The organism is Halomonas sp. SS10-MC5 (genome assembly GCF_015992245.1).
Lineage (GTDB): Bacteria > Pseudomonadota > Gammaproteobacteria > Pseudomonadales > Halomonadaceae > Halomonas > Halomonas sulfidoxydans.
Map to the genome: position 1 here is coordinate 1,632,858 of NZ_CP065435.1, position 56,673 is coordinate 1,689,530.

The window sequence follows — 56,673 nt, forward strand, 5'->3', positions numbered from 1 at the left end:
CAGTGCCCCAGGGCGACGGCCAGGTCGCCATCGAGCACAAGGAGTTCGGCGTGGGGCTTGGCTTCCTGCCGGTGGTGCTGGACTCCGGCACCATCAACCTAAAGGTGGATGTCTCGGTCTCCGATCTGGTGCCGGCCAACAGCCTGCAGGTCGGGGTGGGTAGCGGCGTGAGTGCCCAGTTCTTCGTGCCGGCCCTGAGCAAGCGCAGCGCCAGCTCCACGCTGGAGCTGGCTACCGGCCAGACCATTGCCATCGCCGGCATGCTCAACGAGAGCCTGCGCGAGAATGTCTCCAAGCTCCCCGGGCTCGGCGAAGTGCCCGTACTTGGGGCGCTGTTTCGCAGCCAGGAGTACATCAAGGACCAGACCGAGCTGGTGATCTTCGTTACGCCGCGACTGGCGCGTTCTTTTTCGCCCGAGCAGGTGCGTCTGCCTACCGGTTCCTTCGTGCCCCCCAGCGACCTCGAGTTCTACCTGCTGGGCAGCTTCAGATCCCTCGATGAGGAGGGCGGCACGCGCCCCAGGCCCTCGAGCCTGGATCTGGAGCTGATGTCGAGCAGCTCGGAAGGTGGTACCGAAGGGCGCTTCGGCCATGATCTCTGAACGCCGCTCACTACTGCTACGTCAGCCTAGCCAAGGGGAACGCACCATGAGCGATTACCACATGAACGAGAGTGCTCGAGGCAAGGGTACCGCTATTTCACGGTCCGCTATTCAAGGGCTGGCAATCATTGCCCTCGCCATGGTCCTGACGGCGTGCATGGCACCGCGGCCGGGGGCCGACCTGCCACCCTACGGCGACAGTGTGCGCCATACCAAGGCGATCCAGACCTATGAGCCCGGCGATGAAGTGCCATCGCTGCATGGCGCCAAGGCGGCCGAGGCGATGCGCGTTTATCGCTTGCCGGCTGCCGGGGGTGGGCAGGCGCCCAGTGCCGAACAATGAACGGTCCACTTATTCCGACCACAGGCAGGTGACACCATGCGCAAACGGCTCGAGATACTGCTGGCAGGGAGGGCCCAGGAGGAGCTGAAGGCTCTGGAGGCGCTGCTGTGCAGCCAGGGCAACATCCAGGTGACCTCGGTGTTGATGGTCAATGGCTGCGTCGATCCGCTGGAGGGCGTTGCCCCTTTGCCCGATGCCCTGGTGCTGCTTGTCGGCAACCGCTGGGAGGCCGAGCTGACGGCGGTACAGGAGCGCCCGGCCAGCGAACGTCCGCCACTGCTGGTGGTGGGTCCCAAAGGCAACGTGGAAATGATCCGCCTGGCCATGCGTGCCGGCGCCAGGGACTTCTTCTCGCCGCCGGTCGATGACAGCGAGATCATGCAGTTCCTGCGCGAACTGGCCAACGACCGTCAGCAGGAGCCGGGGAAGGTGGCGCGCACCACTGCGGTGATCAATGCCAAGGGGGGGTCTGGGGCCAGCCTGGTGGCGGCCAACCTGGCCCATCGCCTGGCCCACCGGGAGCGCGAAACGGTACTGGTGGACATGGACGTGCAGTTCGGCTCGTTGCCGCTTTATTTCAACCTGGTGCCCGACCACGGTCTGGTGCGGGCGCTGGAGTCGGCCGACAGTCTCGATGGCCTGGCGCTGGAGGCTTACCTCCAGCGCCATGAGAGCGGCCTGGCGCTTCTCGCCTCGTCGCCAGGCGATCACCTGGGGCTCGGTGAGGTACCCGAGGCGCGGGTCGAGCAGCTTCTTCAGGTGCTGAGTGGAAACAACGACGAGGTCGTGATCGACCTGCCGCGCTGGCTCAACGGTGCCACCGCCTGCGTGCTGGAACACGCCGACCAGGTGCTGATGGTGATGCAGCAGAGCGTGGCCCATCTCCACGATGCCCAGCGGCTGCGCGACATCCTTGTGCATGAGCTGCGTATCTCGCCGGCGCGGATCAGTGTGGTCGTCAACCGCTACGACAGGAAGAACGACGTCGGCCTCGGTGCGATCAGCGACGCCCTGCCGGGCCTGACGCTCCATACCCTGCCCAACGACTTCAAGCGTGCCAGCCACAGTATCAATGTGGGTAGCCCTCTGCGCGACATCGCTCCCAAGGCGCCATTGACCCGTCAGCTCAAGGGGCTCGCCGAAGCCTTGGACGCACCCTCGCCCGGGGTCGGCATGGTTCGCAAGCGCTCGCTGCTGGGCTGGGCCTTGCCGAGAAGACATTGAGCCTGCCCCGTGGCAATGACGACAACACACAAGAGAGTCATCAGGAGTACGGCCATGAATCAGCACGAGCGCATGAGCATGACACCGGGAACCGAGGGCGAGCTACGTGCCGGCTGGGCTAGCCGCGGCGCCGTGCGGTTGTCGCGAGAGGAGCAGGAGTACAAGCAGAAGCTCTTCCGCAAGCTGGTCAAGGTCATGGACCTGACCCTGCTGAGTACGCTGGATGAGCGAGAGGCGCGCCTGCAGGTGCAGCAGGTATGCGAGTCGTTGATGAGCAAGGAATCCTTGCCGTTCAACGCCGGGGTTCGCCAGCGCATCGTCACCGAGCTGCAGGACGAGGTGCTGGGCCTGGGGCCGCTGGAAACCCTGCTCGCCGACAAATCGGTATCCGATATCCTGGTCAATGGCACCACGCCCATCTACGTGGAGCGCCACGGCAAGCTGGAGCAGACAGCGCTGCGCTTCGACAGCGACGCTCACCTGATGTCGATCATCGACCGCATCGTCTCCAGTGTCGGGCGGCGCATCGACGAGTCATCGCCGATGGTCGATGCGCGCCTCAAGGATGGCTCGCGGGTCAACGCGGTGATTCCGCCGCTGGCCATCGATGGCCCCATGCTCTCCATTCGCCGCTTTGCCGTCGAGCGCCTGGGCATCGATAGCCTGATCGAGTACGGCAGCGTGTCGCCGGAAATCGCGCGGCTATTGGAAAAGGTGGTCAAGGCGAGGCTCAACGTGCTGGTTTCCGGCGGTACCGGCGCCGGCAAGACCACGCTGCTCAACATCCTGTCGAGCTTTATTCCGCCCGATGAGCGCATCGTTACCATTGAAGATTCGGCCGAACTGCAGCTGCAGCAGCCCCACGTGGGTCGCCTCGAGACTCGCCCGCCCAACATCGAGGGCAAGGGCGAGATCAGCCAGCGCGACTTGGTGCGCAACAGCCTGCGCATGCGGCCCGATCGAATCATCGTCGGCGAGGTGCGCGGTGGCGAAGCCTTCGACATGCTGCAGGCGATGAATACCGGCCACGACGGCTCGCTGACCACCATTCACGCTAACACGCCGCGCGATGCGCTGACGCGGATCGAGAACATGGTGGCCATGAGCGGCTACCAGCTGCCGCCGCAGGCGCTGCGTTCGCAGATCGCCTCGGCCATCGACGTGGTGGTGCAGGTCGAACGCCAGGAGGATGGCGTGCGACGTCTGGTCAGCGTTCAGGAGGTCAACGGCCAGGAGGGCGAGATCATCACCATGTCCGAGATCTTTCGCTTCGATCGCGAAGGTGTCGATGCCGACGGCAAGGTACTCGGCCGCTACGTGGCGACGGGGGTGGTGCCGGGCTTCCATGATCACCTCAAGCGGCGCGGGTACGATCCCGGCCTGGAGATCTTCCAGAACGCGAGAGGCGTACGGTCATGGATCTGAGCAGCCTGCTGAACATCGAGCTCTCCGATCAGACGATCGTCATCGGTATGGTGTTCATCGCCGTTTTCCTGCTGATGCAGAGCTTTTTGGTGCCCGCGTTCGGCGAGAACCGCCAGGCACAGAAGCGGCTCAAGAAGCGCCTGCAGGCGATCTCCGGCGAGGCCAGGACGGGGCAGGTCTCGCTGGTGCGGAGTCAGTACCTGCGTGAGCTCTCGCCGCTGGAGCGGGCAATCGAGCGACTGCCAGGCTTGGCGCGCGTGCGCCAACTGGTCGAACAGAGCGGACAAGAGACGCCGGCCTACCGCGTGGTGCTCTACTCGATCTGCCTGGGCGGCATCGCGGGTGTGCTGGGTTTCCTGCTGCTGCCTCAACCCCTTCTCGGCGTGCCGCTGGGGCTGGGTGTGGCGTCGTTGCCCTTCATGCGCCTGCTGCGCCTGCGCAACCAGCGTCTTGCCAAGTTCGAGGAGCAGCTTCCCGATGCGTTGGTCATCATGTCCCGGGCGCTGCGTGCCGGCCACCCGTTCAGCGATGCCATGCATCTGGTGGCCGAGGAGATGGCCGAGCCCATCGCCGGCGAGTTTCGCACCACCTTCATGGAGATCAGCTACGGCGGCGACATGCGCAATGCCATGCTGGGCCTGCTGCGGCGGGTGCAGAGCGTGACGGTAATGATCTTCGTCACCTCGGTGCTGATTCAGAAGGAAACCGGTGGCAATCTCGCCGAGCTGCTCGATGGCCTGGCCTCGGTAGTGCGCGATCGCTTCCGCTTCCAGCGCAAGGTGAAGACGCTTTCCGCCCAGGGGCGCATGGCGGCCTGGATCCTGTCATTGCTGCCGTTCGTTCTCGCCGGCGTGCTTACCGTGGTCTCGCCCAATTTCATCCCCATGCTGACCCAGGACCCGGTCGGGCGCCAGCTGGTGGTCGCGGCCTTCGTGATGATCGTCATCGGCATCCTGTGGATGCGCAAGATCGTGCGCATCGAGGTATAGAGGAGGGCATGAAATGGAACGATTGATGCAGTGGCTGCAGCCGCTCAGCGACAGGTTCGAGGACCCCGAGTCAATCCAGCTGGTCTTCGCCAGCCTGCTGGGCTTGGCCATCTTTGCCCTGCTGATTGCCGTCATGTTCGTGGTCATGGGACTGTCCGATCCGTTGCGCCGCCGCCTGCGCAGCCTGGAAGCGAGCGGCGCCAGCGGTACGGCGAATGCGGAAACCGGCCTGCGCGAATGGCTTGGGCCCATGGGCGAACGGCTCGTGCCCACCGAGGAGGAAGCACGCAGCCGTATCGCCCTGGAGTTGCGCCGGGCCGGCAAGCGCTCGCCCGGGGCGGTCAACCTCTTCTTTGGCGTTCGCCTGTTGCTCACCGTGGTGCCGCCCATTCTGCTGCTGCTGGTGGTCGTGCCCTTCGTGCGCCTGGAGCCGGTGGTCAGCGTGATGCTGGTGGCAGGGTCGGCGATCGCCGGTTACCTGTTGCCGCGCTTCTGGTTGGAGCGTGCGATCAAGCGTCGCACGCGGCTGCTGCGGCGTGGCCTACCGGATGCCCTGGACCTGCTGGTGGTGTGCAGCGAGGCGGGGCTGGGCCTGGCGGCGGCGATCCAGCGCGTGGCGCGCGATCTGGAAATCAGCCACCCGGAGCTGGCCGAGGAGCTGCATCTGTTCGGCCTGCAGACCCGCGCCGGCATGGACAACAAGGCGGCGTTGCGCGATCTGGAGGAGCGCACTGGCGTCGACGACATTCGTGGTCTCGTCACCACCCTGCTGCAGAGCATGCGCTTCGGCACCAGTATCGCCATGACGTTGCGCCTGTTTGCCGTGGAACTGCGTGACAAGCGCACCCAGGAAGCCGAAGAGAAGGCCGCCAAGGTCAGCACCAAGATGCTCTTCCCGCTGATCTTCTGCGTCTTTCCCAGTTTCTTCGTGGTGGCCCTGGGGCCCCCGCTGCTGGGCGCCATGGCGGCCTTGGCCGGTCGTTGAGCCTTCCACCCCCTACCACTGAGCCTCAGGAGAGTCGCATGAAACTCACGCTCAAGAACACGGTTGTCGGTATCTCACTGGCCCTGTTGCTGGGAGGCTGTGCCAGCAACGCCCAGCGCCAGTCTGGCTCGGATCCCTATGCGACACTGGGGGATGGGAGCTCGTCGGTCGAGTACAGCACGGCGTTTCCCGTTGCCTCGCCCGAAGAGGCCTACCGCAACGGGGCGGCTGCCCTGCGCGGCAACGACCCCGACCGGGCACTGTTCGAGTACCTGCGCGGTCTGCGCATGGAGAAGTCACCCAAGGCGGACCCTCTCTATCGAATCGGCATCATTCACCATGGCCGCGGCAACCACGACTTGGCCGAGAAGGCGTATCGCTGGGCCATGGAGATCGACGGCAGCCACATGGGGGCGCGCACCGCGCTGGGCATCGTGCTGCTCGAACAGCGCGACTACGACAATGCCGAACAGCAATTGCAGCCGCTCGCCTCACGTCCCGATGTGCCCTGGCAAGCGCATAACGCCCTGGGGGTGATCGCCGACATCCGCGGCGACTTCGAACGGGCTCGGCGCCACTACGAAAAGGCGCTGGAGGCAAGCCCCAGCACACCGCTGGTGCTCAACAACCTGGGTTATTCGCGCTACCTGGCCGGTGACTGGGAAGGCGCGCGACTCTCCCTGCGCCGTGCGGTGAGCGCCAACCCCCGCTACGAGCTGGCCTGGCGCAACCTGGGCCTGGTCTATGCCCGCGAGGGCGACTTCGAGACGGCAATCGAGGCGGTGGCGCGCAACGGCGACCGGGCCAAGGCCTACAACGATATCGGCTACATCTCGATGCTCGAAGGGCGCTACGAGGATGCCATGGGCTTCTTTGACGAGGCGATGCGCCTCTCGCCGGCTTATTACGTCACCGCCAGCGAGAACGCCAGGAACCTGGAGGGGCTGCTGCGCCGAAACGGCGACAGTCGAGGTGTGCGTGCGAACTGACCCCAACGGGCCTGGAGTCATCTGCGGAGGAACGGAACATGAAGGGGAACAGGTTTCAAGGCAGGTCACTTCGCCGACAGCAGGGCACCGAGACCGTGGAATTCGCCATCTCGGCCACACTCTTGTTCCTCCTGCTGTTTGGAATCATCGAGTTCAGTGTCGCGCTCTTCGACAAGGCGACGCTGACCAATGCCAGCCGGGAAGGGGCCAGAAGGGGGATCCTGTTCGAGCCTGCGCCTCGCGATCTCGTCGCCGAGGACAATGCCATCGAGCAAGCGATCCGTGACTATGCCGAGCAGTACCTGATATCGCTTGGCGGGACGGCCGAGATGGTTATCGACATTCAGCGGTCCGATGTCAACATGCCGCCTGGCAGTGAAGTCACCGTTACCGTTGACTATCCCTATCAGTTCCTGCTGTTGCCCAGCTTTCTCGGAACATTGGGCGGCGTCCTGGAGCTCTCTTCCACCACTACCATGCGAGCGGAATGACCATGAATACCAGTCAACGACAAGCAGGTTGGCGCCATGGCTCTCCTCGACGGCAGGGAGGGGTTTCCATTGTTCTGGTGACGCTGGCGCTCTTCATGCTGCTGGCCTTTACGGCGCTCTCGGTAGACGGTGGAAATCTGTTCGTAGCAAGGAATGAACTGCAGAATGCCTCTGATGCCGGTGCATTGGCCGGGGCTCGCTTCCTGTACGTGAAGGACGGCTCGCGAGTCAATGACGGTACCGAACCCTATGATGGGGTCAACTACAAGAGTGCCGAAGCCTGGGCAACGGAGGCGGCCCAGTCTAACAATAGCCAGAAAGAGACTGTCGAAGTGCTGAGTGTCCAACGAGGCCACTGGAGTTTTGGTCTGGCCCCTGGTTCTACGCGAGGCTTCACACCCAACATGTCTGATGTGGAACCTGTGGACCTGGCCGGGAAGACAGCCGAAGAGTTAGATAGCAACCCAAGCTTCATCAACGCCGTCGAGGTGGTGACAGCCCGGGATCAGACACCAGTGGAGGCCTTCTTCGGTCGCGTGCTGGGGTTCGACGAGGGCTACAAGGCGTCGGCCCGGGCGGTGGCGTACATTGGCTTTGCCGGCAAACTGCGCCCGGAGGACGTCGACCAGCCTATCGCCATGTGCCGCGAAGCCATTACGGATGGGGATACCTATTCATGCGATGTGGGGCGCTTCATTCCCGAAGGCGATCAGACGGGGGGCTGGACCAATTTCCAGCACGATGATAGCGGAGCCTCAAGTGCCAGTGAGTTGAAGGCCTTGATTTGTGGCGACGGCAACCCCGAAGAGATGCGCTTCGGTGAGGATATTTCCACCAATAACGGCCAGGTACAGGCCGCTTTCCAGGCGCTCTACGACTGCTGGGTAGAAGAGACAGACAAGGAACGCTTGTGGAACCTCACGTTACCCGTCGTTGACTGCCAGGATGGCATTGCGCCAAGCAACCCTCTGGTGGGAGCAGTCAATCTGAACATCGCCTGGATCGTAGATCAAGCCAACAAGATCGATGACGATGCGCCTTGGCAAATGGAGGAGCCTCCCGAAGATAGTGAGGGAGTGTCTCCTGGCACTTGGTCCAATGCCGATCCTGATGGTGTGACGCGCTGGGATGACTTTGTCACTGCGATGAATATTCGAGATTCCGACGGCGATCTAGCAAAGTGGAGCAGTGATTCGCAGGAGAGCGGCTGGCGCCAGAAGAGCATCTATTTTCTGCCTAGCTGTAGTTACCACGAACCCAAGGGTCAGACCGGCGGCGAGAACTTCGGCATTCTCGCGGAAATACCCGTTCTGGTGGATTGATGCGCTTTTGGCGCTGGCCGGCTCCCTGCCTTTGCGGTCAGCGCCCTTTTTCTTCACTACGTATGCTGTCAGTCACGAGCGTTGCCCACTGGCACAGCCACCATTTCACCCTCCATGCAGGGGGGAGGCGCGGCGTTCTCGGACGAGGCGAGGGGTAAGGGGGAGGTGTCGTGGTGAAAGAGCCCCTGACGATATAGCGTCGGCGTCTTCCCCATGTGCTTCTGGAAGGTACGCGTGAAATAGGAGAGGTCGCGAAAACCGACGCTGAAGCAGACATCCGTGACCGACATCCTGGGATTGGCGAGCAGCCGCTTGGCCTCCTCGATGCGTCGTTCCAGCAGGAATCCCTGAAAGGTATTGTCGGTGAGCTTGCGAAATAGCCGGCTGAGCTGGAAGGGGGTGAGGCCGCACTGCTCGGCGACGTCGGCCTGGACCACTTTCTGGTGCAGGTGCTGCTCGATGTAGCTGATGGCGCGGTCCAGCTGGATGCGCTGATGATTGGCCGAGTGGCAGTGAAGCCGGGCTTCGGGGGGGATCTGGTTGCTCAACTCCGCCACCTGCTTTCTCGCCGGCGTGCCGGCGTTGGCCGAGCGCAGCTGAAAGAGGCTCTCCATGACCGCCATGAATCGGGAGAGGTCGACCGGCTGGACGAAGTAATCCCATACCCGGGTGCGGAAGGCCCATACCGCCAGGCTCTCCGAATGGGCCTGGGTGATCATGAGCAGGGGCACCGAGGCGGCACGCTGCTTGGCCTGCCTCAAGTCGGTCAGGCCCTGCAAATCGGGGTAGTCGTACTCGAAGCAGGCGGCGATGGGCGGATGAGAGAGCAGGATGGGGAGGGGGTCCTGCTCTTGTGTGACGAACTCGATCGTATAACCTTTTTTTCGCAGGGCTCGTACATACTCCTTTTCCACGGGGTTATTGAGCGTACGTAGCACAACGAGAACGTAGGCGTGGGTGGACATAGGCGACGTCCCTCCGGAATCCCTTGCGTGATAAAGCGTTATAAACTCTTCTTGGTGGTTTTGTTGATATGTTATTTTTTGTGTAGGCTGAAGGTTGAGTGTAACTTTTTGTGCTGAGTGTCACTTACCCAATGTAATTTAAGATCGTGGATTAACCCGGGTTATATTTCTCATCCTTTAGTCGTATTGCTCTAATGCAAAAAACTGTATTAGAGCATGTTTAAGTAACACCTGGCGGTAGCAAAAAGAACCTACTCGACGTATCGATCGGCCGTGGCCGGTTGTCAGCGAATTCTGCTAGAATCGGCCGCTTTTCCGATCAAGCCCTTCCTGACTCCTCCAGCTACGGAAATGCCATGCCGTCTTCAAGGTTCGACGTCGTGATCGTCGGTGCGGGTGCCGCCGGGTTGATGTGTGCGCTCACGGCGGGTCATGCGGGGCGGCGCGTGCTGGTGCTCGACCACGCCAACAAGCCCGGCAAGAAGATCCTGATGTCGGGGGGCGGGCGCTGCAACTTCACCAACCTGGCCAGCGGGCCGGCCAACTTCTTCTCGGCCAATCCGCACTTCTGCATCTCGGCGCTGAAGCGCTATCGCCCGGAGCACTTCGTCGAACTGGTGGAGCGGCACGGCCTCGATTACGTGGAGAAGGCGCCGGGCCAGCTGTTCTGCGCCCATTCCGCCAAGGCGCTGCTCGACGTGCTGCTCACCGAATGCGAGTGGGCCGGAGTGGAACTGCGCTTGAAGACCTCCATCGAGCGCATCGAGGCCGCCGGCGAGGGCATGCGGCTCGCCACCTCCATGGGGCGTATCGAGGCCGGTGCCGTGGTGATCGCCACCGGCGGTCTGTCGATCCCCACCATGGGGGCCACCGGCTTCGGCTATGACGTCGCCCGCCAGTTCGGCCTGGGGGTGACCGCGACGCGCCCGGCGCTGGTGCCGTTCACGCTGACTTCGCAATGGAAGGCGCGGGTGGCCGACCTGGCCGGCGTGAGCTGCGACGTGGCGGTCAGCGCCGTACGTGGCGGCCAGCGCCTGGGGCCGGGGCGCGAGCGTCGCTATCGCGAGCCGATGCTGTTCACCCACCGCGGCCTGTCCGGCCCCGGCATGCTGCAGATCTCGAGTTACTGGCAACCGGGCGACGAACTCGAGATCGACCTGCTGCCCGGGCTGGACCTGCCCGCAGCGCTTGCCGAGGCGCGCCGGACCACGCCGCGCCGCCAGCTCTCCACCTGGCTCGGCGAGAACTTGCCGCGTCGCCTGGCCCAGGCACTGGTCGAGTGGCACGGCGAGGATCCTGTCCTGGCCGAACTCTCCAATGCCCGCATCGAGGCGTGGCAGCAGCGCCTGGGGCGTTGGTGCCTCAAGCCGGCCGGCACCGAGGGTTGGCGCACCGCCGAGGTGACCCTGGGCGGGGTCGACACCGCACCGATATCGTCGAAGGACTTCAGCGTCGAGGGGGTGCCTCAGCTGCGTTTCATTGGCGAAGTGCTCGACGTTACCGGTGAGCTCGGCGGCCACAACTTCCAGTGGGCCTGGGCTTCCGGGGTGGCCTGCGGTCTGGCGCTGTAGGGCCCGCGCTCGGTCACCCGCTGCGCGGGCGCGACAAAACCTTACCTAACGTAACCAGAAGCGGCGCGGGGCGTTGCTACGCTGGTGGCATCGGTTCGTCTCGGAGCCTGTCGGATTTGACCGATCGTCACGAGAGATCAGCGTCACGTCCGACAGGCTCCCAGGATGGGGTTCGTCAAAGGAGTGCGCCATGCCCCCGCTAGCCCACGAGTTGACAGCTCACCACCAGTTGGATACCTCCGATACACAGCACAAGAAGGAGTGGCTGAGACGCTACCAGCGCGTTCGCCGCGCCTCAGAGCAGCTCTGCGAGCCGCTTTGCACCGAGGACTACGTGATCCAGAGCATGGATGACGTCAGTCCACCGAAGTGGCATCTCGCCCACGTCACCTGGTTCTTCGAAGCTTTCCTCCTCGCTCCCTTTCAGCCTCGCTACCGAACGCCCGACCCCGCCTACGACTCTCTGTTCAATTCCTACTACGAGACTCACGGCGTGCCGTTTCCGCGGTCCCGGCGCGGAACGCTGTCGCGTCCCACGGTGGCCGATGTCTACCGCTTCCGCGCCCATGTCGATGCGGCCATGGCGTCACTGCTCGAGTCGCCTCCGCCCGAGCATGCCGCCGAGATCCTGCGCCGCGTCGAGCTGGGGCTTCACCACGAGCAGCAGCACCAGGAGCTGCTGCTCATGGACATCAAGCACATCCTGGCCCAGAACCCGCTGTGCCCGGTCTATCGCGACGACCTGGCGCCGCCGGTGGCGGCGGAACCCGGTGAGCCGGCCTGGCTCGAGCATGACGCCGGTATCCGCGAGATCGGCCACGACCTGCAATCGGGCTTTGCCTACGACAACGAGGGACCGGTCCATCGCCAGTTCCTCGAAGCGTTCCAACTGGCCAGCCGCCCGGTGACCAACGGCGAGTACCTGGCCTTCATCGAGGACGGCGGCTACGCGCGCCCCGAGCTGTGGCTCTCCGATGGCTGGCAGCAGGTCGGCCAGGCGGGCTGGCAGGCGCCGCTGTATTGGGTCCAGCGTGACGGCGAGTGGTATCACTTTACCTTGGGCGGGCTGCGGCCGGTGGACCGGCAGGCGCCGGTGGCCCATGTCAGCTTCTTCGAGGCCGACGCCTATGCCCGTTGGGCGGGGGCACGTCTGCCCAGCGAGGCGGAGTGGGAGGTGGCCGCCAGGGACGTGGGCGTAGCGGGCAACTTCGTCGAGCGCGACCACCTGCAGCCGGTGGCGGCCGCGGCCCGGGGGCGGGCCGCGCGCCAGCTGTACGGCGACGTCTGGGAGTGGACCGGCAGCGCCTACCGGCCCTATCCCGGCTATCGCCCGTTGCCGGGCACGCTGGGGGAGTACAACGGCAAGTTCATGTCCGGGCAGATGGTGCTGCGCGGTGGCTGCTGCGCCACACCGGCCGATCACATCCGGTCGACCTACCGCAACTTCTTCCCGCCCCATGCCCGCTGGGCATTTTCCGGTTTCCGGCTCGCCAGGGAGGCTTGATATGGATCCGCTCGTACGCTTTCACGACCAGCACCCGCCGGAGGCGGCGGGTTCGCTCTGCGAGGAGCTGCTGGCAGGCCTCACCGCCTCGCCCAAGTGCACGTCGCCCAAGTTCTTCTACGACCGGCGCGGCTCCGAGCTGTTCGACGCCATCTGCCTGCAGCCCGAGTACTACCCGACCCGCACCGAGGAGGCGATCCTGCGCGCCGCCGCCGCGGACATCGCTGAAGTGGTGGGTCGTGACGCCACCCTGATCGAGCTGGGCAGCGGCGCCAGCCGCAAGGTGCGCCTGCTGCTCGAGGCGTTGCACCCGGCCTGCTACCTGGGCGTGGACATCTCCCGCGACTTCCTGCTCGAGAGCACTCGCTGCCTGGCGGTGGATCATCCCTGGCTCGAGGTGCATGCCGCCTGGGCCGACTTCACGCGCCCCATGGCCTGGCCGGAGGGCCTGGCGGGTGAGCGCCCCGTAGCCTTCTTTCCCGGCTCGAGCATCGGCAACTTCACCCCCGAGGAGGCCGAAAGCTTCCTCGAAGGGCTGGCCGCGCTGCTGCCGCCGGGCGGGGGACTGCTCGTCGGCGTCGACCTGATCAAGGACCGGGCGATCCTCGATGCGGCCTACAACGACGCGGCCGGCGTGACCGCGGCCTTCAACCTCAACCTGCTGCGGCGCCTGCGACACGAGTTCGAAGCCGAGGTCGAGCTGGACGGGTTTCGCCATCGCGCCTTCTACAACGAGGCCGATTCACGCATCGAGATGCATCTGGTGAGCCTGCACGACCAGGCTATCCGCATCGCGGGGGAGCGGGTCGACTTCGAGGCCGGCGAGAGCCTGCATACCGAAAATTCCTACAAGTACAGCATCGCCGGCTTTCGCGAGCTGGCCGGCCGCGCGGGTTTCGAGCCGAGGGCGCACTGGACCGACCGTGACTCGCTGTTCTGCATCCACTATCTGGAGCGTGCGGGCTGATGGCTCCGCCCGGAATCCGGTCTATGCTGCATGACAGAACCATGCCGGAAGCAGAGGGCCCGCCATGACCATGATCGCGATTCAGGATTCCTCCACCTCCGAGGCGTCCCCCTTCGCCGACCGTATCGTCGACGAGGCCGTGCGCCAGGCCGAGACGCACGGCTGGCGGGCGGTGCGGCTGTCCGAGGTGGCACGCAGCCTGGAGCTGCCGATGTCCGTGGTGCTGGAGCGCTTTCGCGACATGGACGACGTGGCCAACGCCTGGTTCCAGCGGGGCTGGCGCGCCATGCTGGCCGCGAAGCCCGACACCTTCGACGACTGGCCGGAGCGGGTGCGGATCGAGCACTGCCTGCAGGCCTGGTTCGATGCCTACGCGGCGCATCGGCAGGTGACCGTTCAAATGCTCAAGGCCAAGGCGCACCTGCCGCATCCGCATACCTGGGTGCCGATGGTCTTCGACCTGTCGCGCACCGTCCAGTGGCTGCGCGAGGCGGCACGTCTCGAGGCGCGCTACGGCACCCGGCGTGCCCAGGTGGAGGAGATGGCACTGACCAGCCTGTTCCTGGCGGCGCTGGCGGTATGGGCCTCCGACACCAGCGAGGGCCAGCGTCGCACGCGTCGCTTCATCGAGAAACGCCTCAAGCGCGGCGAGAGCTGGATGAAGTGGGTCCCGGGCGTGGCTCACCGGCGCCATCACGCCGAGGCGCAGCTATAGGGCAGTAAGGCCATATGAAGGTCATATGGAAGGCACTGTGCCGCGCCTGACACGCGACCGGCTTCAGCGGACCTGCTGCAGGATTCGCCGCGCCCGGTTGAGCAGCAGGCCGCCGGCAGCGAGTCGCCTGACCATGCGCAGCAGCGAGCTGGGGTGGCGTGCGCCGCCGACCAGCAGGGCGCCGCCGGCCAGGTACACCAGCCCCCGATAGCGCTTGATGCGCTGCCAGCCCGCATCGAGGGCCGCGGAGGCGTGTTGCCAGCGCTCCGCCTCGACCAGGATGTCGATGCGCTGCTGCTCGATGGCGGCAACGAGGGCGGCCTTGCGCTGCGCACGGGACTGCCGGCGGTTTCGGTCACTGTCGCGACGGGTCACGCTGCTCCTCCACCAGGTGGCGGTCCAGGGCGAGCTGGGCCAGGGTCTCCTTGAGCAGGGTGTGGCGGCGGGCCTGACGCAGGGCCAGGGCGGCGGTCAGGCCGCCGCCGGCCAGCAACACGGCGGCGCAGAGGAGCATGGCCGCCAGGCGGTGGGTATCCCAGAACAGCACCACCACCAGCAGCACCAGCATGCCCAGCCCCAGCAGCAGCAGCACCAGGCTCAGGCCCAGCAACAGCAGCAGGGTGACGAGGTGGGCACGCTCCTCCTCGAGCTCCAGCACGGCGAGGCGCAGGCGCGTCTCGCCGGTGGCCACCAGGCTAGCCAGTAGCCGCTTGCCGATGATGAACAGGCGTTGTACCGGTCCGTCACTCGACGCCATCAGCGACGCCCGATGAGCATGCCGATGACCACGCCCACCACGGCGCCGATGCCGATACTGGTCCAGGGATTGTCGTGCACGTAGCGGTCGCAGGCGTCGGCCTGGTGGTGCAGAGTGTCGCGGGCTTCGCCGTAGAGCCGTTCACCGCGCGCTTCGAGTCGCTCGCGGGTCTCCTTAAGCCGTTTCTCGGCACGCGTCCGGAGCTCCTTGATATTGCTGCGTGAATCGTCAGCCGTGGCGCTGACCAGTTCCTCCAGGGTGTGGGTGAGTTGCTGCAGATCTTCCTTGAGCTGGCGGGTGGTTTCGTCGACGTGCGGAGTTCGCGTGGCCATGACACTCTCCCTTGCTGGCTGGTTGACAGCCTCAGCATAGCATTAGCGACTGCGACTTCAACGCCGTTGCACTCGGTGCCCGAGGGCTCAATCCGGAAACAGGCGGCTGCTGCCCGAGAAGATCGGGTTGAGGCTGAAGCCGATGCCGATGCGCTGGGTGCGGTGATCGTAGTCGATCATGCTGTCGCCGTAACCGTAGAAATACTGCACGTGGCCGCGGATGTTGCCGTGCAACGGCCAGGAGTAATCCACTCGCGTGCCCATGTGGCCGGCGCTGGGGTTGCCGTGCCATTCCACGCCGATCTCGCTGTCGCCGAAGCGGCGCGCCACGCCGATGGTACCGTAGCCCATGTAGCGCTCGATGTCGGGGTTGTCGTCGTCGCCCTCTGACTCGGGTATGCGCCAGTGGGGCGCTACGCTGACCAGCCAGTCGTCGTTGACGAAGGTCGATTCCAGGATCATGCGGTTCCAACTGCGCGACATCTCACCCGAGCGCCCGTTGGACTGGTGATTGAAGCTCAACCGATTGTTGACGTTGGTCCAACCCAGCAGCGACCAGCGATTCTCGAAGTCGATGAAGACCTCCGGCTCGTAGTTGGTCTCGCGGAAGGGCGAGGAGGAGTCGGCGTTGTAGGCCTGCCACCAGCTGCGCTGGGTATAGGCGAAGTAGAGATCGCCGCCGTAATCGCCGAAGAGTCGTTCGATCAGGTTGAACTTGGCGCTGAACTGGAACTTGACCTCGGCGCGGTCGGGGGTGCCGTCGCGGTCGACGTCGCCGAAGACGGCCTCGTTGGGGCGGCGATCGTAGTTCAGCGGCAGCAGGTAGTTGCGCCGATGGGTGGTGATCGCGAAGGGATTGCGCGACGATTCCCGTTCGAGCTGGCGGCGCTCCTCCATGGGCTCGAGCTCTTGCTCCGAGGCGATGGTGATGACCTCGCCAAGGCCGAGACGGCGCTCGCCGGACTGCAGCCGGTCCTGGGCCAATCGCTGGCGCAGCGAATCCAGCTCCTGGCCGAGCGTATCGATGCGCGCCTCGATCGCCGCGCGCTCTTCTGCACTGAGCGGGCCTTCCTGGGCCACGGCGCTGCCGGCGGCCCCGGCCAGCAGCAACGCAAGAAGAGTCTGGTATGACGAAGGACGAAGCATCATGGCAGCGGGACCGAAGGAAGCGTGTGTGCCGTTTCTACCATGTCCGGGGGCCAAGTCAACCATGCGCCGATCTATCGACTCCCGCTAATCCTGCGGCGCTGGCGGCTTAATGAGCGGAATAGTGACGGCTCCCCATTGCCTTGCGCTGCTGCGGGACCGAGAATCAGCACCACGCCGCGAGATCCCGCCAACCGAGAGCTAGAGTGAACGAATTGCCTTATCCAGTGCACCGCCGTCGCTGCCGGGCCACTCGGCCGGCCTGGCGCTTTCCCGTCTGGTTCGTCCTGCTGCTGTTGCTGTTTGCCTGTGGTCGGGTGGTGGCCGAGGAGACCCTGCCCGATCGCAGCGTGGTGGAAGAGCGCCTGGCCGAACTGCGCCCCGAGGAGGGCGCGAGCGTAACCGACGCCGAACAGCGCGACATCGACGCGCTCGAGGCCACGCTGAGCGCGCTCGAGCAGTTGCAGGGGGTAGAGGAGCGCCTCGAGGCCCTGGAGCAGCGGCTGGAGGAGGCGCCCGGCGAGCTGTTGCGCCTGGAGCGGGAGCTCCTCGAGGAGGAAGAGGCGGCGCTCGATCGCACCATCGCCGAGCTCGACGACATCCCGCTGGATGAACTGGAGTATCGCCAGCAGGAGGCGGTGTTCGAGCTGCAGCAGCAACAGGACCGACTGGCCGATGTCAACGCCCAGCTGCTCTCCGCCCAGACCCTGCCGGAGCGTGCCCAGCAGGCCATTGCCGAGGCGATGCAGACCGCCGAGCGTACGCGCCGCTCGCTCGATGTGCTGGAGGGGCAGGGGGCGAGCGACGATTCGCCGCAGCTGTGGCAGCTCAAGGTCGAGCGGCGTCTGGCCGAACGCACGCTACGCCTGCGACAGCGCGAGCTGGGCAGCAATACGCGGCTGCGCGAACTGGCGCAGCAGCGGCGCGACCTGCTGACACAGCAGATAGCGCGCCAGGAAGCCGAGCTGACGCTGCTGCAGAGCGTGATCGACCGTCAGCGCCGCATGGCCACGGAACAGGCGATCGCCGATGCCGCGCGAGACGACCCGCTGCTCGAGGCCGGCCACCCGGTACTCGAACGCGCCCAGCAGATCAATCGTGATCTCAGTCTCGAGCTGCTGCGGGCCAACGACCGCCACAACGGGCTGGTGCGCGAAAGCCTGGCGGTTCGTAGCCAGCTCGACCATGTCCGCCAGCTCGAGCGGAGCCTCAACGAGCAGATCGAGGCGATTCGCGGCAGTCTGCTGCTGTCGCGCATCCTGCGCGAGCAGCGCCGCTCATTGCCCCAGGTCGATGCCAGGCGCAACCTGCAGGACGAGATCGCCGACCTGCGCCTGCGCCAGTTCGACCTGGTGCGCCAGCGCGACAGCCTGCGCCAGAGCGAACGCCTGGCCAACCAGCGTCTCGAGGAGGCCGGGGTCGAGGTCAGCGAGGCGCTGGTGGAGTCGCTGCAGGGGCTCTACCATTCACGCCGCCAACTGGTCGACCAGCTCGAGCAGACCTACGGCGGCCTGCTGAGTGCGGCCATCGAGCTGCAGCTCAACCAGCAGCAGCTGCTGGACACCTCTCGCGAGCTGCGCACGACCATCGACGAGCAGCTGTTCTGGATCGCCAATACCCGGCCGCTGGATCTGGCCTGGTTTCGCCATCTGCCCGCCAACCTGGTCACCGAATGGCAGCAGGGCGAATGGCGCGAGGTGCTGCCGGTGCACTGGCGGACCCCCGGGGGCGAAGCCCTGGCCGGTGCGCCGTTCGTGCTGGTGGCGGTCGTGCTGCTGGGGCTTCGGCGTCGCGTGCAGCGCCGGCTAACCGCGCTGCACGAGCAGATCGGCCGGCTGCGCAGCGATTCCCAGGCGCATACGCCGCTGGCGGTCGGCCTCAATGCCCTGCTGGCCCTACCCGGCCCGCTGACCCTGGCGGGCGTCGGGGTCTCGCTCGGCGCCATCGAATCGGGGATCGCATCGGGGCTGGGGCAGGCCTTCCTGCACCTGGCCCTGGCCTGGGCCTTCCTGGCCTGGTCGCGACGCCTGCTGGTGCGCGACGGGGTGGCGACCAAGCACTTCTACTGGCCGTCGGGCTATGTCTCGCGGCTGCGCTGGCTGCTAGGCTGGCTCGGCGTGGCGCTGGTGCCGGTACTGCTGATCTCCGCCCTGGCCCGCGATGGCGAGATCAGCCTGACCACGCGGCCCATCGCCCTGACGCTGCTGCTGGCCGGGCTGCTGGCCATGAGCGTGCTGCTCGCACGGCTGATCCTGGCGCATACCCCCTTCTTCGGCGTCAAGCTGTTCCGCCTGATACTGGGGCTACTGATGGCCGCCGTGCCGCTGGTGCTGGTGGGGCTGATCGTTTCCGGTTTCGAATACACGGCGCTGAGCCTGATCGGCCGCTTCGTCATCACGCTCTATTTGCTGGCGATGTGGATCCTGGTCGAGGCCTCGGTGGTGCGCGGCCTGGCGGTAGCGGCTCGCCGCCTGGCGTTCCGCCGGGCGCTGATGCGGCGCCGGACCCAGGCCCAGGAGGGCGCCGAGGGCGGGCTCGAAGTGGTCGAAGAGCCACCGCTGGACATGGAGCAGATCAACCAGCAGTCGCTGCGTCTCTCCAAGCTGCTGTTGCTGATCGGCTTCGCCCTGCTGCTCTACTTGGTGTGGTCCGACCTGCTCACGGTGCTGGGCTACTTGGACGACGTGGCGATCTGGGAGGCGGGAGAAGGGGTTGGCTCGGAGCTCGTCACCAGCGCGCTGTCGGTCGCCGATATCTTCACCGCGGCGCTGATCTTCGTGCTGACCCTGGTGATGGCGCGCAACCTGCCGGGTCTGCTCGAGGTCATGGTGCTGTCGCGACTGGAGCTCAAGCAGGGCAGCGCCTACGCCATTTCGACGCTGCTTTCCTACACCATCGTCGGGACCGGCCTGGTGGTGGCTCTGGCCACCCTGGGCGTGGCCTGGAGCCAGCTGCAGTGGCTGGTGGCGGCGCTGGGCGTGGGCCTGGGCTTCGGCCTGCAGGAGATCTTCGCCAACTTCGTCTCGGGCCTGATCATCCTGTTCGAGCGGCCGGTGCGCATCGGCGACACCATCACCCTGGGCAACCTCACCGGCACGGTGAGCCGGATACGCATCCGGGCCACCACGGTGACCGACTTCGATCGCAAGGAGATCATCATCCCCAACAAGACCTTCGTCACCGACCAGTTGATCAACTGGTCACTGTCGGACACCATCACCCGGGTCGTGCTCTCCTTCGGTGTTGCCTACGGCTCGGACCAGCGCCTGGTGCACCGGCTGCTGCGCCAGGTCGCCGACGAGAACCCCCGAGTGTTGAGCGACCCCGAGCCGCAGGTATTCTTCATGAACTATGGCGAGAGCACGCTCACCTTCGAGCTGCGGGTCTTCGTCAACTCGCTCGGCGACCGGTTGTTCGCCACCGACGAGATCAACTGCCGGATCGGCGAGCTGTTCGCCGAGCACGAGATCGACATCGCCTTCAACCAGCTCGATGTGTGGTTGCACCGCGCCGATGACGGCGCCAAGAAGAAGGTGCAGACGTTGACGCCAGAGGACGACTGTAGCGAGAACTTTCCGCCTCCCGGGGCGGGTGGCGATCCGGGGGACATCGAGATCGGCGGAGGCGGCGGCGACGGCGGGCGTTGAGGCCGTCAGCGTTTCACCGCGTGCAGCAGGAACTCCCGGTTGCCGTCGCCGCCGGTGATCGGGCTCTGCTGCCAGTGTCGTATCGCCAGATCCAGCTCGTCGCAGCAGGCACGAATGGCGGCTTCCACCTCGCCGTAGCGCCGCGGGTCGGTCACGATGCCGCGTGCGTTGACGCCGCCCGGACCCACCTCGAACTGCGGCTTGACCAGGCTCAGCAGCTCGCCACCCGGGCGCAGCAGGGCGGCGAGCTGCGGCAGGATCAGCGTCTGCGAAATGAACGAGACGTCCATCACCGCCAGATCGGGTGCCGCCGCACCCTGGGCGGTGAGCGCCTCGCGCAGGCGGGGCTCGCCGGCCATGCTACGGGCGTTGAGTTCCTCCAGGCAGGTCACGCGGGTGTCGTTGCGCAGATCGGCGTCGAGCTGGCCATGGCCCACCTCGATACCGATCACGTGGCGTGCACCGAAGGCCAGGGCGCAGTCGGTGAAGCCGCCGGTGGACTGGCCCACGTCGAGTACCAGCTTGCCTTCCAGCGTCATGCCCAAGGCCTCGATCAACGCTTCCAGCTTCAGGCCCGCGCGTGATACGTAGCGCTCCTCGGGATCCTCGGTCACTACCAGAAGGGTTTCCTCGGGCAGCTTCTCCCCCGGCTTGTGCAGCACTCGCCCGGTCTCCGCCAGGCTCACCCGGCCATGGCGGATGAGCCGCTGGGCACGCGTGCGCGAACGGGCCAGGCCCTGGGAAACGAGCAGTTGGTCGAGGCGGGGCATGGCGACTCCGGCAGTCAGAAGCGGGGCGGGCATTATGGCATAATCATTTCGTTAGCCGGTTAATGGAAGGGAGCCGTGTGGAACGCACCATAGGTAAGGCACTGGCCAGGTCTCTCGGCATCGGCGCCGTGGGTGGGGTGGTGTTCCAGCTCGTCGGAATGCCGCTGGCTTGGATGCTAGGCCCACTGGTGGCCAACCTGGTGGTCTCGGCGAGGGGCGTCGATGTCGGCGTCCCCGAGCCGCTGCGGGAAGTCTTCCTCGGCGTGCTCGGCCTGGTGCTGGGCAGCCAGGTGACCCCGCAGCTGGCCGAGCGCGTACTCGACTGGCCGCTCTCCGCCGCGCTGCTGCTGCTTGGCGTGGCTGCCTCGACGGCGGCGGCAGCGGCCTGGTACCGGCGCTGCGGCTTCGACTCGGTGAGCGCCTGGTTCGCCTCGGCGCCCGGCGCGATGACGGCGATGATCCTGATGGGCGAGACGTGCGGCGGCGACCCGCGACGCATCGCCGTCGCCCAGTCGCTGCGCGTGGTGCTGGTGGTGCTGCTCCTGCCGCCGCTGTTCTGGCTCTTCGAAGGGGCCAGCGGTGCCGAGGTGGCCGCCGCCGTGGACCGAGAGCCCTCGTCCCTCTGGATGCTGCTGGCATTGCCGCTGCTGTTGCCGCTGGGCCGCCGGCTGCGGTTGCCCTCGCCGACGCTGCTGACGCCGCTGCTGTTCGCCGGCGCGCTCTCCGGCTTCGGCATCGCCAGCCTCGGCCTGCCGGATGTGGGCATGAACCTGATGCTTTGGGTGCTGGGCTGTGCCATCGGCTCGCGCTTCCGCGGGCTCTCCTCGGCGCGGCTGGGGCGCTACCTGTTCGAGGCCTTCGTCGCCACCCTGGCGGCGCTGGCGGTGCTCGCCGGCTTCGCCGAGCTGATTCACCGCTGGGTCGGTGTGCCGCGGGACGTGGCGCTGCTGGCGCTGGCGCCCGGCGGCATCGGCGAGATGGCGATCCTGGCGGTGGCGCTGGACCTGGACCCGGTCTTCGTGGCCTTCCACCACCTGTTGCGCATGGTGGCCCTGATGCTGTTCGCCCCGTTCTGGGCGCGCTGGCTGTCAGTGCGTCTCGATCAGTAATCCTGCGGGCGCGGGCCGGAATCGGCCTGGAAATCCGCCGAGGGGATACGGTCGGCGCCCCAGCTGCGGTGGATGTACTGGGTCACCCGGTCGAGCTCCTCCTGGCTGATCTGGGCCAGCTCGCCGCGCTCCAGCGGGTCGTAATGGAAGATGTAGAGACGCGAGGCGAACTGCTCGAAGGGTAGCGAGGCCTCGCCGAAGCGCTCGCCGCTTCCGGCGGTGCTGACGCGTACGTCATCGCCCCAGTCCTGGCCGCTATCATTGTTCGGGTTGTAGAAATAGACCCGCATCACGTCCGACGGATCCAGCGAGACTCGCAGGATGGTGATGGCATGCCAGCCGATGAACCGCGCCGCGCTGTCGGTGACGGCGATACCTGCCGGCTGTGGATGGATGAGCGGCTGGTTGCCGTTGTAGTAGGGGTGGTAGCTGGCGTAGAAGTGGCGCAGGAAGGTTTCCAGTTCATGCAGCTGGCCGGTGGCGACATCGACGTTGATGCGAAAGCCACGGCCCGACCACCAGCCGTGAAATTCCGGATTGACCCAGCGATGCGGGTCGCCTTCGCGATCGGCGCAGCGCCTGCCCATTTCCGCATAGATGCGGTCGAGATGTGGCACCACGATCAGCGACACCGGATCGAGGTCCATGGGCAGGCTCTGGGCCACGCCGCCAAGACTCGCCATCGAGGAGATGGCCTCACCCTCGAAATGCATGACGATCTCGTCGTCGCGGGCCGCCCAGGCCACCATCTGCAGCAGGTAGTCGGGGTCGTTGTAGGCCCACATGGAGAGCGCCCGTGCCGACTGGCAGGTCGGGTTGTTGCCCTGACCCACGCCCAGTGGCAGTCCGAGCATGCACAGTACGCCTTCCAGCAGGCGAGCCCGCGGCGAGACGGCTTCCCCCAGGGCCAGGTTGAGTCGTGCCTGGGACCATTCGGAGAGCGACAGCCCCAGTTGCCGCCACAGGGCAGGCGCCACGGGGGGCTGGTAGAGGATGCCGCGCTCCAGCATCAGCGCCAGGCCGTAGACGGCTTGTGACGTGGGGGGATGCACCGCGCTGCGGATCAATGCATGCACCAGCTCTCGATAGCACATCAGGCAGTCGCGCCCGGTCGAGGAGAGGCCCAATGCCTCGGCGAGCAGGTGATCATTATGGTCGACGAGGTGCCGTAACAGCACCGGATGGTAAGGTGACACCAGCCCGGTATCGTGCATGGCCCGAGCAAAGCCGGTGGCCTCGCCCTGCAGGGCGGCATTGTCCATGCTTGCCAAGCGCTCACGATACACCTCAAGCCCGGGGTCTTCGCGACAACCCTGGGACGGTCCGTAGAGCGAACTCACCAGACGATCGGCGCCCTGGCCGCTGATGCCCAAGTCGATATCGGGGTCGGCCTGGCAGATGGCGATCTGGGTGATCATCTGCTTGACCGAGTCGACCTGGATCGGGCGCTGCTGGAGAATGCGCCAGATCTCCTCGATCAGCTTGTCGATGATGTGCTCGTAGCCGATGCGCTCGGCCAGATGGCGAAACAGATGCCGGGGAATCTGCGCCAGCCGGCCTTGGGTTTCCCGCTCCGCCTCGCTGGGCGTGCTGAACAGCAGCCACAGGTTAAGGGCCATCACCTGGGTCAGGTAGTGGTGGGCCTGCTCGGCGGAGATCAGCGTGTGCGAGTAATCGCCTTTGGCCACCGCCAGCAGCCTGAGCTCGCTCAATGCCTCGATCACCACGGTATTGGCTTCCGCGCTCTTGAGCGAATAGGTGGTGAGGTAGGGCAGCAGATACTGCGGGGTGGCCCAATCCGAATCGAGGAACACGCCGGCCTCTTCCAGCGCCCTGGCACGAGACTCCAGGGCCGCCGCGCCACCCGGCTGGAGCAGCACGCGGCGAGCCGTGTCCAGAACGCGGGGGAGCTTGCCGGGCTTGGCGAAATCTCGCGCCTCGCCGAGTAGGGCGATTGCCTCGTCCAGGTGAGCCAGCAGACCCTGCAGCTTTTCATCGCTCGCCGGGGGCTGGCCGTTATCCTGCGTGTCGCGGTTGGTGGCCACGCCGACTCCTTGTCTTCAAACTGTTCTATCCATGACGCCTTGCTCAGACGTAGAAATCAAGTTCTTCCTGTTGCTTGAGCAGATCCCGCAGTCGATGCGGATCGTCGCCCTTGAAGTAGATCAGGCCCCAATGGGTACCGAAGGCGGTACGCTTGGTCACGGTTTCCTCCAGGGGCGGGGTCAGTTCGTGGGACTCGAAGTAGGGGTCGTCCTCGACCTCCTCGGGAATCTCCAGGCGGCTGACCACACGACGTCGTGGGTAGACCCCGAAGCAGCCGGCATAGCACTTGGCATCTTCCACCTCCTTGGGAAAGAAGGCCTTGACCTCCTCGGCGGTACTCTTGGGATCGAACACCAGCATGCTGGCCTGGTAGGCATTGAAGCCGTAGACCCGCTCGAGAAGCTCGAACACCTTAAAACCCGGCGGGCGATAGGCGACTTCACCGAAGTACATCTCGCCGTCGCTGGTGACGAAGTACTCGGGATGGATCAGGCCGAAATCGATATCGAAAGCCTTGATCAGCTTTTCGATCTGGGCGGTGATCTGGGGACGGTACTGCTCGAGCTCCGGCGAGGCGGGAACGAAAACGGAGTAGCCCAGGGTGACGTACTCCGAGATGTTGAGAAAGGCGATCTTGCCGTCGTGGATCCACGCCTCCACGGCGAACTCCCAGCCGTCCAGGTGCGATTCCATCAGCACGGGGAACTCCTCGTCGGGAATCGTATCGACCTCGTCGGGGGTGCGGATCACCCGGTGCCCCAGGCAGCCGGCCTTGTCGAAGGCCTTCAGGTGGATAGGGTCGTTGGGATCGCCGTCGAGCTTGAGCAGCGTCTGGTTGACGCGCTTGAGAAAGCGTATGACGTCACCTTTGTCGTGAGCCTCTTCGAAGATGCCCACGCGGATGCCGCCAAGCTGGGCGCGACGCTTCATCAGCGCCTTGTCGCGCAGCAGCAGCGATTGTCCGTAGAGCCGCGGCTTGTCGAGCAGCACCGAGTTGATGGCGCCGGCCCATTCCACGGTCTCCTCGAACAGCGGGATCGCCACGTCCACGCCCCGCTCCTTGAGCGTCTCGGCGATCTCCATCGAGCGATCGTTGAGCCGTTCGAAATTCCATGAAATATGGGGTATATCATGCTTCTGGCAGTACTCCTCAGCCCACTCGGGAGCCACGACGATATAGCGACGGTCGAAGTTCTCGGCGGCTTCGATGGCGTTGAGACTCCAGCCAAGCAGCGCAATATAGCCCTTGTTGGGATCTTTATTCATGGTGCCCCTCCTGAGCGTTTGGTTGTCGTGCTTGTGCCTCGCTTATTCTTAACCCTACACGAAATATCAACGTTACACATGGTTTGGCACCCCCGGGCTTTTCAGGCGCGCTTGCCGGCCTGAGCGGCCACTGGTATAGTGCACGCGCACTCGGCAAGCCATTGATGCAACGCCGGGTTCGAAGCCTCAAGGCTTCGTGTCGTGGTGGCCTCGTCGGTCCTCCCGCAACGCTAAACCGCAAACCCCGCCAGGCCCGGAAGGGAGCAACGGTAGTGGTGGCCGCGTGTGCCGGGATGTGGCTGTCGGGGCCGCCTCCATTTCGGCCTCCCGCCCGTGCACCCGCTTTCTCCTCATTCTCGATCGTCCGATCGCATCACACTGCGGTGTTCGCTGTTCTCGATCTTCTTCGGCCGTCCTGCACGGCATGGCGTCGTGCGTGCGTCCTGCCGGAAAGAGCCGGCATGTCTCGTTCCCGGGCGTTGAGCCGAGAGCGGGGCGCCTGGCTTGTTAGACCTTGGTAGAATTAGACTTTAGTGGTATCATGCGGCGCAGCAAACCCCTTGCGAGAGGAAGTGCACCATGCAGATCGACACCACGCCCAACGCCGGCATCCAGCGCAGCCTGCGCCAGTGCCTGTCGAACGCCGCCTTCCTGCTCTACCAGCAGGGCCACGTGCTGGAGACCATCACCATTCCCTTCCGCGGTCTCGATAGCCGCGCCCTGCGCCAGCTGCGCGAAGCCTCCCAGGAGTGGCCTGCCTGCCAGCGCGTGCTGGAGAGCAGCGAGGCCGCCGTCTACAACGAGCAGGGACGTTTCGTGCTGAGCGCCATGGGGCGCGAGCTGCTGTTCGACATGTTCGGCCAAGGGGCGGCGGACTGCGCCTGAGTCGGGCAACCCTCAGCCGGGCGGCAGGATAATCCAGTAGCGGGGAGGCCATTGGCCTCCCCGCTGCCGTATGCGGCGCCGCGGCGGCGGCTCAGGGGAGTGCTTGCGCCGCGGTCTGGCTCGCCAGGTGCTTGCGCAGAAAATGGCGGGTGCGATCCTGATCGGGGTGGGTGAACAGGCGCTCGGGGGTGTTCTCCTCGACCACCACGCCGCCGTCCATGAACATGGCCCAGTCGGAGACGTCGCGGGCGAAGGCCATCTCGTGGGTGACGATGAGCATGGTCATGTGTTCTTCGGCGAGGCGCTTCATGACCTGGTTCACCTCTTCCACCAGCTCGGGGTCCAGCGCCGAGGTCGCTTCGTCGAACAGCATGACCTTGGGCTGCATGGCCAGGGCGCGTGCAATGGCGACGCGCTGCTTCTGTCCGCCCGACAGGGAACTGGGGTAGGCCGAGGCCTTGTCGGCCAGTCCCACGCGCTCCAGAAGCTCCATGCCCAGCTCCCTCGCGCTCCTGGCGTCCATCCCCTTCAGTTTCCTCGGCGCCAGGGTCACGTTGTCGAGCGTCGAGAGGTGCGGAAACAGATTGAAGTGCTGGAACACCATGCCCATGTTCTGGCGGATGTGGTTGATGTGCCGCTCGAAGGCGAGACCCTTCAGGTCCGGCCGGTTGACCTGGACGCCATCCAGCAGAATGCTGCCCTCGTCGATCACTTCCAGATAGTTGATGGATCGAAGCAGCGTGCTCTTCCCCGATCCCGACGGGCCGATGATCGAGATGATCTTGCCGCGTTCGACCTTGAGGTCGATACCCTTGAGCACCTCGAGGTCACCGAAGCGTTTCTTGACGCCCTTGAGCTCCACCATGGGAGTGTCTGTTGTTGCTGTTGTCATGTCAGGTCCTTGTTATCTACGAATGGCGGCACGGCGCTCCACCCACGATTGGCCGGTTTCCATCACAATGTTGATCAGGTAGTAGATGGCCGCGATGGTGATATAGAACTCGAAGGGCCGGAAGGTCACGCTGATGGCATATTGGGAGAGGTAGACCAGCTCGGCGATGCCGATGGCGGAAAGCACCGAGATGTCCTTGACCATGATGATCATGTTGTTGCCGAGCTGAGGAATGGCGCGATAGAACGCCTGTGGAATAATGATGTGGAAGAGCGTGGCGAGATGGCCGAAGCCCAGCGAGCGCGAGGCTTCGTACTGACCGTTCGAGACCGACTTGATGGTGGCGATGAAGATGTCGGCGTTGTAGGCCATGTAGTGAAAGCCGAGTCCCAGCACGCCTACCGCGATGGCGGGGATCAACACCCACTGTCCGATACCGAAGTACAGGAAGTAGAGCTGGAGCAGCAGTGGGGTGGTCATGAACAGCCAGATCAGGAAACGCAGCGGCCAGCTCACGGCTTTTCTCGTGTAGAGGGAGATCACGGCGACGAGCTGGCCGCCGATGATCGACAGAAGGGCGACCACCACGCCGATCAGGAGTGTGGCACCGATGCCCTTGATGAGAATCGGAAAATAGGTGATGACGGGGCTGAAATCGAATTCCATGGCGGCTTAACCCTGGTGGTTCCATTGTCCGGCGGCGCTATCGGCGCATCGGTTCCATTGCGTGTTCATTGCCCTAGAGATAGGTGTATCGCGTGGCGCGACGGTAGAGGAGCTCGACGATGCCCATCACCGCGTAGATGATGACGATGTACATCAGCGCGCTGAGCGAGAAGACCTCCAGGGGCTTGTAGGTGGACCCGGTCAAGCGCTGGGCCTGGTAGGTCAGCTCGACCACGGAGATGATGGAGACCAACGACGAGTTCTTGACCAGGATGATGGCGAGCACGCCGATGGAGCGAATCATCAGGCCCGCCGACTGAGGCAAGATGATGTGCCGTAGCGTGGCTAAGCGGCCAAACCCCAGCGACCGTGAGGCCTCATCCTGCCCGCTGTCGACCGATTCGATGGCGCCGCGAATGGCTTCGCTCATGTAGGCGCCGATGTTGAAGGCACCGACCACCACGCCGCAGGTGAAAGGATCCAGGCGCAGGCCGATCGCGGGTCCGCCGTAGAAGACCAGCAGCAGCTGGACGAAATAGGGGGTGCCGCGGACGACGCTGATGTAGGTGCGGGCCAGCCAGCGAACGGGAAGATGGCGTGAGGTGCGAAACGCCACCAGCGCCGAGGCGATGAAGAAACCGAAGAACAGGCCTCGAGCCGATATGTCGATGGTGATCCACGCCGCCTTCACCAGCAGTGGCGCTATCTCCATCATCAGGTTGATGTCCATGGTCCCCTCGACCTCTTATTGTGTATGAACCCCTCGGGCCAGCAGGGCTCGTGCCCTGCCGGCGCACGAAACTTCAGTCGAACTCGACCCCTTCGCCGATCCACCTGTCGACGATCCCCTGGTAGGTGCCATCCGCCTTGATCTCGGCCAGTGCCGTATTGAGCGCTTCCTTCAGCTCCGGCGTGTTCTTCTGGATGGAAATGGCCGCGGGCCAACTGGGCAATTCGCCGACATCCACCTGCTTGATGGCGAGGTCCTGCTCGTTGAGCGCCACGTAGACGGGAATGTCATCGGCGACCATGACGTCGATGCGTCCCGTGGTCAGCGCGTTCAACATGTCGGGCAGGCCCTGGAAGGTCTGGTTGCGCCATTTGCCTTCGCCATGCTCGGTGGCCCACTGATTGCCGGTCTCTCCGAGGGTGGAGCCGACGTTCTTGCCTTCGAAGTCGTCGATCCCGTTGACGTCGTCGGTGCCCTCCTGCACCCAGATGGAGAGTCCCGAACGGTAATAGCTGTCGGTGAAGTCCACGGCCTTTTCGCGCTCTTCCGTCACGCTCATGCTGCAGATGCAGGCGTCGAAGCGGCCGCCGGCCAGGGCGGCGACGATGCCGTTCCACGGCGAGGTCTGGATGTTGGCCTCGACGCCCATCCTGTCGGCCAGGGCATTGGCGATATCCACATCGAAGCCGACCAGGTTGCCGGACGTGTCGACATAGCTGAAGGGAGGATAGGCGCCGGAGTTGGCCACCTGGAAGACGTCGTCCCGGATCTCGGGTAGATCTCGCGCCTGGACCGGCAGGCTGGCCAGGGAAACGGCGCCGATCAGTGTCATGGCCCCGATCATGGAACGGTGGAACGGTTTGTTGTGATTTGTCATGTCGATTCCTGCTCTTGTTGGTGTATGTCTGCGGGCTTGCAGCACATGCAGCGTCGCGGCATGCCTCGCCGTTGCTGCCGTCCATCGCAGCGGTTCTGGGCCTCGCGGCCTTATTGCTTCCTGTTATATTGCTAAATTCAAATATTCGAGCCTAGCAAGCATTGACCGTGCCGTCACATGCGCTCCAGGATCACGGCGATGCCTTGGCCGCCACCCACACAGGCCGTGGCGCAGCCGAAGCGACCGCCATCGTGAGCGAGGATGCGCGCCAGGGTGCCGGCCAGGCGCACGCCGGTGGCCCCCAGCGGGTGGCCCAGGGCCAGGGCGCCGCCCCAGACGTTGACCCTGGCGGGGTCGAGCCCGAGCTGGCGCATGGCGTGAAGCGGCACGGCGGCGAACGCCTCGTTGATCTCCCAGGCGTCGATCTGCTCCGGACGCAGGCCGGCCTGGGCCAGTGCTCGCTCGGCGGCCGCAGCGGCTCCGGCGCCCATGGACTCCGGGGCCACGCCCACATCGGCGAATGCCACGATGCGGGCCAGCGGCCTGGCACCATGGTGCTCTACCGCAGCTGCCGACATCAGCAGCGTGGCGGCGGCGCCCGAGGTCAGCGGCGAGCTGTTGCCGGCGGTGACCCGGCCGCCTTCGAGAAACACCGGGTCGAGCCCGGCGAGCCGTTCCGCGCTGGTGTCGGGCCGAATGTTGGCGTCTCGCACGATCGTTTCACCGGCGGGGTTGGCCAGTGCCAGACGCTCGCCGTCGAAGCAACTCTCCGCCTCGGCCCGCGCCGCGCGGCGGTGGGATTCGAGGGCGAAGGCGTCCATCTCCTCACGCGCGATGCCGGTCGATGCCGCCAGGCGCTCGGCGGTGAGGCCCATGTTCAGCGCCACGTCGAGTTCGAGCCAGGGAGCGTTCTGCAGGGTAGCGGGGGTGGTCAGTACGCCTTCCTTGAACAGCGCGGGGCCCATCGGCACGCGGGTCATGTTCTCGAAACCGCCCGCCATGGCCACTTCCACCGCGCCGGCCTGAATCTCGCGGGCGGCGCTGCGCAGGGCGGCCAGCCCCGAGCCGCACTGCTGGTCGATCTGGCGGCTGGCACACGCGCGGCCCTGCGGGCCGAGCCGCTGTGACAGCCACAGCGGGTAGCGGCCGCCGAAGCTCCACTGCTCCTTGACCGGCAACGCACAGCCGATGCTGAACTCCTCCACCGCGTCGGGGGCGAGGCCGCCGCGCTCGAGCAGGGCGTCGATCACCCGGGCGAGCAGGGCATCGCCGCGGGTCTCGGCCCAGCCGTCCACCTCCGGCTTGCGCGGGTGGGCGCGGGTGAAGGCACTGCGGGCGTAGTCGACGAGATACGCTTCCTTCATGAACGGTCTCCTGCGGCTCTGGCCATCTCCGCCCAGCGATGGATGAATAGCGCGTAGGTGGTCAGCACGTGACGGATCGAGTCGATCTCGACGCACTCGTCGACACCATGGATGCGCTGGGCCACCGGCCCGTAGCAGGTGCCGTTGATTCGCCCGCTGACGTGGAAGGCGCGCAGGTCGGTGGTGCAGGTGGAGAGGTAGGTGGCCGGCGGCTCGCCGAGCAGGTCCCGGTGGCAGCGCGAGAGCAGGGCGATGCCCGGTGCCTCGAGGTCGACCAGGTGACCCTCGGAGCGGAAGCCATGGAACTCCACCCGGGGTGCGGGGCTACCATCGTCAAGCTCGGCGTGGCGTGCCGCGATGCACCGCCGCACACGCTCCATCACCTCGTCGGGCATCATGCCCGGCGGGAAGCCGACGCGGCCCTCGAGGAGGGCATGGGCGGGCACGCTGGAGGCCCAGTTGCCCCCCTCGATCTTGCCGATGCTGAGGTTGAAGGGGCTGTCGAGGGCGTCGTAGGGGGCCTGGCGCGGCAGGCCGTTGATCTCCGCCTCCAGCGCCTTGAAGGCCGGCAGGTATTCGACCAGGGTCTCGATGGCGTTGCGCCCGGCGCGGGTGTCGAGCACATGGGCCGGCACCCCCTCCAGGTGCATGCGGAACCACAGCACGCCGACCTGGCCGGCATAGATCCGGGAGCCGAAGGGCTCGGGGATCAGCACGAAGTCGCCGCTGTAGCCCTGGTGCAGGCAGGCCAGGGCACCGTTGCCGGTGCACTCCTCCTCGATCACCGTCTGTAGGGTCAGCGGGAAGTCGATGGCCACGCCGGCCTCGCGCACCGCCTGCACGGCCAGGGTCATGGCGGCGATCCCGGCCTTCATGTCGCCGGCGCCGCGCCCGTAGAGCCAACCGTCCTGCTCCCAGGGCTCCCACGGCGGGCGGGTCCACATGTGGGTGGGTTCGGCGGGCACCACGTCGAGGTGGCCATTGAGCACCAGGTGCGGCCCCGGAGCGTCGGCGTTGAGCCGGGCCACCAGATTGTAGCGTCCCGCACAGTCCCATTCGACGGGGGCCCGATGGGGATGGTCGGCGAAGCCGGGTGCATCCAGCGGTACCCGGGTGACCGGCAGATCGAGGCGCTCGAACCAGCGCTCCATCGTCTCCAGCGCGCCGTGCTCCTCGCCCAGCACGCTATAGCCGCGCACCAGGTCGCGGGTCAGCGCCAGGGTGTCGTCCATCAGCGCTTCGCAGCGCGTGACGATGCGCTGCTCGATGGCGCTCAGCATCAGAATCTCCCCAGTCGACGCTCGTCGACGATCAGCTCGGCCTCGGTGGCCTCGCGCAGCTCGGCCACGCTCAAGCCATCGGCGATATCCACCACGGCGAGCCCTTGCGGCGTGACGTCGAGCACCGCCTTGTCGGTGACGATGCGCGACACGCAGCGCTCGGCGGTGAGCGGCAGGCGGCAGCGCTTGAGTATCTTGGGGTTGCCGTGCTTGTCGTTGTGCGAGCACAGGATCACCAAGCGCCTGACTTTCTGCGCCAGCTCCATGGCGCCACCGATGCCCGGCGAGAACTTGCCGGGGATCTTCCAGTTGGCCAGGTTGCCCAGTTCATCCACCTCGAAGGCGCCCATGAAGGTGAGGTCTACGCGGCTGCGGCGGATCATGGCGAAGGACATGGCGCTGTCGAACACGCTGGCGCCGGGGCGGGTGGCGATGTAGGCGCCCCCGGAGTCGATCATGTCCCAGTCGGGAGCTTCGTCGTCGCGACGTGGACGACAGCCCAGCACGCCGTTCTCGGAGTGCACCAGCACCTCCATCTCGTCGGGCAGGTAGTGGAACAGCTGGGTGGGCAGGCCGATGCCGAGGTTGACGATCTGCCCCGGGATCACCTCGCGGGCGGCGCGGGCGAGGATGCGTTGCTGATCAGCCGACATGGGCGCGCCTCCCTTGTTCGCTGGTGTCGCGAGCGACCTCCACTACCTGGCTGACGAAGGCGCAGGGGGTGTGGATCGCCTCGAGGACCAGGCTGCCGGGCTCGTCGACCCGGTAGGTCTGGGCGATGACGGTATCGGCGGCCATGGCCATCAGTGGGTTGAAGTTGCTCGCAGTGGCACGGTAGATCAGGTTGCCGTAGCGGTCGGCGCGCTCGGCGTGGACCAGGGCGAAATCGGCGTAGAGCGCCGGCTCGATGCCCCAGGTGCGGCCATCCAGCTCGATTTCGCGGCGCTTGCCGGCGATCTCGGTGCCCTGGCCGATGTCGGTGAGGAAGGCGTGATGGCCGGCTCCGGCGCTGCGGATCTTCTCGGCGAGCAGCCCCTGAGGGAACAGCTCTACCTCCAGCTCGCCGCGGTTCATCGCCGCGATGGCGTCACGGTTGAGGCCGATGTGCGAGGTGATCAGGCGACGCACCCGACCGGCCGCGATCAGCTTGCCGATGCCGATGCCCGGCTCGTTGGCGTCGTTCTTGATCAGGGTGAGGTCGCGCTGGCCCTGGGCCAGCAGCTCGTCGACCAGGGCGAAGGGCGTGCCCGGCGAGCCGAAGCCGCCGACCATGATCGAGGCGCCGTGCGGTATGGCGGCGATGGCCTCGTCGATGTCGCGATGTTTCCGATTGAGAAGCGTCATGAGGGTGCCTTTTCCATCTGGCGGTCAGGGTGTCGCGGCCTTGGCGGTCGAGGCGGTCACCTCGCGGTCGAAGCGCAGCATGGTGCGTTCGAGCCGGAGCAGCAGCTCGGCGGTGTCGGCGGCGTCGATGGTCAGCGGCGGGGTGACCAGGAAGTGGTCGCCGGCCACGCCGTTCAGTGTCCGCCGTGGGTAGATCAGCAGTCCCTCTTCCCTCGCCAGCGCCGTGATGCGGGCGAAGCGGTTCTGCTCGGCGGGGAAGGGCGCCTTGGTATCGGCATCGGCGACCAGCTCCACGCCCCATAGCAGCCCCAGGCCGCGCACGTCGCCGACCCAGGGGAAGCGGGCCTTGAGCGCCTGCAGTCCCTCCTTCAGCTCGCGGCCGCGGGCCGCCACGTTGTCGAGCACGTGCTCGCGCTGCATGGCATCGATCACCGCCAGCCCCGTGGCGCAGGCCAGCGGGTTGCCGGCATAGGTATGGCCGTGCTGGAAGCCGCCAGAGGCCATGACCGTCTCGACGATATCGGCACGCGACAGCACCGCCCCCACCGGGTAGTAGCCGGCACCGAGCCCCTTGGCGGTGGCCAGCAGGTCGGGCGTAACGCCGTAGTGCTGGTAGGCGAACCAGGCCCCGGTACGGCCGACGCCGGTCAGCACTTCATCGAGAATCAACAGGCAGCCGAACTCGTCGCACAGCGCACGAATGCCTTCCAGGTAGCGCCGGTCGAGCAGGCGCGCGCCGGTGCTGGCGCCGCCCACCGGTTCGAGTACGAAGGCGATGATTGTCTCGGGACCGGCGGCCTCGATGGTGGCGCGGGTTTCCTCCAGCACCCGTGCCACGTGCCGGGCGTCGTCGGCGTCGCCATGACGAAAGAAATCGGGGCCAGGCACCTTGAGCGACGCGGTAGTGATGTCGGCGAAGGGGGCTTCCAGCGGCTCGTAGCCGGTCACGCCCAGCGCCCCCAGGGTGCTGCCGTGATAGGAGGGGCGCAGCGAGACGAAGCGCTGGCGCTGCGGCTCGCCCCGGGCGACGAAGTACTGGCGCGCCAGCTTGAGCGCCGACTCCACCGCCTCCGAGCCGCTGGAGACGAAGAACACCTTCTCCAACTGACGATGGGTAAGGGTCACCAGCGTCTCGGCCAGGGCGACCGCCGGGGCATTCTCGAACTGGGTGCGGTAGGTGAAGGCGACCCGGTCGAGCTGGGCAAGCATGGCGTCGCGGATGTCGGCCCGACCATGGCCGAGGTTGCAGGCGATGGCGCCGGAGCAGCCATCCAGGTATTGGCGGCCGGACTCATCCCACAGGTAGACGCCCTTGGCGTGGCTGACTTCGGGCAGGGTGGGGCCGGCCTGGTAGAACAGAGGCGATGGGTCCATTTGGCTCGCTCGTTATCATTATGTGTCGGTGAACGGTTGTTCAGCAGTCTATGTAGCGAACGCTAAGTATTTCAATATATGATCTTTTTATTGAATTCGATGAGTTTTGATCATGGCGGATGTCAATATCCACTCGCTCAAGGCGCTGGCGATCTTCAAGACCCTGTTCGAGGCGGGTACCGCCTCCCAGGCGGCGCGCACACTGGGCATCACTCAGTCGGGGGTGAGCCGCTCGCTGGCCCAGCTCGAGGAGAATCTGGGCATCCAGCTGTTCCTGCGCGAGAAGAACCGCCTGGTGGCGACGCCCGAGGCACGCGAACTCTACGATGAGATCCTGCGCCTGATGGGCAACATCGAGGAGCTGCGCCACAGCGTGCTGGCGCTCAAGGAGTTCGGTACCTCGCGGCTGCGCATCGCCGCAGTCCCCGGGCTGTCGTTCGGCTTCGTGCCGCGGCTGGTGGCGGCGCTGCTGGCGGAGAACCGGCAGTTCAGCGTCAGCCTCGACATGATGTCGAGCCACGAGGTGCAACTGGCAGTGGAGTCGAGTCACGCTGACATCGGCTTCGTCACCCTGCCGATCACATCGCGGGTGCTGCGGGTGGAGCCTTGGTTCACCACCGAGGCGCTGTGCCTGATGCCACGGGAACATCCCTTGGCGGCTCGCGAGCGCGTCGACGTGCAGGACCTTCGCGACCAGCATCTGGTGATCAGCAACCAGCCGAGCATCAGCACCAACCCGCTGCTGGAGCTGGCCAGCCAGCACCGCGTGCGGATCGCCGGCAAGACAGAGGCCAACATCGGCACCATCACCGCTCTGGTGGCCAGCCATGTCGGCATCACGGTGATGAACCCGATCACCGCCCAGGATCAGCTCGCTCCCCGAGACGACGTGGTGATGCGCCCCTTCTCGCCGGCCATGACCTTCAGCTTCGGCCTGATCTACCGTGACAACTGGAAACAGGCCAAGGTGCTCGACTTCCTGCGCCGGCGCGCCCGGGCGTTGCTCGGGACCTATCCGGCCATGGCGCTCGACGACGCGCTGAGCCGGGAGCCATAGCCTGCCGGCCGCGGTGCAGGCAGGCGTACCGCGAAGGGGCGAACTTTGCGCCTTTGGCCACAGCCGGTAGAATGAGGACTTTCGCGTTCGGCGCGTCGACCGGACTTTCGCCGGGGCGAAGCAGGCCCTGCTCCGACTGGCTGCCCGCCAGCCCCGCTGCAAGGAATTCGTGCTGCAATGAGCTATCAGGTTCTGGCCCGCAAGTGGCGGCCGCGTACGTTCCATGAACTGGTCGGCCAGGAGCACGTCCAGCGTGCGCTGGTGAACGCCCTCGACCAAGGGCGTTTGCACCACGCCTACCTGTTCACCGGCACGCGAGGCGTCGGCAAGACGACTCTGGCAAGAATACTCGCCAAGTGCCTCAACTGTACCGCCAAGGGGCACGGCGACGACGGGATCACCTCCACGCCCTGCGGCCAGTGCGACAGCTGCCGAGCCATCGACGAAGGCCGCTTCGTCGATCTTCTCGAGGTCGACGCCGCCTCGCGCACCAAGGTGGAGGACACCCGCGAGCTGCTCGACAACGTGCAGTACGCCCCCACCCAGGGGCGCTACAAGGTGTACCTCATCGACGAGGTGCACATGCTCTCCACCAGCAGCTTCAATGCCTTGCTCAAGACGCTGGAAGAGCCGCCGCCCCACGTCAAGTTCCTGCTCGCCACCACCGACCCCCAGAAGCTGCCGGCCACGGTGCTGTCGCGCTGCCTGCAGTTCACGCTCAAGAACATGCCGCCGGAGCGCATCGTCGGCCACCTGGCCAAGGTGCTCGAAGCCGAGGGCATCGGTTTCGAAGAGAGCGCCCTGTGGCTGCTGGGACGTGCCGCCGACGGCTCCATGCGCGATGCCATGAGCCTGACCGACCAGGCGATTGCCTTCGGCCAGGGGCAGGTCCGCCATGCCGATGTCGCCGCCATGCTCGGCACCCTGGACCACCGCCATGTGCTGGCGCTGGTCGAGGCCCTGGCCGACGTCGACGCCCCCCGGCTGCTGGCCGAGATTGGCCAACTGGCCGAGCAGGGGCCGGATTTCGCCGCGGTGCTCGACGACATGACCGCCGTGCTGCACCGCCTGGCCGTGGCGCAGATGGTGCCGGATGCAGTGGACAACGGCCACGGCGATCGCGAGACGGTGCTGGCCCTGGCCTCGCGCTTCACTGCCGAGGACGTGCAGCTCTACTACCAGATCGGCATCCAGGGGCGTGGCGACATGACCCACGCGCCCGACCTGCGCACGGCGCTGGAGATGACCCTGTTGCGCATGCTGGCCTTCCGCCCCCAGGGCGTGCCCCAGCCGGCGAAGACACCGCTGCCGCTGCGTGGCGCGGGCAGTGGCGGCACGCCCGCCGCACCCGCGGGCGGGGAGGGCGAGCCGCCGGCCGAGGCCCGCGGGGAGGGGGGGACGCCCACCGCCGCGTCGCGTCAGCCCGAGCCGACGTCGGCGCCGAGCCCCCCGCTGGCGGACGCCGAGGCCGAGCGGGCGCCCGAACCGCCGCCGCCCTGGGAGGAGCCCGCCCTGCCGGTGCCGGACGAGCCCGTCGAGGCACCCGCCGCGCCCGCGCCGAGCGCCCCCGTCGTCTCCCGCGCGGCAACGCCTGTCGCGGAGCCGGACGCCAGGGAGCAGGCGTCTACGCCCCCTCCCGCCGCCGCTCAGGACACGGTGTCACGCATGGAAGAGGGCGATACCGCCGTCCTCGAGGCGTCGAATCCCGGCCTCGAACCCCCCGACCCGGTCGCCGCAACGCCGCCACCGTCGGCTGCCGCCCCCGGGGAGCGGTTCGACCATGACCGCTGGCTGCAGGACTTCGAATCTCTCGGGCTGGGTGGGCTGACACGCAACCTCGCCGCCCACTGCGTGGTCGAAGCCGATGACGGCCGCCGGCTGACGCTGCGCCTGGACCCGTCGCAAGAGGCCATGAACGCCGAGATCCACGTGCGTCGCGTGCAGGAGGCGCTGGCGGGCATCGGCATTGCGCGGCAGCTCGTCATCGAGCCCGGGGCCTTGCCCACCCAGGTGGAAACGCCCCGGCAGCGCGCCGATCGGATCGCCGCCGAACGCCACGCCGAGGCCGTGGCGGCCCTGCAGCGCGACCCGCATGTCAGGCAACTCCAGGACACTTTCGGTGCACGCCTGATCGAAACGACCGTCAAGCCGGCGGAAACGGCACCAAGGGCCTGACACCCGCGGTTTCATTTGCCAATCGAGAGGAACGATCATGATGAAAGGTGGAATGGGCAACCTGATGAAGCAGGCCCAGGAGATGCAGCAGAAGATGCAGCGTGTCCAGGAGGAGATCGCCAAGGCCGAGGTGACCGGCGAGGCCGGCGCCGGCATGGTCAAGGTCACCATGAACGGCCGCCACGACGTGAGCAAGGTCGACATCGACCCCAGCGTCATGGAGGAGGACAAGGAGCTGCTCGAGGACCTGCTGGCCGCGGCGGTCAACGATGCCGTGCGCAAGGTCGAGACGACCTCGCGCACCAAGATGGAAGAGGCCACGGCAGGGCTGAACCTGCCACCGGGTTTCAAGATGCCCTTCTGATGAGTTTTTCCCCTCTTGTCGAGAGATTGATGGAGTCGCTGCGGGTGCTGCCGGGCGTGGGGCCCAAGACCGCGCAGCGCATGGCGATGCATCTGCTCGAGCGCGACCGCGACGGTGGGCGCCGCCTGGCCGACGTGCTCGCGCAGGCTCTCGAGCAGGTGGGTTATTGCCGGCGTTGCCGCACCCTCACCGAGGAGGAGGTCTGCGGCCTGTGTACCAGCGCCAGGCGCGACGATGCCCTGCTGTGCGTGGTAGAGTCGCCGGCCGACCAGTTGGCCATCGAGGAGGCGGGGGGCTACCGCGGGCGTTATTTCGTCCTTCACGGCCATCTTTCGCCACTGGATGGCATCGGCCCCGAGGACATCGGTCTCGACCGGCTCGAGGCGCGTATCGCCGAAGGTGGCGTCAGCGAGGTGATCCTGGCCACCAACCCCACCGTGGAGGGCGAAGCCACGGCGCACTACATCGCCACCCAGCTCATGCCTCACGGCGTCACGCTCTCGCGGCTGGCCTATGGGGTGCCCATGGGGGGCGAGCTCGAGTATGTCGACGGCGGCACCCTCAGCCGTGCCTTCAACGGGCGCCTGCCGTTTCGCGGCGATTGACGCCGTTACCCTGACTTCACCCAGCTGGACGAACGCATGACCCTGACCCCCGAGATACGCTGGATCGATACGCCCGAGGCGCTGGATGCCGCCTGCGCCGAGGTGGCTCAGGCCGAGGTGATCGCGCTGGACACCGAGTTCTTCCGCGAGAAGACCTTCCATCCGGTGCCGGCCCTGATCCAGTTCTCCGCTGGTGGCCCGGCCTGGCTGGTCGACCCGCTGGCGGTCGGCTGCACCGATGCCTTTCGCCGGCTGCTGGGCGAGGGGCCGCTGAAGCTGCTGCATGCCAGCAGCGAGGATCTCGAGGTGCTGGCGCACTGGGCAGGCGTGACGGTGGCCCCGCTGGTGGATACCCAGGTGGCCCAGGCCCTGCTGGGGGAAGATCCCGCCATGGGCTACCAGCGCCTGGTACAGCACTGGACCGGTGAGACGCTGCCCAAGGACGAGACCCGTTCCGACTGGCTGCAGCGTCCGCTGAGCGAGGCCCAATGCCTCTACGCGGCTCTCGACGTGGTGTTCCTGCTCAGGGTCTGGGAGCACCAGCGCGATGCGCTGGAACGGCAGGGGCGGCGCGAATGGCTGGAGGCCGACTGCCGCGAGCTGCTGGCCCAGGCACTGCGCAGCGACGAGGCGGACGGGCAGTGGTACCGCCGCCACCGCCAGCTGTGGCGGCTCTCGCCCCGGCAGGTCGAAGCCTACCGGCTGCTGACCACCTGGCGCGAGGGCGAAGCCCGGCGACGCAACCTGCCACGGGGCTGGTTGTTCAACGACCGGGTGCTCTACGGCATTGCCGAGCGCATGCCCGAGAATCGCCATCAGCTCGCCGGGATCGACGACATCAAGCCGAGCCAGATCAAGCGCGATGGCGACACCCTGCTGGCACTGGTGAAGCAGGCGCGACAGTGCGAGGCCGAGGCGTTGCCGCCGGCGCAGCCGTCACCGCTGGGAGCGGAGTACAAGCGTCGCATGAAGGCACTCAAGCGCGTCGTGAACGAACGTGCCGAGAGGCTGGGGGTGGCGCCGGAGGTGCTGATGCGCCGGCGTGACCTCGAAGCCCTGATTGCGGCCGACCTGGCCGCCGAACCGCTACCCCTTCCCGGCGGCTGGCGTGGCGACTGCCTCTCGGCTCCCCTGGTACAGGCACTGGACGAGGTGAAAGCCGAATGACGGACGACCGTATGCAAGGCGACAAGCTGCTGTGCGAGATCTACAAGAGCTCGCGCAAGGAAGAGATGTATCTCTACGTGGACAAGCGCCGCGGCCTGGCCGAGGTGCCCGAAGCGCTGCTCGAACGCTTCGGCAAGCCGGTCCCGGCCATGACCCTGGTCCTGACGCCGGAGAAGACGCTGGCGCGAGCCAAGGCGAGCGACATCATGGCGGGGATTCGCGACAAGGGGTACTACCTCCAGCTGCCGCCGGCCAAGGAGGCGTACCTGTTGGACCTCTACCGGACCCCCACCGAGGCACGCTACTGATCATGCGTGAGCGTTTCTGGGAGCGCTTCGATCTCGAGGAGCTCACCGCCGAGGAGTGGGAAGCGCTGTGCGATGGTTGTGGCCAGTGCTGCCTGCTCAAGTTCCAGGATGATGACAGCGGCGATCTCGCCGTGCTCGGCGTGGCCTGCGAGCTGCTGGATATCCACAGCTGTCGCTGCAGCGACTACCCCAACCGCCAGGCGCGGGTGCCCGACTGCGCCCGGCTCACGCCACAGCGTGTCGACGAATTCCGCTGGCTGCCGAAGTCCTGCGCCTACCGCCGCATTGCGGAAGGGCGTCGGCTCGCCGGTTGGCACCCGCTGATCTGCGGCGACCCCGAGCGGGTGCATCGCAAGGGGATCAGCGTGCGCAGTTTCGCCATTTCCCAGCGGGACGTTCCCGAGGACGCGCTGGAAGACCACATCATCGCCATACTGCCGATTGACGGCTGATCCCTCCAGGATTCGAGGTGCCTGGTACTTTTCGAGCCTGCGCCTCACCCATCGCCTTTCGCTTTCTCATCAGTCGCCTGCTACGGCATTTTCACGCGAGTGGCTTATAGCCATTTCTCCCGTTCGCCATGATGCTGAGTGTTGCCATCTGTAATTTTATGTTTCTTTCAGAGGGCAATGCGAATGGCCCGGCTGCCTGGGCAAGGTTGATGGGAGGGGAACATGAGACGGATATGGATGACGACGGCAGGCCTGGCGCTTGGCGTCATGACGACGAACGTCCTGGCACAGGCGCCGCTCTGGAGCGAGCCGCTCAGCGACGAGACCATGGCCGAGCGCTGGCATGCGCTCTTCAATGAAGGTGTCGTGCTGAGCGATGAGGAGCTGCAAGAGCTGCTGGAGTGGCTGCCGCCGCCGGGAGCCGGGGGGCTGGGGGCGGGGCTGGACGGCTCCGTGGGCGGCGAGGGTGGCCTGGTGAGCACGCGCACCTCGCCACCCAGCAATAACGGCAGTGGTGGCAGCGGCGGCGACAACGACGGCGGCGACAACGACGACGGCGACAACGACGGCGGGGACAACGACGGCGGCGACAACGACGACGGGGACAACGACGACGGGGACAACGACGGCGGCGACAATGACGACGACGGCGACAACGACGGCGGGGACAACGACGGCGGCGACAACGACGGCGGCGACAACGGCGGCGGCGACAACGGCGGCGGGGACAATGGCGGCGGCGATGATATCGGCGGAGGCTCCGGCGGGACGGGAAACGGCGGAGGTGAAGGCGGCGGCGGTGGTTCCGGTGGCGGTGACGGCGGCGGCTCCGGTGGCGGTGACGGCGGCGGCTCCGGTGGCGGTGACGGTGGCGGCTCCGGTGGCGGTGACAGCGGCGGCTCCGGTGGCGGTGACAGCGGCGGCTCCGGTGGCGGGGATAGCGGCGGTTCCGGTGGCGGTGACAGCGGCGGTTCCGGCGGCGGTGACAGCGGCGGTTCCGGCGGCGGGGATAGCGGCGGTTCCGGCGGCGGCTCCGGTGGCGGTTCGGGTGGCGGCAGCGGCGGGGGTGCCGGGGGTGGCGGCGCCTGAGCGTTCATCCCAACGTGAAGACCCGGCCTCGGCCGGGTCTTTTGCTTACGGTCAAGGCTCCTTGTCGTCGAGCCCCAGCGCCCAGAGAATGAAGGCGTCCTGGCGAGCATTGTCGTGCCACGCCTTGAACCGGCCCGAGGCGCCGCCATGCCCGGCGGTCATGTCTGTGCGCAGCAGTATCGGCCCCCGCGCAGTGCCCATCTCGGTCAGCCGCGCATAGAGCTTGGCTGGCTCCCAGTAGGGGACCCGGGAGTCGTGCCAGCTGCCCTGGAGAAACAGGGCGGGGTAGGGCTGGGGGGAAAGGTTGTCCAGCGGCGAGTAGGCGCGGATGCGCTTGCGCGCATCGGGCTCGTGGGGGTTGCCCCACTCGGTGTACTCGGCGGTGGTCAGCGGCAGGTCGGGATTCTCCATGGTGCGCAGCACGTCGACGAAGGGGACATCGAGCACCGCGGCACAGAAGGCTTCGGGGGCCAGGTTGAGGCTGGCGCCGACCAGCAGCCCTCCGGCGCTGGCGCCATAGGCGGCGATCCGTTCGCCGTCGCTGAACCCCTTCTCCACCAAGGCGTTGCGTGCGGCGAGGAAGTCGCGAAAGCTGTTTTCCTTGTGCTCGAGCTTGCCAGCGAGGTACCAGGGCTCGCCGCGGTCGCCGCCGCCGCGCACGTGGGCGACGGCGAAGGCGACGCCGCGCGCGAGCAGCTCGAGCCTGGCGACCGAGAACCAGGGGTCGAGGACCTCGCCATAGGCACCGTAGCCGTAGAGCAGGGTGGGCAGGGGATGGCCGGCGAGGTCGGCGCGCATGACCACCGACACCGGTATCCGCTCGCCATCGTGGGCGCGTGCCCAGATGCGCTCGCAGCACAGGTCCGCCGGCTGCAGGTTGCCGTGGATCGGCTGGGTCTTCAGCACCCGGCGCTCCCCGCTGTCGAGGTCGTGCTCGAGCCAGCGTACCGGCATGACGAAGGACTCCTCGCGCAGGCGCAGCCGGCGACTGTCGAAATGCGGCACGTCGCCTAACATTACGCTGCAAGGCGATTCCGGCAGCGGCAGGCGTTCGTCGCGTCGCGGCGAATGGCTCGCGTCGAGTTCGACGATGCGTATACGAACCTGTGCCTCGTGGTGGTCTCGCTCGGTGATGGCCAGGCCCCAATCGAAGGCCTCGACGTCTTCGAGCGTGGTGTCGTCGCGGTGGCCGATCAGCGGTCGCCACGGGGCGTCGAGGTCGTGTTCGTCGGCCACGTCCAGGCGAAAGTGGGGGCCGTTGCGGTTGTGCAGAATGTAGAAATGACCGGGACGATGCTCCAGTCCGTACTCCACGCCCTTCTCCCGCGGCCGGAAGCAGCGCGGCGCCTGTCCTGGCGACAGTGCCGGCAGCAGGTGGCATTCGCTGGTGTCCTTCGAGGCGCTCTCCAGCACCAGCCATTGGCGCGAGCGTGTCTTGCCCAGGCCAAGCCAGAACTCGGGGTCCCCCTCGCGCAGTACCAGCGAGGGTTCGCCGGCCTGGCCCTGCGCGAGCGGCAGGCGCCAGATGCTGTCTGGCCGCTGGGTGGCATCGTAGCGGGTGAACAACAGCGTGGCGTTGTCTTCGGCCCAGGTCAGCTCCGGGCCGATCTCCTCCAGCAGCCGGCATGGCTCGCCGTCGGGCAGCGCCTTGAGATAGAGCGAGAAGCGCTCGTCGCCGCTGGTGTCCTCGGTCCAGGCCAGCCAGCGTTCGTCCGGCGACAGCGCCATGTCGCCCAGCTCCAGGTAGTGGTCCGGCGTGGCACGAGCCTGCAGATCGAGAAAGACGCTCGCTTGCGTTGGTTGGCCGTTGGGGTGACGCCACCACACCGGGTAATCGGCATCGGCCGCCGTCTCGCTCCAGTAGGTATAGTGATCCAGGGCGGTGCGCAGGCCGTGAACGGTCAGTTCGCGACGTGCGAGATGGCCGTGGTAGAGCCGCTCGATCAGGCTCCCGAGTGGTGCCATCCAGGCCTGGGATTCCTCGTTGGCGGCCTCGAGGAAGGCCTGAACGCGGTCATCGTCGCGCTCCTCCAACCAATGCCACTCGGGGTCCTCGGCGCGTCGAAATCGTTCGACCGGCGAAGGGAGGGGCTCGGTGTGAGGCGCAGCGGGAAACGGACGATGTGGCGGCTGTGCTTTCATTGGGGCGCGTGTACCATACTCAAGGTGACTTTCCATCCTGTACGATCCGCCAAGGGGCGAATCGTGACGCGAGAACGAGGTATCGATGCTGACATCCGATTCGATGTCCCTACTATGGCTGACCTACTTGGGTTTGTCGCTGGTCGTGCTGGTGACCGGTTACCTGGGGTTGGCCTTCCTACCGCGCCTGCTGCGCCTGCCGATCACCTGGATGGTGGCGGGCATCCTGTTGATGCCGACCCGGTTCCGGTTGCCGCTGGTGGAGGAGGGAGAGTTCTATACCGGCATGGCACCGGCGGTGGTGGTAGCGGCCGTTGCCTTGCTCGAGCGCAACGTTTCAGGGTTGGTCTCGTCCGGCCTGCTGGTGGGCGCCGGAGCCCTGCTGGGTATCGCCGTGGGCATTCTCCAGGCATGGCTGCTGCGCAGGGAGGCCACGCCCGACGCAGGGGGGCAGGGAAAGCGCAAGCAGAACGACGACGAGTCGCACGATAACAGCAGGCGCAATGGCCGGTCTGGCGAGCAGCTGCGCCGGCAGCACGAGCGCCGGGAGCCGAAACTCGGCTAGGGAGCCCCGATGGGGAGGGAGTGGAACAAGATATGGCACAGGCTGGCCGCTCTGGCCGGATGCCTGGTCGTGTCGAGCTGCCTGTCTGCCGCTTCACTCGACGAAGCGCACCCGGAAGTCCGGGTCATCATCGACGTTTCCGGCAGCATGCGTCACAACGATCCCGACCAGTTGGCCATCGAGGCGCTGGAGCTGCTGGTCACCCTGGTACCCAATGGGGCCAGGGCCGGCATCTGGACCTTCGGCGAGCGGGTGGCGAACCCGATGCCGCCAGGACCGGCCAATCTCGACTGGCGTGATCGCGCCCGGGCGCTGTCCAGCCTGTTGGTCAACTACCAGCAGTACACCGACATCGAATCGGCCATCTACCAGGCAGCGGCGGGTGAGGAGGTCGCGGGCCCGCGCCATCTGGTGCTGCTCACCGACGGCATGATCGACCTGCCCGACTGGCGCGGCAGCAAGCCGGCCATCGACAGGGCCTCGCGCGAGGCGCTGCTCGATGAGCTCGGCCCGAGACTGGCCGAGGAGGGCGTCGTGGTACACGCCATCGCCTTTTCCGACGAGGCCGACCTCGACCTGGTGGAGCGCCTCGCGCAGATGACCGGCGGGCTGTCTGCGCCGGTCGCCGGCCCCGATGCCCTGCTGGGCGCCTTCCTCGCCATCGTCGACCGCATCTTTCCCAGCGACCGGGTGCCGGTCACCGACCAGCGGTTTCTCATCGAGCCGGGCCTGCGGGGCTTCACCGCGCTGCTGTTCCGTGGCGAGGGCGGTGAGGAGCCGGAGCTGGTGGGGCCGGATGGCCGGCGCTATTCCGCGGACTCGCCGCCCGAGGGCGCCGAGTGGCGTAGCGAGTCGCGCTACGACCTCGTCCAGGTACCCAGCCCCCAGCCGGGACAGTGGCGACTCGAGGGCGCGCCGGGGCAGGATAGCCGGATCACGGTCGAGTCGCCGCTCAGCCTGCAGACGGCCGGCGTGCCGAGTACGCTCTACCTGGGCTTCGACGTGCCGGTGGAGGCCTGGCTCGCTCGCGATGGTGAGACAGTGGCCGTCGAGGCGTTGCCTGCGCACCTGCGCCTGACCGCGGAGCTGCACGATGACTCGGGATCGGTGCAGTCGGCCGTGGCCCTCAAGCAACAGGAAGCGCGATTCGTCGGTCGCTTGCCCGCACCCGCGCTGCAGGGGACTGCCCAGTTCGTCGTTCGCGCCGAGGGCCAGGGCTTTCGGCGCCAGCGGGTGCAGCCCATCAACGTGCTTCCGGCCGTGGCCGCGCAGCATGACGAGGCCGGCCAGCAGGTGCTCCTCGCCGCCGAACACCCCTCGCTCGATCGTGACAACACGCGCCTCTATGGCCAGCTCCAGGGGGCTCGTCTCGAGGCGGAGCCCGTCGCCGAGCGGCGCTGGAGCATGGCGCTGCCCGAGCTGGACACGGCCCTCAGCGTACCCTTGATCCTGCGCGGCGAAGTCACCCTGGAAGGCGAGACGCGCGAGCTGTACCTGCCGCGGCTGATGTTGTTCTCCGAGGTCGACACGGCGATCGACCAGGTTGATGCCAGCCCTGCCCTGGAAGTGGCACGCTTCCACGAGGAGTTGTCACCGGTGCGCGAGCGAGCCGGATCGGCATTGCCGGAGCCGGTCGAGCGTGTCGTCAGGCACGTGCAGGCGCTGCCGCGGATCGCCCAGGAGCGCTGGCGGGAATGGCGCCCCATGCTGGCCGGGCCGCTCGAGGAGACCTTGGACGAGCCGCGTTGGCGCTGGCTGCTCGGTACCCTGCTGGCAGCCCTCGTGCTCTTGCTGCTGTTGTGGAGAATTGCGCGGCGACGCCGTGCAGCGCCCCGGGAGGAGCCGCATGTGTGAGCTGCTGGGCATGAGCGCCAACGTGCCCACCGACATCTGCTTCAGCTTCACCGGCTTCCTGCATCGCGGCGGCGGCACCGGGCCGCATCGCGACGGCTGGGGAATCGCCTTCTACGAGGCGGGCGGCTATCGCGACTTTCGCGACCCGCACCCCTCGGTACGCTCCCCCATTGCGCGGCTGATCACCGACTATCCGATCAAGTCGCACATTGCCATCAGCCATATCCGTCAGGCCAACGTCGGCGAAGTGCGCCTGGCGAATACCCATCCGTTCACCCGCGAGATGTGGGGGCGAACCTGGTGCTATGCCCATAACGGCCAGCTCGAGGCGTGGCAGGGCCTGCCGCTGAATTTCTACCGGCCGGTGGGCGACACCGACAGCGAACACGCCTTCTGCTGGCTGCTGGCTTCGCTGCGCGAGCGCTTCCCCGAGCCGCCCGTGCTGACGGAAGACGATGCCACGCTGGGCGAGCGACATGCGGCGCTCTGGCGGCGGCTTCACCGGCTGTGCGAGACGCTGCGGGCCATGGGCGTGTTCAACCTGCTGCTGGCCGACGGCGAGTTCCTCTACACCTACTGCTCGACGAAGCTGGCCCATATCACTCGCCGCGCCCCGTTCGGCAGTGCGGAGCTCTCCGATGCCGAGCTGACGGTCAATTTTGCCGAGCACACCACGCCCGACGACATCGTCTCGGTGATCGCGACCGAGCCATTGACCTGCAACGAGGCCTGGGTGCGCATGGTGCCGGGTGAGCTGCTGGTGTGGCGCCACGGTCGCGTCGTCGCGCGCCTCATGGCCGAGTCCGCAGGCTGAGGTTCCTGCTGCCTGCCGGCTTGCCTTTCTACTGCCTTTTGCCCAGTTTGATAGTCAGCGGGGCGTCCACGCGGGGTGCCTATTGAATGAACGGTTGTTTGAATCGTTCGTTTTACAGCCGGGTGATGCCTGGTATATCGTTAGGGGCAGTAAATTTGGGGCAGTAAAATAGCCCGTCAAAATAACAACGGACGAGGTCGAGGGGTGAGCGACCGCCGCCGACGCTGTGGAGATAGCGCCAATGAGTGAGCAAGCCAACGCCGGTATCCTCAACGGTCCCGAGCTGAAGGGCATGGAGAAGTATCGATCGCTGATGGACGTCTTCCATGCGGCGGTGAAACGCTTTGCCGACAACCCGGCATTCACCTGCATGGGGCAGACCCTCACCTTTGCCGAGCTCGATCGTCTGTCGGCCGATTTTGCCGCCTGGCTGCAGCACGAGACCGGGCTGCAGCCGGGCGATCGCATCGCCATCCAACTGCCCAACGTACTGCAGTTCCCGGTGGCGGTGTTCGGCGCCCTGCGCGCCGGGCTGGTGGTCGTCAACACCAACCCGCTCTATACCGAGCGCGAGATGGCCCACCAGTTCAAGGACTCCGGAGCGCGGGCGATCCTGATCCTGGCCAACATGGCGAGCAAGCTCGAGAAGGTGCTCGATCGCACCGACATCGAGCACGTGCTGGTCACCGAGCTTGGTGACCTGCACGGTTTCCCCAAGCGCTTCCTGATCAACGCCGTGGTCAAGCACGTCAAGAAGATGGTGCCGTCCTATTCGCTGCCGATGGCGGTACCGTTTCGCAAGGCGCTCCGGGACGGCGCCTCGCGCCAGCACCGCGAGGTCGAGCGGGGGCTCGACGACATCGCCGCGCTGCAGTACACCGGGGGCACCACCGGCATGCCCAAGGGCACCATGCTCACCCACTGCAACCTGGTGGCCAACATGCTCCAGGCGGAGGGGGCCATCGGGCCTGGCTTGGCCCAGGGCAAGGAGGTGGTGATCGCGCCGCTGCCGGTCTACCACATCTACACCTTCACGGTGAACTGCCTGTTCCTGATGGAGACCGGCAATCACTCGATCCTGATCACCAATCCCCGTGACCTGGACAACTTCGTCAAGGAGCTGCAGAAGATCAAGTTCTCGGGTTTCATCGGCCTCAATACCCTGTTCAACGCACTGTGCAACCGCGAGGATTTCCGCAAGCTCGATTTCTCGCGCCTGCACCTGACGATTTCCGGTGGCATGGCGTTGACCAAGGCGGCGGCGAGCCGCTGGGAGGAGATCACCGGATGCCCCATCGCCGAGGGCTACGGGCTCACCGAGACGTCCCCGATCGTCAGCTTCAACCCAATCGACGCCATCCAGCTCGGCACCATCGGCAAGCCGGTGGCGGGCACTTCGGTGAAGGTGGTCGACGCCGACGGCACCCCTCTGCCGCTGGGCGAGCCGGGCGAGCTGTGCGTCAAGGGCCCCCAGGTGATGAAGGGCTACTGGAACCTCGACGAGGAGACGGCCAAGGTGCTGACCGACGATGGCTGGTTCCATACCGGCGACATCGCGGTACTGCAGGAGGATGGCTACATCCGTATCGTCGATCGCAAGAAGGACATGATCCTGGTGTCCGGCTTCAACGTCTATCCCAACGAGATCGAGGACGTCGTCGCCAAGCATCCGGGCGTGGTCGAGTCGGCGGCGGTCGGGGTGCCCGACGAGAACAGCGGCGAGGCGGTCAAGCTGTTCGTGGTCGCAAGGGACGAAAGCCTGGACGAGAAGAGCCTGCGCGAGTGGTGCAAGAAGGAGCTGGCCGGCTACAAGGTGCCGCGGTTCGTCGAGTTCCGCGACGAGCTGCCCAAGACCAACGTCGGCAAGGTGCTGCGGCGCCAGCTTCGCGACGAGCAGGGGGAGCGCTAGGGCCGCGTCGGGTTGGCGACGGCCGGCACGCCCGGCATTGGCCGAGCTTCGGCCAGCAGCGTTACAATGACCTGCCCGCTCCGGCATACCGGGGCGGGCAGGTTTTTCCTTGGCAAGAGGCGTTTCGTGAGTACCGCTACCCCCGCTGGACATACCGATGACAAGATCGAGCTGCAGCGCCTCGAGCAGGCGCTGGGCGAGGTCATGTTGCGCGATCGCGAGCCCCTTTCGCGCAGGCTGAACGGCCTGGCGCGGCGCCTGCGCGAGGGCAAGCCGGTTGACCGCGGCCTGGCCGAGGTGGCGCGCGACGTCGAGCGTTCCGCGGCGCTGGCGGCCAGCCGCCGGGCCCGGCCGGTGGCGCTGAACTATCCTCCCGAGCTGCCGGTGGCAGAGCGCCGCGACGAGATCCTCGCCGCTCTGCGCAAGCACCAGGTGGTGGTGGTGGCCGGCGAGACCGGCTCCGGCAAGACCACCCAGCTGCCCAAGCTGTGCCTGGAGCTGGGCCTCGGGCGGCGCGGCCTGATCGGCCACACCCAGCCGCGGCGGCTGGCGGCGCGCTCGGTGGCCACGCGCCTGGCCGAGGAGCTCGAGGTGCCGCTGGGCGAGCAGGTGGGCTACCAGGTGCGCTTCACCGACCAGACCGGCGACGCTACCCTGGTCAAGCTGATGACCGACGGCATCCTGCTGGCCGAGACCCGCCACGACCCGGATCTCAGTCGCTACGAAGCGATCGTCATCGACGAGGCCCACGAGCGCAGCCTCAACATCGACTTCCTGCTCGGCTACCTCAAGCGCCTGCTGCCGCGCCGGCCCGAGCTCAAGCTGATCATCACCTCGGCGACCATCGACGTGGCGCGCTTCGCCGAGCATTTCGCGCTGCCCGGCGCCGACGGCGAACCCAGGCCCGCCCCGGTGGTAGAGGTCTCGGGCCGCACCTACCCGGTCGAGGTGCGCTATCGTCCGCTGGTGCGCGAGGAAGAGGATGAGGCCGACCGCACCCTGCAGGAGGGCATCCTCCACGCCGTGGCGGAGATCGAGCAGACCGAGCGCGACAGGCGCTGGTTCCACGGCCCCCGCGACATCCTGGTGTTCCTGCCCGGCGAGCGCGAGATCCGCGAGACCGCGGACACCCTGCGGCGTGCCGACCTCAAGGCCACCGAGATCCTGCCGCTCTATGCGCGGCTCTCCAACGCCGAGCAGAACCGCGTCTTCGCCCCGCATGCCGGGCGTCGCATCGTGCTGGCCACCAACGTCGCCGAGACCTCGCTCACCGTGCCCGGCATTCGCTACGTGATCGACCCTGGACTGGTGCGCATCAGCCGTTACAGCTACCGCGCCAAGATCCAGCGCCTGCCGGTGGAGCCGGTCAGCCAGGCCAGCGCCGACCAGCGCAAGGGTCGCTGCGGGCGGGTGGCCGAGGGGGTGTGCATCCGCCTCTACGACGAGGAGGATTTCCTCTCACGCCCCGAATTCACCGACCCCGAGATCCGACGCACCAACCTGGCGTCGGTGATCCTGTCGATGCTTTCCCTCAAGCTTGGCGACATCGAGCAGTTCCCCTTCGTCGATCCCCCCGACTCGCGCTTCATCAAGGATGGCTTCCGCCTGCTGTTCGAGCTGGGCGCGGTGGACGAGGCCAACCGCCTGACGCCGGTAGGACGCAAGCTCGCCCGGCTGCCGATCGATCCGCGCCTGGCGCGCATGGTGCTGGCGGGCGCCGAGCAGGGCGGGCTGCGCGACGTGCTGGTGGTGGTCTCGGCGCTGGCGGTGCAGGAGCCGCGCGACCGCCCGGCGGAGAAGCGCCAGGCCGCCGACCAGGCCCATCGTCGCTGGCACGATCCGGACTCCGACTTCGTCGCGCTGCTCAACCTGTGGCAGGGCTTCGAGGCTGCCCGCGACGAGCTCAGCGGCAACCAGCTGCGGCGATGGTGCAAGGAGCACTACCTCAACTACCTGCGCCTGCGCGAGTGGCACGATACCTTTCGCCAGCTGCGCCAGCTGCTGCGCGAAATGGGGATCGAGGTGCCGCCGCCGGCACCGTTGCCCGAGCCAGCGCAGGACGGGGAAGAACATGACCGGGCCCGCCAACAGGCGCGCCGCCAGAGTGCCGTGCAATTGCACAAGGCGCTGCTGCCGGGCCTGCTCTCGCATCTGGGCATGCTCACCGAGAACCGAGAGTACCTGGGGGCGCGCAACCGCAAGTTCGTCATCCATCCCGGCTCGGGGCTGGCCAAGAAACCACCCAAGTGGCTGATGGCCTTCGAGCTGGTGGAGACCACCCGGCTGTTCGCCCGGACCGTGGCCAGGATCGAGCCGCAGTGGGTCGAGCCCGCGGCCGGGCACCTGGTCAAGCGCAGCTACAGCGAGCCGCACTGGGAGATGAAGCGTGCCCAGGTGGTGGCCAAGGAGCAGGTCACGCTGTTCGGCCTGCCCATCGTCAGCGGGCGCAGCGTGCACTACGGCCCCATCGCCCCGCGGGAGGCACGCGAGCTGTTCATCCGCCGCGCCCTGGTGGAGGGCGATTTTCGCACCCGGGGCGAGTTCTTCGACTACAATCGCGCCCTGGTGGAAGAGGTCGAAGAGCTCGAGGACCGGGCGCGCAAGCGCGACATCCTGGTCGACGAGGAGACGCTGTTCGCCTTCTACGATGAGCGGATTCCCGCCGACATCGTCAACGGCAGGGGCTTCGAGGCATGGCGCAGGAAGGCCGAAGCCGACGATCCCGATATCCTCAAGTTCGACCGCGCCGTGCTGCTGGCGCGTGAAGCGAAGGAGGTCACCCAGGCCCAATACCCCGACGAGCTGTTGCTCGGCGGAGTGCGCTATCCGCTCGACTATCGCTTCGAGCCCGGCGCGCCGGACGACGGCGTGACCCTGACGGTGCCGGCGGCGATGCTGCCGCAGCTGCCGCGGGCACGGCTCGAGTGGTTGGTGCCGGGGCTGCTGCGTGAAAAGTGCATCGCCCTGCTCAAGTCGTTGCCGAAGGCGATTCGGCGCCAGGTGGTGCCGATTCCCGACTGGGTCGACGCCGCGTTGGAAACGCTGACGCCCGACGACGTACCGCTCACCGAGGCCCTGGGCGAGTTCCTGCGTCGCCGCACCGGCGTGAGGGTTCACCCCGACGACTGGCGCACCGATCAGCTCGAGCCGCACCTGATCATGAACGTCCGCGTGGTCGACCACGAGGGCCGGCCGCTGGGCCAGGGACGCGACGTGCGCGAGCTCGAGCGCCGCTTCGAGGCGGCGGCGGGCGAGGGCGCCCGAGCGCTGGCCGCCGAGGTCAGCGAGGCGCCCGACGTCACCGGCCTGCCCGAATCGCCATTGCCCCAGTCGCGGGTGACGACCCAGGCAGGCATCCGGGTCGAGGCGTATCCGGCATTGGTGCCCGAGGGCGAGGCCTTCCGTGTCGAGCTGTTCGACCACCCCGGCAAGGCCGAGCAAGCGCACCGCCGTGGCGTGGCTCGGCTGGCCATGGCCCGCCTGCCGGACCAGGTGCGCAGCATCCAGCGGCTGAAGGAGCTCGAGGCGTGTGCCCTGCTGTTCACCAAGGTGGGCAGCAAGCGCGAACTGGTCGACGATGTGGTTGAGGCGGTATTCGCCCGCACCGTGGCGGCGTCGCCGCTGCCGCGCTCGGCCGCCGAGCTCGAGGCGCGACTCGAGGCGACCCGTGCCGAGCTGGTGCCGGGCGCCGAGGCGCTCGTCGCCACGCTCAAGCGCTCGCTCGAAGGCCATCTGGCCGTGACCAAGGCACTAAAGGGCAACCTCAACCTGGCACTGGCCCTGGTATACAGTGATCTCAAGGCCCAGATGCAGCGGCTGGTACATCCCGGCTTCGTGAACGAGGCGGGGGAGTGGCTGGAGGAGTACCCGCGCTACATGGAGGCGGCACTGATCCGGCTGGAGAAGGCGCCGCGCGAGCGCATGCGCGACCAGATGCACATGCAGGAAGTCCAGGATTTCGAGGCGCGCCTGGCCGCACGGCGCGAGAGCCAGCGCCGCGGTGGTCACGAGGATCCCGAGCTGGTGGAGTTCGGCTGGTGGATCGAGGAGCTGCGGGTGTCGCTGTTCGCCCAGCAGCTCGGGACCCGCATGCCGGTATCGGTCAAGCGCCTCGAGCGGCGCTGGATGGAGCTGGTGGGGCAGGGTCAAGGCTGACCCTGGCGCGCCGATATACGAGACATGAGGCATCGGTTCGCCGATGCCGAGCCTGCGGCGAGACGGCCGCACGAGGGAGAACATGATGACAGACGTCGTGATTACCGGTACGGGGCTGTTCACGCCGGAGCACGCCATCGACAACGATGCCCTGGTGGCGTCGTTCAACGCCTGGGTGGACGCCGAGAACGCGCGTCACGCCGCCGCCATCGAGGCCGGTGAGCGCGAGCCGCTGCTGCACTCCAGCAGCGACTTCATCGTCAAGGCGTCCGGTATCCACAGCCGCTACGTGATGGACGCCGCCGGTATCCTCGATCCCGAGCGCATGCGCCCGCGCCTGCCGCAGCGCGGCAACGACGAACCCTCGATCCAGTGCGAAATGGGCCTCGCGGCGGCGCGCCAGGCGCTCGAGGCCGCCGGCGTCGCCGCCGCTGACATCGACATGGTGATCGTCGCCTGCTCCAACCTGGAGCGCCCCTATCCCGCGGTGGCGGTGGAGCTGCAGGCGGCGCTGGGGACCGGGGGGCATGCCTTCGACATGAACGTGGCCTGCAGTTCGGCCACCTTCGCCATCGACCTGGCGGCTGGCGCCATACGCGGCGGCAACGTCAGGCGCGCCCTGGTGGTCAGCCCCGAGATCTGCTCGGCCCACCTCAACTTCCGCGACCGCGACAGCCACTTCATCTTCGGCGATGCCTGCACCGCCATCGTGATCGAGGATGCCGCGCTGGCCACGGCCGAGACCCGTTTCGAGATCCTCGGCACGCGGCTGGCCACGAAATTCTCCAATGCCATTCGCAACAACGCCGGTTTTCTCAATCGGGTCTCCGACAGCGATCCCCTGGCCAGCGACAAGCTGTTCGTCCAGGAGGGGCGGCGGGTGTTCAAGGAAGTCTGCCCCATGGTGGCGGCGCTCATCGGCGAGCACCTGGCCAGCCTCGAGCTCTCCGGCGACAGCCTCTCGCGCCTGTGGCTGCACCAGGCCAATCGCCACATGAACGACCTGATCGCCCGGCGAGTGCTGGGCCACGACCCCGAGCCGGGCCAGGCGCCGATCATTCTCGACCGCTACGCCAATACCAGCTCGGCAGGTTCGATCATTGCCTTCCACTTGCATCATGCCGACCTGCCCCCGGGCGCACTGGGGGTAGTCTGCTCGTTCGGTGCCGGGTACAGTGCCGGCTGCGTGGTGGTGCGTCGTCTGTGACGCATCGCCTCACGCCAACACATGAGGAGACGTAGCCGATGGTCGTGAAGCAGACCGGTATTGTCACCCGCCTTCTGGCCGTCCTGGCGGCCGTAGCCATGCTGGCGGGCTGTGCCGGGCGGGTGGCCGAGGAGGAGCGCCATCCCGATGACCCCTGGGAGGGCTTCAATCGCCGGGTGTTCACCTTCAACGAGGCGATCGACAGGACCGTGCTCAAGCCGGTGGCGCGCGGCTATCGCAACGTCACGCCGCAACCGGTGCAGACCGGCGTCGGCAACTTCTTCTCCAACCTGGGCGAGATCCGCACCACGCTCAACAGCCTGCTGCAGGGCAAGCCGGCCAATGCCGGGCTGGCCACGTCACGCTTCCTGATCAACTCGACGGTCGGCATCGTCGGCCTGTGGGATTTCGCCACCCACATGGGCATCACCGCCGAGGAGGAGGATTTCGGCCAGACCCTGGGCGCCTGGGGCGTAGGCGAGGGGCCCTATCTGGTGCTGCCCCTGCTGGGACCGAGCACGGTCAGGGATACCTCCGGCTTGCCGCTCGACATGTATACCTACCCGCTGACCTACGTCGAGGACGACAAGGTACGCTATGGTCTGACCGCGCTGCGCATCGTCGACGCGCGGGCAGGCTTTCTCGACCAGGAAGAGTTGATCCGTGGAGACCGCTATGTCTTCATTCGCGATGCGTACCTGCAGCGCCGACGCTTCGAGGTGTCGGACGGCGAACAGGGCGACGACCCCTTCGCCAGCGACGACTTCGATTTCGAGTTCGACGACGCCGATTTTGACGACGCCTTCGACAATGCCGAACCCGCCGATTGAGGCCTGAGCCGATGGATGCAGCCAAGCCGTTGATCGGCCTACTCGACGAGCCCGGCGCCTATCGCGACGCTCTGGCCGACACCATCGCACGCGACGGTCTGGCCGTGTATGCCGCGGAACGCCTCGAGGACCTGCCGGCGGAAACGGTGCTGGTCGTGGCCCATGCCCAGGCGATTCCCAGCCTGGCGTGGTCGAGCCTGACGGAGCGTTTGCCTACCATCGTGGTCAGCGATTCACGGCTCGACGCCGACCTGCTGACGGCGGTCGACGTGGGGCTGGTGGACTACGTCGTCGAGCCCATGCGCCACGGCCAGCTGCTGCGGCGGATGATCCGCAAGGCGATCGAGCTGCGGCAGTTGGAGAATGAGCGCAAGCACGACCGCGAGCGCCTGGCGCAGCTCAATGCGCACCTGGAAGAGCTCAACGAGAGCCTGGAAACGCACCTGGCGCTGCTGCGCCTCGACCAGCAGGCGGGAGGGCAGATTCAGCGCAAGCTGCTGCCGCCCCATCCCCAGTCCATCGGTGGCGTGACCTGCGACTACTGGCTGATCCCGTCGCTCTACCTCTCGGGGGACTTTCTCGATTTCCAGCGCTTTGACGAGCGCTATACGCTGTTCTATTTTGCCGATGTGTCCGGCCATGGGGCCTCGTCCGCGTTCGTCACCGTCCTGCTCAAGTACCTGTTCAACCGCTGGCTGGGCGACTGGGATGCCCGCCAGCCCGAGGCGTTGCCGGCGCGCTGGCTGGCGGCCCTCAATCGCGAGCTGCTCGATGCCGGGATCGGCAAGCATGCCACGCTGTTCGTCGGGGTCATTGACCAGCAGACCCGCGAGCTTCACTATTCGCTGGGTGCGCAATTGCCGAAGCCACTGCTGGTGGCGGATGGCGAGGTGCTGGAGCTGCCCGGAGAGGGCATGCCGGTGGGCCTGTTCCCCGACGTGGAGTATCCACGTTTGAGGTATAGGTTACCGCCGAACTTCCGGTTATGGTTGTGTTCGGATGGAATTCTGGAGTGCCTGCCGGGCGAGACGCTCGACGCGCGGCTCAGGGAACTCGAGCAACGAGTGCTGACCTGTACGACGTTGGAGCGGCTTCGCGACAGCCTGATGCTGGACACTCCCCGCGACATCGATGCCGAAGGGGATGACGGCGGACAGGAACTGCCCGATGACCTGACGATCATGATGTTGAGCGGATTTGGCAATGATCACGAATGAAGGCCGCGTCCAGGCGGCGTTCGACTCCGGTGTCTTCGTGCTCAAGCTGTGCGGCGACGTACGCTTGACGCTCTGCGCGACGCTGGATACCCAGGCCCAGCAGCTTGCCCGGACGCCGGGCCTGCAGTCCCTGATAATCGACCTGCGCGAGGCCACCAACGTGGACTCCACCGCCCTGGGCTTCCT

The 56,673-nt window shown here is 66.5% G+C and carries 51 protein-coding genes and 1 other RNA gene (2 of these 52 running past the window's edge); 34 read left to right on the forward strand and 18 right to left on the reverse strand.

The window, feature by feature from the left end:
* The 9 genes in view from I4484_RS07730 to I4484_RS07770 are tightly spaced (at most 54 nt apart) and all read left to right on the forward strand, a layout consistent with a single transcriptional unit that may run on beyond the window.
* Positions 1-602, forward strand: partial view of a type II and III secretion system protein family protein gene (locus I4484_RS07730; RefSeq protein ID WP_254799128.1) — the final stretch only. It extends 913 nt beyond the left edge of the window; the window shows 602 of its 1,515 coding nt (coding positions 914-1,515); its start codon lies beyond the left edge, outside the window; its stop codon occupies positions 600-602.
* Between the two features lie 46 nt (positions 603-648).
* Complete coding sequence (locus I4484_RS07735) at positions 649-945, forward strand: hypothetical protein (RefSeq protein WP_197450381.1); 297 nt, start codon at positions 649-651, stop codon at positions 943-945.
* Between the two features lie 36 nt (positions 946-981).
* Positions 982-2,169 (forward strand): AAA family ATPase, encoded by a 1,188-nt coding sequence (locus tag I4484_RS07740; RefSeq protein ID WP_197450382.1) that lies wholly within the window; start codon positions 982-984, stop codon positions 2,167-2,169.
* 54 nt (positions 2,170-2,223) lie between these two features.
* A complete protein-coding gene (locus tag I4484_RS07745; protein ID WP_234283517.1) occupies positions 2,224-3,594 on the forward strand; it encodes a CpaF family protein in 1,371 nt (456 codons plus the stop codon).
* Complete coding sequence (locus I4484_RS07750) at positions 3,585-4,583, forward strand: type II secretion system F family protein (RefSeq protein WP_197450383.1); 999 nt, start codon at positions 3,585-3,587, stop codon at positions 4,581-4,583. Before I4484_RS07745 ends, I4484_RS07750 begins: the two co-directional genes overlap by 10 nt.
* A gap of 13 nt (positions 4,584-4,596) precedes the next feature.
* The gene (locus I4484_RS07755; RefSeq protein WP_197450384.1) at positions 4,597-5,568 is read left to right on the forward strand and encodes a type II secretion system F family protein; all 972 of its coding nucleotides are present in this window, start codon (positions 4,597-4,599) and stop codon (positions 5,566-5,568) included.
* 38 nt (positions 5,569-5,606) lie between these two features.
* A complete protein-coding gene (locus I4484_RS07760) occupies positions 5,607-6,557 on the forward strand; it encodes a lipopolysaccharide assembly protein LapB (RefSeq protein WP_197450385.1) in 951 nt (316 codons plus the stop codon).
* Positions 6,558-6,595: 38 nt separating this feature from the next.
* Positions 6,596-7,048, forward strand: a complete 453-nt coding sequence (locus tag I4484_RS07765; RefSeq protein WP_197450386.1) for a TadE/TadG family type IV pilus assembly protein — start codon at positions 6,596-6,598, stop codon at positions 7,046-7,048.
* A gap of 2 nt (positions 7,049-7,050) precedes the next feature.
* Positions 7,051-8,370 carry a TadG family pilus assembly protein gene (locus tag I4484_RS07770; RefSeq protein WP_197450387.1) on the forward strand — a complete coding sequence of 440 codons (1,320 nt, stop codon included), beginning with the start codon at positions 7,051-7,053 and terminating at the stop codon, positions 8,368-8,370.
* 68 nt (positions 8,371-8,438) lie between these two features.
* On the opposite strand, the gene I4484_RS07775 is transcribed toward I4484_RS07770, so the two are convergent.
* Complete coding sequence (locus I4484_RS07775) at positions 8,439-9,335, reverse strand: DNA-binding response regulator (protein ID WP_197450388.1); 897 nt, start codon at positions 9,333-9,335, stop codon at positions 8,439-8,441.
* 356 nt (positions 9,336-9,691) lie between these two features.
* On the opposite strand from I4484_RS07775, the gene I4484_RS07780 reads away from it, so the two are divergent.
* The 4 genes from I4484_RS07780 (at position 9,692) to I4484_RS07795 (ending at position 14,092) form a co-directional block, all read left to right on the forward strand.
* Positions 9,692-10,906: an NAD(P)/FAD-dependent oxidoreductase gene (locus I4484_RS07780; RefSeq protein ID WP_197450389.1), complete on the forward strand. Its 1,215-nt coding sequence runs from the start codon at positions 9,692-9,694 to the stop codon at positions 10,904-10,906.
* A 190-nt stretch (positions 10,907-11,096) separates the two neighbouring features.
* A complete protein-coding gene (gene egtB / locus I4484_RS07785) occupies positions 11,097-12,410 on the forward strand; it encodes an ergothioneine biosynthesis protein EgtB (protein ID WP_197450390.1) in 1,314 nt (437 codons plus the stop codon).
* Between the two features lies 1 nt (position 12,411).
* Positions 12,412-13,377 carry an L-histidine N(alpha)-methyltransferase gene (gene egtD, locus I4484_RS07790; protein WP_197450391.1) on the forward strand — a complete coding sequence of 322 codons (966 nt, stop codon included), beginning with the start codon at positions 12,412-12,414 and terminating at the stop codon, positions 13,375-13,377.
* A gap of 64 nt (positions 13,378-13,441) precedes the next feature.
* Positions 13,442-14,092: a TetR/AcrR family transcriptional regulator gene (locus tag I4484_RS07795; protein WP_197450392.1), complete on the forward strand. Its 651-nt coding sequence runs from the start codon at positions 13,442-13,444 to the stop codon at positions 14,090-14,092.
* Between the two features lie 63 nt (positions 14,093-14,155).
* Here I4484_RS07795 and I4484_RS07800 read toward each other — a convergent pair whose 3' ends face one another.
* The 4 genes from I4484_RS07800 to I4484_RS07815 all read right to left on the reverse strand — a co-directional run bounded on the left by I4484_RS07800 (position 14,156) and on the right by I4484_RS07815 (position 16,330).
* Positions 14,156-14,467, reverse strand: coding sequence for a YqjK family protein (locus I4484_RS07800; protein ID WP_197450393.1), 312 nt, complete (start codon positions 14,465-14,467; stop codon positions 14,156-14,158).
* Positions 14,448-14,849 carry a phage holin family protein gene (locus tag I4484_RS07805; protein WP_197450394.1) on the reverse strand — a complete coding sequence of 134 codons (402 nt, stop codon included), beginning with the start codon at positions 14,847-14,849 and terminating at the stop codon, positions 14,448-14,450. Before I4484_RS07805 ends, I4484_RS07800 begins: the two co-directional genes overlap by 20 nt.
* A complete protein-coding gene (locus I4484_RS07810) occupies positions 14,849-15,181 on the reverse strand; it encodes a YqjD family protein (RefSeq protein ID WP_197450395.1) in 333 nt (110 codons plus the stop codon). The genes I4484_RS07805 and I4484_RS07810 overlap by 1 nt, the downstream gene beginning before the upstream one ends.
* A gap of 87 nt (positions 15,182-15,268) precedes the next feature.
* Complete coding sequence (locus I4484_RS07815) at positions 15,269-16,330, reverse strand: phospholipase A (RefSeq protein ID WP_197450396.1); 1,062 nt, start codon at positions 16,328-16,330, stop codon at positions 15,269-15,271.
* A 290-nt stretch (positions 16,331-16,620) separates the two neighbouring features.
* On the opposite strand from I4484_RS07815, the gene mscK reads away from it, so the two are divergent.
* Complete coding sequence (mscK, locus tag I4484_RS07820; RefSeq protein ID WP_267956352.1) at positions 16,621-19,974, forward strand: mechanosensitive channel MscK; 3,354 nt, start codon at positions 16,621-16,623, stop codon at positions 19,972-19,974.
* A gap of 5 nt (positions 19,975-19,979) precedes the next feature.
* Here the strand turns inward: mscK and I4484_RS07825 are convergent, their stop codons facing one another.
* On the reverse strand, positions 19,980-20,744 hold the full coding sequence (locus tag I4484_RS07825; RefSeq protein ID WP_197450397.1) for a TlyA family RNA methyltransferase: 765 nt from the start codon (positions 20,742-20,744) through the stop codon (positions 19,980-19,982).
* Positions 20,745-20,821: 77 nt separating this feature from the next.
* On the opposite strand from I4484_RS07825, the gene I4484_RS07830 reads away from it, so the two are divergent.
* The gene (locus I4484_RS07830) at positions 20,822-21,853 is read left to right on the forward strand and encodes an AbrB family transcriptional regulator (RefSeq protein ID WP_234283516.1); all 1,032 of its coding nucleotides are present in this window, start codon (positions 20,822-20,824) and stop codon (positions 21,851-21,853) included.
* On the opposite strand, the gene I4484_RS07835 is transcribed toward I4484_RS07830, so the two are convergent.
* Both I4484_RS07835 and I4484_RS07840 read right to left on the reverse strand, forming a co-directional pair.
* The gene (locus I4484_RS07835; RefSeq protein ID WP_197450399.1) at positions 21,847-23,898 is read right to left on the reverse strand and encodes a hypothetical protein; all 2,052 of its coding nucleotides are present in this window, start codon (positions 23,896-23,898) and stop codon (positions 21,847-21,849) included. The two genes, I4484_RS07830 and I4484_RS07835, sit on opposite strands and share 7 nt — an antisense overlap.
* A gap of 43 nt (positions 23,899-23,941) precedes the next feature.
* Positions 23,942-25,165: an acetyl-CoA carboxylase biotin carboxylase subunit family protein gene (locus I4484_RS07840; protein ID WP_197450400.1), complete on the reverse strand. Its 1,224-nt coding sequence runs from the start codon at positions 25,163-25,165 to the stop codon at positions 23,942-23,944.
* Positions 25,166-25,376: 211 nt separating this feature from the next.
* Between I4484_RS07840 and ffs the strand changes: the two genes are divergently transcribed.
* Together ffs and I4484_RS07850 are read left to right on the forward strand one after the other, a co-directional pair.
* Positions 25,377-25,473: signal recognition particle sRNA small type (gene ffs / locus I4484_RS07845), an RNA gene on the forward strand.
* Positions 25,474-25,744: 271 nt separating this feature from the next.
* Complete coding sequence (locus tag I4484_RS07850) at positions 25,745-26,050, forward strand: hypothetical protein (RefSeq protein ID WP_197450401.1); 306 nt, start codon at positions 25,745-25,747, stop codon at positions 26,048-26,050.
* Between the two features lie 91 nt (positions 26,051-26,141).
* Here I4484_RS07850 and I4484_RS07855 read toward each other — a convergent pair whose 3' ends face one another.
* From I4484_RS07855 to I4484_RS07895, 9 genes are all read right to left on the reverse strand, one after another.
* Positions 26,142-26,915, reverse strand: a complete 774-nt coding sequence (locus tag I4484_RS07855) for an amino acid ABC transporter ATP-binding protein (protein ID WP_197450966.1) — start codon at positions 26,913-26,915, stop codon at positions 26,142-26,144.
* A gap of 39 nt (positions 26,916-26,954) precedes the next feature.
* Positions 26,955-27,608, reverse strand: coding sequence for an amino acid ABC transporter permease (locus I4484_RS07860; RefSeq protein ID WP_197450402.1), 654 nt, complete (start codon positions 27,606-27,608; stop codon positions 26,955-26,957).
* Between the two features lie 73 nt (positions 27,609-27,681).
* The gene (locus I4484_RS07865) at positions 27,682-28,338 is read right to left on the reverse strand and encodes an amino acid ABC transporter permease (protein WP_197450403.1); all 657 of its coding nucleotides are present in this window, start codon (positions 28,336-28,338) and stop codon (positions 27,682-27,684) included.
* A 73-nt stretch (positions 28,339-28,411) separates the two neighbouring features.
* Entirely contained in the window at positions 28,412-29,215 is an 804-nt protein-coding gene (locus I4484_RS07870; protein ID WP_234283515.1) for a transporter substrate-binding domain-containing protein, read from the reverse strand.
* A 173-nt stretch (positions 29,216-29,388) separates the two neighbouring features.
* On the reverse strand, positions 29,389-30,579 hold the full coding sequence (locus I4484_RS07875; RefSeq protein ID WP_197450404.1) for an acetyl-CoA C-acyltransferase: 1,191 nt from the start codon (positions 30,577-30,579) through the stop codon (positions 29,389-29,391).
* Positions 30,576-31,859 (reverse strand): ArgE/DapE family deacylase, encoded by a 1,284-nt coding sequence (locus tag I4484_RS07880; RefSeq protein ID WP_197450405.1) that lies wholly within the window; start codon positions 31,857-31,859, stop codon positions 30,576-30,578. Before I4484_RS07880 ends, I4484_RS07875 begins: the two co-directional genes overlap by 4 nt.
* The gene (locus I4484_RS07885; RefSeq protein ID WP_197450406.1) at positions 31,859-32,512 is read right to left on the reverse strand and encodes a 3-oxoacid CoA-transferase subunit B; all 654 of its coding nucleotides are present in this window, start codon (positions 32,510-32,512) and stop codon (positions 31,859-31,861) included. The genes I4484_RS07880 and I4484_RS07885 overlap by 1 nt, the downstream gene beginning before the upstream one ends.
* Positions 32,502-33,203, reverse strand: a complete 702-nt coding sequence (locus I4484_RS07890) for a CoA transferase subunit A (protein ID WP_197450407.1) — start codon at positions 33,201-33,203, stop codon at positions 32,502-32,504. Before I4484_RS07890 ends, I4484_RS07885 begins: the two co-directional genes overlap by 11 nt.
* 24 nt (positions 33,204-33,227) lie before the next feature.
* On the reverse strand, positions 33,228-34,577 hold the full coding sequence (locus tag I4484_RS07895) for an aspartate aminotransferase family protein (RefSeq protein WP_197450408.1): 1,350 nt from the start codon (positions 34,575-34,577) through the stop codon (positions 33,228-33,230).
* Positions 34,578-34,689: 112 nt separating this feature from the next.
* Between I4484_RS07895 and I4484_RS07900 the strand changes: the two genes are divergently transcribed.
* The 8 genes from I4484_RS07900 to I4484_RS20965 all read left to right on the forward strand — a co-directional run bounded on the left by I4484_RS07900 (position 34,690) and on the right by I4484_RS20965 (position 41,794).
* On the forward strand, positions 34,690-35,634 hold the full coding sequence (locus tag I4484_RS07900; protein WP_197450409.1) for a LysR family transcriptional regulator: 945 nt from the start codon (positions 34,690-34,692) through the stop codon (positions 35,632-35,634).
* Positions 35,635-35,811: 177 nt separating this feature from the next.
* On the forward strand, positions 35,812-37,809 hold the full coding sequence (gene dnaX, locus I4484_RS07905; protein WP_197450410.1) for a DNA polymerase III subunit gamma/tau: 1,998 nt from the start codon (positions 35,812-35,814) through the stop codon (positions 37,807-37,809).
* 37 nt (positions 37,810-37,846) lie between these two features.
* Positions 37,847-38,173 (forward strand): YbaB/EbfC family nucleoid-associated protein, encoded by a 327-nt coding sequence (locus tag I4484_RS07910; RefSeq protein ID WP_149329092.1) that lies wholly within the window; start codon positions 37,847-37,849, stop codon positions 38,171-38,173.
* Complete coding sequence (gene recR / locus I4484_RS07915; protein WP_197450411.1) at positions 38,173-38,778, forward strand: recombination mediator RecR; 606 nt, start codon at positions 38,173-38,175, stop codon at positions 38,776-38,778. The genes I4484_RS07910 and recR overlap by 1 nt, the downstream gene beginning before the upstream one ends.
* A 36-nt stretch (positions 38,779-38,814) precedes the next feature.
* Positions 38,815-39,945 (forward strand): ribonuclease D, encoded by a 1,131-nt coding sequence (gene rnd, locus I4484_RS07920; protein ID WP_197450412.1) that lies wholly within the window; start codon positions 38,815-38,817, stop codon positions 39,943-39,945.
* Positions 39,942-40,253 (forward strand): YcgL domain-containing protein, encoded by a 312-nt coding sequence (locus I4484_RS07925; protein ID WP_197450413.1) that lies wholly within the window; start codon positions 39,942-39,944, stop codon positions 40,251-40,253. The genes rnd and I4484_RS07925 overlap by 4 nt, the downstream gene beginning before the upstream one ends.
* A gap of 2 nt (positions 40,254-40,255) precedes the next feature.
* Positions 40,256-40,705: a YcgN family cysteine cluster protein gene (locus I4484_RS07930; protein WP_197450414.1), complete on the forward strand. Its 450-nt coding sequence runs from the start codon at positions 40,256-40,258 to the stop codon at positions 40,703-40,705.
* A gap of 222 nt (positions 40,706-40,927) precedes the next feature.
* Positions 40,928-41,794, forward strand: a complete 867-nt coding sequence (locus I4484_RS20965; protein WP_197450415.1) for a hypothetical protein — start codon at positions 40,928-40,930, stop codon at positions 41,792-41,794.
* A gap of 51 nt (positions 41,795-41,845) precedes the next feature.
* Here the strand turns inward: I4484_RS20965 and I4484_RS07940 are convergent, their stop codons facing one another.
* Positions 41,846-43,936, reverse strand: a complete 2,091-nt coding sequence (locus I4484_RS07940) for a S9 family peptidase (RefSeq protein ID WP_197450416.1) — start codon at positions 43,934-43,936, stop codon at positions 41,846-41,848.
* Between the two features lie 85 nt (positions 43,937-44,021).
* On the opposite strand from I4484_RS07940, the gene I4484_RS07945 reads away from it, so the two are divergent.
* From I4484_RS07945 to I4484_RS07985, 9 genes are all read left to right on the forward strand, one after another.
* Positions 44,022-44,501: a hypothetical protein gene (locus I4484_RS07945; RefSeq protein ID WP_197450417.1), complete on the forward strand. Its 480-nt coding sequence runs from the start codon at positions 44,022-44,024 to the stop codon at positions 44,499-44,501.
* A 69-nt stretch (positions 44,502-44,570) separates the two neighbouring features.
* Complete coding sequence (locus I4484_RS07950; protein ID WP_197450418.1) at positions 44,571-46,355, forward strand: VWA domain-containing protein; 1,785 nt, start codon at positions 44,571-44,573, stop codon at positions 46,353-46,355.
* On the forward strand, positions 46,348-47,169 hold the full coding sequence (locus tag I4484_RS07955; RefSeq protein WP_197450419.1) for a class II glutamine amidotransferase: 822 nt from the start codon (positions 46,348-46,350) through the stop codon (positions 47,167-47,169). Before I4484_RS07950 ends, I4484_RS07955 begins: the two co-directional genes overlap by 8 nt.
* Before the next feature lie 241 nt (positions 47,170-47,410).
* Positions 47,411-49,078, forward strand: coding sequence for an AMP-binding protein (locus tag I4484_RS07960; protein WP_197450420.1), 1,668 nt, complete (start codon positions 47,411-47,413; stop codon positions 49,076-49,078).
* Positions 49,079-49,204: 126 nt separating this feature from the next.
* A complete protein-coding gene (gene hrpA, locus I4484_RS07965) occupies positions 49,205-53,233 on the forward strand; it encodes an ATP-dependent RNA helicase HrpA (protein WP_197450421.1) in 4,029 nt (1,342 codons plus the stop codon).
* Positions 53,234-53,318: 85 nt separating this feature from the next.
* Positions 53,319-54,440, forward strand: a complete 1,122-nt coding sequence (locus I4484_RS07970) for a beta-ketoacyl-ACP synthase III (RefSeq protein WP_197450968.1) — start codon at positions 53,319-53,321, stop codon at positions 54,438-54,440.
* Positions 54,441-54,478: 38 nt separating this feature from the next.
* The gene (locus tag I4484_RS07975) at positions 54,479-55,270 is read left to right on the forward strand and encodes a VacJ family lipoprotein (protein WP_197450422.1); all 792 of its coding nucleotides are present in this window, start codon (positions 54,479-54,481) and stop codon (positions 55,268-55,270) included.
* Positions 55,271-55,281: 11 nt separating this feature from the next.
* On the forward strand, positions 55,282-56,487 hold the full coding sequence (locus I4484_RS07980) for a PP2C family protein-serine/threonine phosphatase (RefSeq protein ID WP_197450423.1): 1,206 nt from the start codon (positions 55,282-55,284) through the stop codon (positions 56,485-56,487).
* Positions 56,474-56,673: the 5' end (the start) of an STAS domain-containing protein gene (locus I4484_RS07985; protein ID WP_197450424.1), read on the forward strand. The gene runs 313 nt beyond the window's last position; only the first 200 of its 513 coding nucleotides appear in the window; its start codon is at positions 56,474-56,476; the stop codon falls past the right edge of the window. Before I4484_RS07980 ends, I4484_RS07985 begins: the two co-directional genes overlap by 14 nt.

What these genes read in the sequence shown, in the direction of transcription:
- I4484_RS07770 (WP_197450387.1), top strand. Translation starts at nt 7,051, where the DNA reads ATGAATACCAGTCAACGACAAGCAGGTTGGCGCCATGGCTCTCCTCGA.
- dnaX (WP_197450410.1), top strand. Translation starts at nt 35,812, where the DNA reads ATGAGCTATCAGGTTCTGGCCCGCAAGTGGCGGCCGCGTACGTTCCAT.
- rnd (WP_197450412.1), top strand. Translation starts at nt 38,815, where the DNA reads ATGACCCTGACCCCCGAGATACGCTGGATCGATACGCCCGAGGCGCTG.
- I4484_RS07760 (WP_197450385.1), top strand. Translation starts at nt 5,607, where the DNA reads ATGAAACTCACGCTCAAGAACACGGTTGTCGGTATCTCACTGGCCCTG.
- I4484_RS07825 (WP_197450397.1), bottom strand. Translation starts at nt 20,744, where the DNA reads ATGCCCCGCCTCGACCAACTGCTCGTTTCCCAGGGCCTGGCCCGTTCG.
- I4484_RS07810 (WP_197450395.1), bottom strand. Translation starts at nt 15,181, where the DNA reads ATGGCCACGCGAACTCCGCACGTCGACGAAACCACCCGCCAGCTCAAG.
- I4484_RS07870 (WP_234283515.1), bottom strand. Translation starts at nt 29,215, where the DNA reads ATGACAAATCACAACAAACCGTTCCACCGTTCCATGATCGGGGCCATG.
- I4484_RS07960 (WP_197450420.1), top strand. Translation starts at nt 47,411, where the DNA reads ATGAGTGAGCAAGCCAACGCCGGTATCCTCAACGGTCCCGAGCTGAAG.
- I4484_RS07855 (WP_197450966.1), bottom strand. Translation starts at nt 26,915, where the DNA reads ATGGTGGAGCTCAAGGGCGTCAAGAAACGCTTCGGTGACCTCGAGGTG.
- I4484_RS07900 (WP_197450409.1), top strand. Translation starts at nt 34,690, where the DNA reads ATGGCGGATGTCAATATCCACTCGCTCAAGGCGCTGGCGATCTTCAAG.
- I4484_RS07875 (WP_197450404.1), bottom strand. Translation starts at nt 30,579, where the DNA reads ATGAAGGAAGCGTATCTCGTCGACTACGCCCGCAGTGCCTTCACCCGC.
- I4484_RS07795 (WP_197450392.1), top strand. Translation starts at nt 13,442, where the DNA reads ATGACCATGATCGCGATTCAGGATTCCTCCACCTCCGAGGCGTCCCCC.
- I4484_RS07755 (WP_197450384.1), top strand. Translation starts at nt 4,597, where the DNA reads ATGGAACGATTGATGCAGTGGCTGCAGCCGCTCAGCGACAGGTTCGAG.
- I4484_RS07750 (WP_197450383.1), top strand. Translation starts at nt 3,585, where the DNA reads ATGGATCTGAGCAGCCTGCTGAACATCGAGCTCTCCGATCAGACGATC.
- I4484_RS07940 (WP_197450416.1), bottom strand. Translation starts at nt 43,936, where the DNA reads ATGAAAGCACAGCCGCCACATCGTCCGTTTCCCGCTGCGCCTCACACC.
- I4484_RS07885 (WP_197450406.1), bottom strand. Translation starts at nt 32,512, where the DNA reads ATGTCGGCTGATCAGCAACGCATCCTCGCCCGCGCCGCCCGCGAGGTG.
- I4484_RS07840 (WP_197450400.1), bottom strand. Translation starts at nt 25,165, where the DNA reads ATGAATAAAGATCCCAACAAGGGCTATATTGCGCTGCTTGGCTGGAGT.
- I4484_RS20965 (WP_197450415.1), top strand. Translation starts at nt 40,928, where the DNA reads ATGAGACGGATATGGATGACGACGGCAGGCCTGGCGCTTGGCGTCATG.
- I4484_RS07765 (WP_197450386.1), top strand. Translation starts at nt 6,596, where the DNA reads ATGAAGGGGAACAGGTTTCAAGGCAGGTCACTTCGCCGACAGCAGGGC.
- I4484_RS07955 (WP_197450419.1), top strand. Translation starts at nt 46,348, where the DNA reads ATGTGTGAGCTGCTGGGCATGAGCGCCAACGTGCCCACCGACATCTGC.
- I4484_RS07930 (WP_197450414.1), top strand. Translation starts at nt 40,256, where the DNA reads ATGCGTGAGCGTTTCTGGGAGCGCTTCGATCTCGAGGAGCTCACCGCC.
- I4484_RS07980 (WP_197450423.1), top strand. Translation starts at nt 55,282, where the DNA reads ATGGATGCAGCCAAGCCGTTGATCGGCCTACTCGACGAGCCCGGCGCC.
- egtD (WP_197450391.1), top strand. Translation starts at nt 12,412, where the DNA reads ATGGATCCGCTCGTACGCTTTCACGACCAGCACCCGCCGGAGGCGGCG.
- I4484_RS07850 (WP_197450401.1), top strand. Translation starts at nt 25,745, where the DNA reads ATGCAGATCGACACCACGCCCAACGCCGGCATCCAGCGCAGCCTGCGC.
- I4484_RS07880 (WP_197450405.1), bottom strand. Translation starts at nt 31,859, where the DNA reads ATGCTGAGCGCCATCGAGCAGCGCATCGTCACGCGCTGCGAAGCGCTG.
- I4484_RS07890 (WP_197450407.1), bottom strand. Translation starts at nt 33,203, where the DNA reads ATGACGCTTCTCAATCGGAAACATCGCGACATCGACGAGGCCATCGCC.
- I4484_RS07780 (WP_197450389.1), top strand. Translation starts at nt 9,692, where the DNA reads ATGCCGTCTTCAAGGTTCGACGTCGTGATCGTCGGTGCGGGTGCCGCC.
- I4484_RS07945 (WP_197450417.1), top strand. Translation starts at nt 44,022, where the DNA reads ATGCTGACATCCGATTCGATGTCCCTACTATGGCTGACCTACTTGGGT.
- egtB (WP_197450390.1), top strand. Translation starts at nt 11,097, where the DNA reads ATGCCCCCGCTAGCCCACGAGTTGACAGCTCACCACCAGTTGGATACC.
- I4484_RS07970 (WP_197450968.1), top strand. Translation starts at nt 53,319, where the DNA reads ATGACAGACGTCGTGATTACCGGTACGGGGCTGTTCACGCCGGAGCAC.
- I4484_RS07865 (WP_197450403.1), bottom strand. Translation starts at nt 28,338, where the DNA reads ATGGACATCAACCTGATGATGGAGATAGCGCCACTGCTGGTGAAGGCG.
- I4484_RS07910 (WP_149329092.1), top strand. Translation starts at nt 37,847, where the DNA reads ATGATGAAAGGTGGAATGGGCAACCTGATGAAGCAGGCCCAGGAGATG.
- recR (WP_197450411.1), top strand. Translation starts at nt 38,173, where the DNA reads ATGAGTTTTTCCCCTCTTGTCGAGAGATTGATGGAGTCGCTGCGGGTG.
- I4484_RS07745 (WP_234283517.1), top strand. Translation starts at nt 2,224, where the DNA reads ATGAATCAGCACGAGCGCATGAGCATGACACCGGGAACCGAGGGCGAG.
- I4484_RS07815 (WP_197450396.1), bottom strand. Translation starts at nt 16,330, where the DNA reads ATGATGCTTCGTCCTTCGTCATACCAGACTCTTCTTGCGTTGCTGCTG.
- I4484_RS07735 (WP_197450381.1), top strand. Translation starts at nt 649, where the DNA reads ATGAGCGATTACCACATGAACGAGAGTGCTCGAGGCAAGGGTACCGCT.
- I4484_RS07860 (WP_197450402.1), bottom strand. Translation starts at nt 27,608, where the DNA reads ATGGAATTCGATTTCAGCCCCGTCATCACCTATTTTCCGATTCTCATC.
- I4484_RS07975 (WP_197450422.1), top strand. Translation starts at nt 54,479, where the DNA reads ATGGTCGTGAAGCAGACCGGTATTGTCACCCGCCTTCTGGCCGTCCTG.
- I4484_RS07895 (WP_197450408.1), bottom strand. Translation starts at nt 34,577, where the DNA reads ATGGACCCATCGCCTCTGTTCTACCAGGCCGGCCCCACCCTGCCCGAA.
- I4484_RS07805 (WP_197450394.1), bottom strand. Translation starts at nt 14,849, where the DNA reads ATGGCGTCGAGTGACGGACCGGTACAACGCCTGTTCATCATCGGCAAG.
- I4484_RS07740 (WP_197450382.1), top strand. Translation starts at nt 982, where the DNA reads ATGCGCAAACGGCTCGAGATACTGCTGGCAGGGAGGGCCCAGGAGGAG.
- I4484_RS07775 (WP_197450388.1), bottom strand. Translation starts at nt 9,335, where the DNA reads ATGTCCACCCACGCCTACGTTCTCGTTGTGCTACGTACGCTCAATAAC.
- I4484_RS07925 (WP_197450413.1), top strand. Translation starts at nt 39,942, where the DNA reads ATGACGGACGACCGTATGCAAGGCGACAAGCTGCTGTGCGAGATCTAC.